Origin of the sequence: Oceaniovalibus guishaninsula JLT2003, from assembly GCF_000299575.1 — a bacterium.
GTDB classification, from domain to species: Bacteria; Pseudomonadota; Alphaproteobacteria; order Rhodobacterales; family Rhodobacteraceae; genus Palleronia; species Palleronia guishaninsula.
Map to the genome: position 1 here is coordinate 1 of NZ_AMGO01000068.1, position 55,133 is coordinate 55,133.

The 55,133-nt window shown below is 68.6% G+C and carries 57 protein-coding genes (1 of these 57 running past the window's edge); 35 read left to right on the forward strand and 22 right to left on the reverse strand.

The features are described 5' to 3' along the window. Both fahA and hmgA read right to left on the reverse strand, forming a co-directional pair. A partial coding sequence (fahA, locus tag OCGS_RS13465) for a fumarylacetoacetase (protein ID WP_040611084.1) occupies positions 1–978 on the reverse strand: 978 nt, incomplete at its 3' end. Positions 979–993: 15 nt separating this feature from the next. After that, positions 994–2,355, reverse strand: coding sequence for a homogentisate 1,2-dioxygenase (hmgA, locus tag OCGS_RS13470; protein WP_007427798.1), 1,362 nt, complete (start codon positions 2,353–2,355; stop codon positions 994–996). A gap of 81 nt (positions 2,356–2,436) precedes the next feature. On the opposite strand from hmgA, the gene OCGS_RS13475 reads away from it, so the two are divergent. The 5 genes from OCGS_RS13475 to OCGS_RS13495 all read left to right on the forward strand — a co-directional run bounded on the left by OCGS_RS13475 (position 2,437) and on the right by OCGS_RS13495 (position 6,466). Continuing rightward, positions 2,437–2,865 carry a MarR family winged helix-turn-helix transcriptional regulator gene (locus OCGS_RS13475; RefSeq protein ID WP_007427799.1) on the forward strand — a complete coding sequence of 143 codons (429 nt, stop codon included), beginning with the start codon at positions 2,437–2,439 and terminating at the stop codon, positions 2,863–2,865. A 116-nt stretch (positions 2,866–2,981) separates the two neighbouring features. Continuing rightward, positions 2,982–3,995, forward strand: coding sequence for a TRAP transporter substrate-binding protein (locus OCGS_RS13480; RefSeq protein WP_007427800.1), 1,014 nt, complete (start codon positions 2,982–2,984; stop codon positions 3,993–3,995). Further along, positions 3,995–4,444 carry a TRAP transporter small permease gene (locus OCGS_RS13485; protein ID WP_007427801.1) on the forward strand — a complete coding sequence of 150 codons (450 nt, stop codon included), beginning with the start codon at positions 3,995–3,997 and terminating at the stop codon, positions 4,442–4,444. Before OCGS_RS13480 ends, OCGS_RS13485 begins: the two co-directional genes overlap by 1 nt. Further along, positions 4,441–5,748, forward strand: a complete 1,308-nt coding sequence (locus OCGS_RS13490; RefSeq protein ID WP_007427802.1) for a TRAP transporter large permease — start codon at positions 4,441–4,443, stop codon at positions 5,746–5,748. Before OCGS_RS13485 ends, OCGS_RS13490 begins: the two co-directional genes overlap by 4 nt. Positions 5,749–5,782: 34 nt before the next feature. After that, positions 5,783–6,466 carry a DUF2270 domain-containing protein gene (locus OCGS_RS13495; protein WP_007427803.1) on the forward strand — a complete coding sequence of 228 codons (684 nt, stop codon included), beginning with the start codon at positions 5,783–5,785 and terminating at the stop codon, positions 6,464–6,466. Positions 6,467–6,475: 9 nt separating this feature from the next. On the opposite strand, the gene hppD is transcribed toward OCGS_RS13495, so the two are convergent. From hppD to OCGS_RS13530, 7 genes are all read right to left on the reverse strand, one after another. After that, positions 6,476–7,579: a 4-hydroxyphenylpyruvate dioxygenase gene (gene hppD / locus OCGS_RS13500; protein WP_007427804.1), complete on the reverse strand. Its 1,104-nt coding sequence runs from the start codon at positions 7,577–7,579 to the stop codon at positions 6,476–6,478. A gap of 82 nt (positions 7,580–7,661) precedes the next feature. Next, positions 7,662–9,614, reverse strand: a complete 1,953-nt coding sequence (locus tag OCGS_RS13505; protein ID WP_007427805.1) for an alkyl/aryl-sulfatase — start codon at positions 9,612–9,614, stop codon at positions 7,662–7,664. Next, a complete protein-coding gene (locus OCGS_RS13510; protein ID WP_007427806.1) occupies positions 9,611–10,288 on the reverse strand; it encodes a TetR/AcrR family transcriptional regulator in 678 nt (225 codons plus the stop codon). Before OCGS_RS13510 ends, OCGS_RS13505 begins: the two co-directional genes overlap by 4 nt. Beyond that, entirely contained in the window at positions 10,285–12,009 is a 1,725-nt protein-coding gene (locus OCGS_RS13515) for an aldehyde dehydrogenase family protein (protein WP_007427807.1), read from the reverse strand. The genes OCGS_RS13510 and OCGS_RS13515 overlap by 4 nt, the downstream gene beginning before the upstream one ends. After that, complete coding sequence (locus OCGS_RS13520) at positions 12,006–13,637, reverse strand: long-chain fatty acid--CoA ligase (protein WP_040611085.1); 1,632 nt, start codon at positions 13,635–13,637, stop codon at positions 12,006–12,008. The genes OCGS_RS13515 and OCGS_RS13520 overlap by 4 nt, the downstream gene beginning before the upstream one ends. A gap of 18 nt (positions 13,638–13,655) precedes the next feature. Further along, entirely contained in the window at positions 13,656–15,302 is a 1,647-nt protein-coding gene (locus OCGS_RS13525) for a GMC family oxidoreductase (protein WP_007427809.1), read from the reverse strand. Between the two features lie 120 nt (positions 15,303–15,422). After that, positions 15,423–16,661 (reverse strand): replication initiation protein, encoded by a 1,239-nt coding sequence (locus tag OCGS_RS13530; protein WP_040611086.1) that lies wholly within the window; start codon positions 16,659–16,661, stop codon positions 15,423–15,425. A 470-nt stretch (positions 16,662–17,131) separates the two neighbouring features. On the opposite strand from OCGS_RS13530, the gene OCGS_RS13535 reads away from it, so the two are divergent. Beyond that, positions 17,132–18,514 (forward strand): AAA family ATPase, encoded by a 1,383-nt coding sequence (locus tag OCGS_RS13535; protein WP_007427811.1) that lies wholly within the window; start codon positions 17,132–17,134, stop codon positions 18,512–18,514. Next, on the forward strand, positions 18,501–19,628 hold the full coding sequence (locus tag OCGS_RS13540; protein ID WP_007427812.1) for a ParB/RepB/Spo0J family partition protein: 1,128 nt from the start codon (positions 18,501–18,503) through the stop codon (positions 19,626–19,628). Before OCGS_RS13535 ends, OCGS_RS13540 begins: the two co-directional genes overlap by 14 nt. 26 nt (positions 19,629–19,654) lie before the next feature. On the opposite strand, the gene OCGS_RS13545 is transcribed toward OCGS_RS13540, so the two are convergent. After that, positions 19,655–21,013, reverse strand: a complete 1,359-nt coding sequence (locus OCGS_RS13545) for a flavin monoamine oxidase family protein (protein ID WP_007427813.1) — start codon at positions 21,011–21,013, stop codon at positions 19,655–19,657. A gap of 81 nt (positions 21,014–21,094) precedes the next feature. Continuing rightward, complete coding sequence (locus tag OCGS_RS13550) at positions 21,095–23,071, reverse strand: MFS transporter (RefSeq protein WP_007427814.1); 1,977 nt, start codon at positions 23,069–23,071, stop codon at positions 21,095–21,097. A gap of 334 nt (positions 23,072–23,405) precedes the next feature. On the opposite strand from OCGS_RS13550, the gene OCGS_RS13560 reads away from it, so the two are divergent. The 16 genes from OCGS_RS13560 to OCGS_RS13630 all read left to right on the forward strand — a co-directional run bounded on the left by OCGS_RS13560 (position 23,406) and on the right by OCGS_RS13630 (position 36,840). Next, complete coding sequence (locus OCGS_RS13560; protein ID WP_007427816.1) at positions 23,406–23,966, forward strand: DUF488 domain-containing protein; 561 nt, start codon at positions 23,406–23,408, stop codon at positions 23,964–23,966. Further along, positions 23,963–24,154, forward strand: coding sequence for a hypothetical protein (locus OCGS_RS15135; protein ID WP_007427817.1), 192 nt, complete (start codon positions 23,963–23,965; stop codon positions 24,152–24,154). The genes OCGS_RS13560 and OCGS_RS15135 overlap by 4 nt, the downstream gene beginning before the upstream one ends. Positions 24,155–24,192: 38 nt before the next feature. Further along, on the forward strand, positions 24,193–24,843 hold the full coding sequence (locus tag OCGS_RS13565; protein WP_007427818.1) for a VPLPA-CTERM sorting domain-containing protein: 651 nt from the start codon (positions 24,193–24,195) through the stop codon (positions 24,841–24,843). 91 nt (positions 24,844–24,934) lie between these two features. Further along, on the forward strand, positions 24,935–25,957 hold the full coding sequence (locus tag OCGS_RS13570) for a glycosyltransferase (protein ID WP_007427819.1): 1,023 nt from the start codon (positions 24,935–24,937) through the stop codon (positions 25,955–25,957). Further along, positions 25,954–27,021, forward strand: coding sequence for an acyl-CoA dehydrogenase family protein (locus OCGS_RS15270; RefSeq protein ID WP_007427820.1), 1,068 nt, complete (start codon positions 25,954–25,956; stop codon positions 27,019–27,021). The genes OCGS_RS13570 and OCGS_RS15270 overlap by 4 nt, the downstream gene beginning before the upstream one ends. Further along, complete coding sequence (locus OCGS_RS15275) at positions 27,018–27,731, forward strand: PIG-L deacetylase family protein (protein ID WP_007427821.1); 714 nt, start codon at positions 27,018–27,020, stop codon at positions 27,729–27,731. The genes OCGS_RS15270 and OCGS_RS15275 overlap by 4 nt, the downstream gene beginning before the upstream one ends. Next, positions 27,721–28,296 (forward strand): SAM-dependent methyltransferase, encoded by a 576-nt coding sequence (locus OCGS_RS13585; protein ID WP_007427822.1) that lies wholly within the window; start codon positions 27,721–27,723, stop codon positions 28,294–28,296. Before OCGS_RS15275 ends, OCGS_RS13585 begins: the two co-directional genes overlap by 11 nt. A 96-nt stretch (positions 28,297–28,392) precedes the next feature. Beyond that, positions 28,393–29,598 carry a 3-oxoadipyl-CoA thiolase gene (gene pcaF, locus OCGS_RS13590; RefSeq protein ID WP_007427823.1) on the forward strand — a complete coding sequence of 402 codons (1,206 nt, stop codon included), beginning with the start codon at positions 28,393–28,395 and terminating at the stop codon, positions 29,596–29,598. A gap of 13 nt (positions 29,599–29,611) precedes the next feature. Next, a complete protein-coding gene (gene paaA, locus OCGS_RS13595; protein WP_007427824.1) occupies positions 29,612–30,610 on the forward strand; it encodes a 1,2-phenylacetyl-CoA epoxidase subunit PaaA in 999 nt (332 codons plus the stop codon). Between the two features lie 13 nt (positions 30,611–30,623). Beyond that, the gene (paaB, locus tag OCGS_RS13600) at positions 30,624–30,911 is read left to right on the forward strand and encodes a 1,2-phenylacetyl-CoA epoxidase subunit PaaB (protein WP_007427825.1); all 288 of its coding nucleotides are present in this window, start codon (positions 30,624–30,626) and stop codon (positions 30,909–30,911) included. Further along, on the forward strand, positions 30,911–31,765 hold the full coding sequence (gene paaC / locus OCGS_RS13605; protein ID WP_007427826.1) for a 1,2-phenylacetyl-CoA epoxidase subunit PaaC: 855 nt from the start codon (positions 30,911–30,913) through the stop codon (positions 31,763–31,765). The genes paaB and paaC overlap by 1 nt, the downstream gene beginning before the upstream one ends. A gap of 5 nt (positions 31,766–31,770) precedes the next feature. Next, positions 31,771–32,295, forward strand: coding sequence for a 1,2-phenylacetyl-CoA epoxidase subunit PaaD (paaD, locus tag OCGS_RS13610; RefSeq protein ID WP_040611105.1), 525 nt, complete (start codon positions 31,771–31,773; stop codon positions 32,293–32,295). A gap of 33 nt (positions 32,296–32,328) precedes the next feature. Continuing rightward, on the forward strand, positions 32,329–33,399 hold the full coding sequence (gene paaE / locus OCGS_RS13615; RefSeq protein ID WP_007427828.1) for a 1,2-phenylacetyl-CoA epoxidase subunit PaaE: 1,071 nt from the start codon (positions 32,329–32,331) through the stop codon (positions 33,397–33,399). Beyond that, positions 33,389–34,147: a Phenylacetic acid catabolic protein gene (locus tag OCGS_RS13620; protein WP_040611087.1), complete on the forward strand. Its 759-nt coding sequence runs from the start codon at positions 33,389–33,391 to the stop codon at positions 34,145–34,147. The genes paaE and OCGS_RS13620 overlap by 11 nt, the downstream gene beginning before the upstream one ends. 12 nt (positions 34,148–34,159) lie before the next feature. Next, a complete protein-coding gene (gene paaZ, locus OCGS_RS13625) occupies positions 34,160–36,226 on the forward strand; it encodes a phenylacetic acid degradation bifunctional protein PaaZ (RefSeq protein ID WP_007427830.1) in 2,067 nt (688 codons plus the stop codon). Then, entirely contained in the window at positions 36,223–36,840 is a 618-nt protein-coding gene (locus OCGS_RS13630) for an acyltransferase (protein WP_007427831.1), read from the forward strand. Before paaZ ends, OCGS_RS13630 begins: the two co-directional genes overlap by 4 nt. Here the strand turns inward: OCGS_RS13630 and OCGS_RS13635 are convergent. The 4 genes from OCGS_RS13635 to paaG all read right to left on the reverse strand — a co-directional run bounded on the left by OCGS_RS13635 (position 36,824) and on the right by paaG (position 40,080). Further along, positions 36,824–37,420, reverse strand: a complete 597-nt coding sequence (locus tag OCGS_RS13635) for a TetR/AcrR family transcriptional regulator (RefSeq protein WP_007427832.1) — start codon at positions 37,418–37,420, stop codon at positions 36,824–36,826. The genes OCGS_RS13630 and OCGS_RS13635 overlap by 17 nt on opposite strands. Before the next feature lie 95 nt (positions 37,421–37,515). Continuing rightward, positions 37,516–38,829 carry a phenylacetate--CoA ligase PaaK gene (gene paaK / locus OCGS_RS13640; RefSeq protein WP_007427833.1) on the reverse strand — a complete coding sequence of 438 codons (1,314 nt, stop codon included), beginning with the start codon at positions 38,827–38,829 and terminating at the stop codon, positions 37,516–37,518. Continuing rightward, positions 38,826–39,284 carry a hydroxyphenylacetyl-CoA thioesterase PaaI gene (paaI, locus tag OCGS_RS13645; protein ID WP_007427834.1) on the reverse strand — a complete coding sequence of 153 codons (459 nt, stop codon included), beginning with the start codon at positions 39,282–39,284 and terminating at the stop codon, positions 38,826–38,828. The genes paaK and paaI overlap by 4 nt, the downstream gene beginning before the upstream one ends. Before the next feature lies 1 nt (position 39,285). After that, a complete protein-coding gene (paaG, locus tag OCGS_RS13650; protein ID WP_007427835.1) occupies positions 39,286–40,080 on the reverse strand; it encodes a 2-(1,2-epoxy-1,2-dihydrophenyl)acetyl-CoA isomerase PaaG in 795 nt (264 codons plus the stop codon). Positions 40,081–40,337: 257 nt separating this feature from the next. Here paaG and OCGS_RS13655 point away from each other — a divergent pair, with 257 nt between their 5' ends. From OCGS_RS13655 to OCGS_RS13675, 5 genes are all read left to right on the forward strand, one after another. Further along, entirely contained in the window at positions 40,338–41,474 is a 1,137-nt protein-coding gene (locus OCGS_RS13655) for an ABC transporter substrate-binding protein (RefSeq protein ID WP_007427836.1), read from the forward strand. A 67-nt stretch (positions 41,475–41,541) separates the two neighbouring features. Continuing rightward, a complete protein-coding gene (locus tag OCGS_RS13660; protein ID WP_007427837.1) occupies positions 41,542–42,414 on the forward strand; it encodes a branched-chain amino acid ABC transporter permease in 873 nt (290 codons plus the stop codon). Beyond that, positions 42,414–43,370, forward strand: coding sequence for a branched-chain amino acid ABC transporter permease (locus tag OCGS_RS13665; protein ID WP_007427838.1), 957 nt, complete (start codon positions 42,414–42,416; stop codon positions 43,368–43,370). The genes OCGS_RS13660 and OCGS_RS13665 overlap by 1 nt, the downstream gene beginning before the upstream one ends. Then, the gene (locus OCGS_RS13670; RefSeq protein ID WP_007427839.1) at positions 43,367–44,152 is read left to right on the forward strand and encodes an ABC transporter ATP-binding protein; all 786 of its coding nucleotides are present in this window, start codon (positions 43,367–43,369) and stop codon (positions 44,150–44,152) included. Before OCGS_RS13665 ends, OCGS_RS13670 begins: the two co-directional genes overlap by 4 nt. Next, the gene (locus OCGS_RS13675; RefSeq protein WP_007427840.1) at positions 44,139–44,840 is read left to right on the forward strand and encodes an ABC transporter ATP-binding protein; all 702 of its coding nucleotides are present in this window, start codon (positions 44,139–44,141) and stop codon (positions 44,838–44,840) included. The genes OCGS_RS13670 and OCGS_RS13675 overlap by 14 nt, the downstream gene beginning before the upstream one ends. Before the next feature lie 6 nt (positions 44,841–44,846). On the opposite strand, the gene OCGS_RS13680 is transcribed toward OCGS_RS13675, so the two are convergent. From OCGS_RS13680 to OCGS_RS13700, 5 genes are all read right to left on the reverse strand, one after another. After that, a complete protein-coding gene (locus tag OCGS_RS13680) occupies positions 44,847–45,293 on the reverse strand; it encodes a DUF411 domain-containing protein (protein ID WP_007427841.1) in 447 nt (148 codons plus the stop codon). An 18-nt stretch (positions 45,294–45,311) separates the two neighbouring features. Continuing rightward, a complete protein-coding gene (locus OCGS_RS13685; protein WP_007427842.1) occupies positions 45,312–45,512 on the reverse strand; it encodes a heavy-metal-associated domain-containing protein in 201 nt (66 codons plus the stop codon). 74 nt (positions 45,513–45,586) lie between these two features. Continuing rightward, positions 45,587–45,946, reverse strand: coding sequence for a cupin domain-containing protein (locus tag OCGS_RS13690; RefSeq protein WP_007427843.1), 360 nt, complete (start codon positions 45,944–45,946; stop codon positions 45,587–45,589). Next, positions 45,943–46,947 (reverse strand): adenosine deaminase, encoded by a 1,005-nt coding sequence (gene add / locus OCGS_RS13695; protein WP_007427844.1) that lies wholly within the window; start codon positions 46,945–46,947, stop codon positions 45,943–45,945. The genes OCGS_RS13690 and add overlap by 4 nt, the downstream gene beginning before the upstream one ends. A gap of 52 nt (positions 46,948–46,999) precedes the next feature. Next, a complete protein-coding gene (locus OCGS_RS13700; protein WP_007427845.1) occupies positions 47,000–47,779 on the reverse strand; it encodes a DeoR/GlpR family DNA-binding transcription regulator in 780 nt (259 codons plus the stop codon). A gap of 133 nt (positions 47,780–47,912) precedes the next feature. Between OCGS_RS13700 and OCGS_RS13705 the strand changes: the two genes are divergently transcribed. The 7 genes from OCGS_RS13705 to OCGS_RS13730 are packed head-to-tail and all read left to right on the forward strand — an operon-like array spanning position 47,913 to position 54,309. After that, the gene (locus tag OCGS_RS13705) at positions 47,913–49,001 is read left to right on the forward strand and encodes an ABC transporter ATP-binding protein (RefSeq protein ID WP_007427846.1); all 1,089 of its coding nucleotides are present in this window, start codon (positions 47,913–47,915) and stop codon (positions 48,999–49,001) included. A 1-nt stretch (position 49,002) separates the two neighbouring features. Continuing rightward, positions 49,003–50,094: an ABC transporter ATP-binding protein gene (locus OCGS_RS13710; RefSeq protein WP_040611088.1), complete on the forward strand. Its 1,092-nt coding sequence runs from the start codon at positions 49,003–49,005 to the stop codon at positions 50,092–50,094. Continuing rightward, a complete protein-coding gene (locus OCGS_RS13715) occupies positions 50,094–50,969 on the forward strand; it encodes a carbohydrate ABC transporter permease (protein WP_007427848.1) in 876 nt (291 codons plus the stop codon). The genes OCGS_RS13710 and OCGS_RS13715 overlap by 1 nt, the downstream gene beginning before the upstream one ends. Beyond that, positions 50,966–51,856, forward strand: a complete 891-nt coding sequence (locus OCGS_RS13720; RefSeq protein WP_007427849.1) for a carbohydrate ABC transporter permease — start codon at positions 50,966–50,968, stop codon at positions 51,854–51,856. The genes OCGS_RS13715 and OCGS_RS13720 overlap by 4 nt, the downstream gene beginning before the upstream one ends. Next, positions 51,856–52,254: a hypothetical protein gene (locus OCGS_RS15145; protein WP_156801069.1), complete on the forward strand. Its 399-nt coding sequence runs from the start codon at positions 51,856–51,858 to the stop codon at positions 52,252–52,254. The genes OCGS_RS13720 and OCGS_RS15145 overlap by 1 nt, the downstream gene beginning before the upstream one ends. 9 nt (positions 52,255–52,263) lie before the next feature. After that, entirely contained in the window at positions 52,264–52,539 is a 276-nt protein-coding gene (locus tag OCGS_RS13725; RefSeq protein WP_007427850.1) for a DUF2160 domain-containing protein, read from the forward strand. A 36-nt stretch (positions 52,540–52,575) separates the two neighbouring features. Then, the gene (locus tag OCGS_RS13730) at positions 52,576–54,309 is read left to right on the forward strand and encodes an ABC transporter substrate-binding protein (RefSeq protein WP_007427851.1); all 1,734 of its coding nucleotides are present in this window, start codon (positions 52,576–52,578) and stop codon (positions 54,307–54,309) included. A 274-nt stretch (positions 54,310–54,583) separates the two neighbouring features. On the opposite strand, the gene OCGS_RS13735 is transcribed toward OCGS_RS13730, so the two are convergent. Both OCGS_RS13735 and OCGS_RS13740 read right to left on the reverse strand, forming a co-directional pair. Further along, positions 54,584–55,069, reverse strand: coding sequence for an RES family NAD+ phosphorylase (locus OCGS_RS13735; protein WP_007427853.1), 486 nt, complete (start codon positions 55,067–55,069; stop codon positions 54,584–54,586). 2 nt (positions 55,070–55,071) lie between these two features. Continuing rightward, positions 55,072–55,133, reverse strand: the 3' portion of a protein-coding gene (locus OCGS_RS13740) for an MbcA/ParS/Xre antitoxin family protein (RefSeq protein ID WP_007427854.1). The gene runs 289 nt beyond the window's last position; the window shows 62 of its 351 coding nt (coding positions 290–351); the start codon falls outside the window, past its right edge; its stop codon occupies positions 55,072–55,074.

Genomic DNA, 55,133 nt, shown 5'->3' on the forward strand with positions numbered 1-55,133 from the left:
CAGTTGCTGCGCGGCGGAATAGTAAAGCCGGTTATAGTTCGTCCGCGCGATGGTCGTGGGCCGCCCGCCATCGGGCGTCATCTCGACCGACAGGGCGATGTCGTAAAGGCTGGCGAAATCCTCGTGCAGATAGGGCAGCAATTCCTTCTCGCGCTCGGGGGTTTCGCAGGCGAACGGCTCCAGCGCGGCGGGGGTGACGATCCACGGGCTGATGGAGGTGGCGAAGGCCTTGGCCTGGAACGGCCCCAGCGGCTGATATTCCCAGGCTTGCAGATCGCGCGCCGACCAGTCGTTCAGCAGCACATAGCCGAAGATCATCCGCTGGGCGCGGCTCGTGGTGATCGGCTCGCCCATCTTCGACGGCGTTCCGACGATGGCGCCCATCTCCAGTTCGATATCCAGCCGCTTGCACGGCCCGAAGACCGGCATCTCGGCATCCTTGGCGCGGGTCTGGCCGTTCGGCCGGCGGATGTCGGTGCCCGACACCACCACCGTCGAGGCGCGCCCGTTATAGCCGATGGGAATATGCAGCCAGTTCGGCGGCAGCGCGTTGTCGGCCCCCCGGAACAGGGTGCCGACATTGGTGGCGTGCTGGCGGCCGGCATAGAAGTCGGTATATTCCACCACCTCCAGCGGCAGATGCAGGCGCGCGTCCCGCATCCGAACCAGCATCGGCCCCACCTCGTCGCGCCGGTCCGACCCTTCCGCCAGAAGCCCCGTCACCGCCTCGCGGAAGGCGGCCCAGGCATCCGGCCCCGCGGCCATCAGCGCGTTCCAGGACGGTCGGGCGAACAGCCCGTCCGTCCCGGTCAGCCCGGCCCCTTCAGCGGCGCGGACATCGAGGATCATGTCGCCGATCGCCACGCCGCAGCGCGGATCGTCCCCGCCGGTCGAAAACACGCCATAGGGCAGGTTGTTCAGCGGAAACTCGGTCTCGGCCGAATTGGCGCTGTCCACCCAGCTTTTCTTTAGGGTCATTCGGTTTCCTTGGCCTTATTTGCGTCCGGGCGTGCCGTCGAACTTCTTTTCCAGCCCGGTCCAGCAATCCACGTAATCGTCCTGAAGCGGCGCCTCCTTGGCGGCGAACTCGGTCAGGTGCTGCGGGAACCGCGTCTCGAACATGAAGGACATGGTATCCTCCAGCTTCTCGGGCTTCAGGTCGGCGTTGGACGCCTTCTCGAACGCCTCGCGGTCGGGGCCGTGCGGCAGCATCATGTTGTGCAGGCTCATGCCGCCCGGAACGAAGCCCTGCGGCTTGGCGTCGTATTGCCCGTGGATGTTGCCCATCAGCTCGGACATGACGTTCTTGTGATACCACGGCGGGCGGAACGTGTCCTCCATCGTCATCCAGCGGTCACGGAACAGCGCGAAGTCGATATTGGCCGTCCCCGCCACGCCCGACGGCGCCGTCAGCACGGTAAAGATCGACGGATCGGGATGATCGAACAGGATCGCGCCGATGGGGCAGTAATCGTTCATGTCGTATTTGACCGGCGCGTAGTTGCCGTGCCAGGCCACCACGTCCAGCGGCGATTGTGCGATGTCGCAGGTGTGAAACTGTCCGCACCACTTGATCGTCATGGTCGAAGGCGCCTCGCGGTCCTCGAACGCGGCCACCGGCGTCTTGAAGTCGCGGCGGTTGGCCATGCAGTTGGCGCCGATCGGGCCGCGCGACGGCAGCTCGAACTTCTGGCCATAGTTTTCGCAGACGAATCCGCGCGCCGGCCCTTCCAGAACCTCGACCCGGTAGACCAGGCCGCGCGGGATGATGGCGATTTCCTGCGGCTTCAGGTCGATCACCCCCAGCTCGGTGGCGAACCGCAGCCGGCCGTCCTGCGGCACGACCAGAAGCTCGCTGTCGGCCGAGAAGAAATATTCGTCCTTCATCGAATCGGTGACGAGGTAGATATGGCTGGCCATGCCCACCTGCGTGTTCACGTCGCCCGCCGTCGTCATGGTGCGCATGCCGGTCAGCCAGGTCAGCCGTTCCTGCGAATGGGGCACCGGATCCCAGCGGTACTGGCCCAGGCTGGTCACGTCGCCCAGCACGTGCGGCGCGGATTTCCAGTAGGGCAGGTCGATCCGCTTGTAGCGCGACGAATGCTTGACCGACGGGCGGATGCGATAGCACCAGGTCCGTTCGTTCTGATGGCTCGGCGCGGTAAAGGCGGTGCCCGACAACTGTTCGCCGTAAAGCCCGTAATTCACTTTCTGCGGGCTGTTGCGGCCCTGCGGCAAGGCGCCCGGAAGCGCCTCGGTCTCGAAATCGTTGCCGAAGCCCGGCATGTAACCTTCGGTCGTGCCAACGGGCGTGGCAGCCGAGGTGAGTCCGGTCTGGGGTCGCTGCTCGTTCATGGAAAACTCCGTTCATGGGCACTGGCCTGACGCTGCGGCGAATCGTAATGGTTCTATTTGTAACTAACAAGCGAGGTCGCGATGCCTGCCGATTTCAGGCTGGAAACGTTCCTGCCCTACCTGCTGAACCGCGCCGCCGAAAAGGCCAGCCTGGATTTCGCCAGGGCCTACAGGGACCGCTATGGAATGCTGCGGACCGAATGGCGCGTGCTGGTGCATCTGGGCCGGTTCGGCGACATGACCGCGTCGCAGATCGGCGCGCGCGCCGGCATCCACAAGACCAAGATCAGCCGCGCCGTGGCCGCGCTGGAACAGCGCCGCTTCCTTCGCCGTCTGAACGTCGAGGACGACCGCCGCCGCGCGATGCTGTCGCTGACCCCGGCAGGGCGCGACGCGCATGACGACCTGACACGCGCCGCCGCCGCCCACGACGCGGCGATGACCGAAGGGTTCACCGCCGCCGAACTGGATACCTTGCGCGACTGCCTGCGCCGCATCGCCGGGCTTTGACGGCGTCCTTGCAAAACCCGCGGGCCTGTTGATGGTTACAAAACGAACCACTAGGCGGACCGGACCTTGCGACCGGACCTGCCTTCGGATCGCGAATGATATGGGGAGGGATAAGAATGATACGCATGTTCGCCGCCGCCGGGGCCGTCGCAATGGTCTCGACGCCGCTGTTCGCCGCCGATGTCGATCTGGTGATGTCAAGCTGGCTGCCGCCGCGCCATCCGATTGTCGTCAACGCCATGAAGCCCTGGGCCGAGGAGGTCGAGGAAGTGACCGAAGGCCGCGTGTCGGTGCGCGTGCTCGGCTCGCCCCTGGGTGCGCCGCCTGCGCATTTCGACATGGCCCGCGACGGCGTGGCCGACATCACCTATGGCCTGCATTCCTTCACCCAGGACGACCGCTTCGACGCGTCCGAGGTCGGCCAGTTCTCGTTCATCGGCGACGACGCGGTCGAGGCGTCCAAGGCGTTCTGGACCGTCTATACCGAGGATCTGGGCGCGATCGAGGATCACGCCGGCACCAAGCTGCTGGGCCTGTTCGTCCACGGCCCCGGCCTTTATCACAACAACCAGCGCAAGATCGAGGCGCCGGGCGACTTCGCCGGCCTGAAGATCCGCGTGCCCGGCGGCTATCCGGCCGTGTTGATGGAGGGTCTGGGCAGCACCCCCGTCTTCATGCCCTCGACCGAGGTTTACGAACAGCTTTCGCGCGGCGTCATCGACGGCGCGACCTTCACCTACGAGGCGCTGACCGCCTTCAACCTGACCGACGACATCAAGTATTCGATGACCCTGCCCGGCGGCATCTACAACACCACCTGGTTTCTGGTGATGAACGAAGGCAAGTGGAACCAGATCAGCCCCGAAGACCAGCAGGCGATCATGGACATTTCCGGTCTGGCCTTCGCCGAACGCGTCGGCAAGGCCTGGAACGATGCCGACGACAACGCCCGCGCCGAGATCGAGGAAGCGGGGATCGAGCTTTACGAGGCGAACGACGAGGTTCTGGGCACCATCCGCGAGGTCGCGAACCGGCTGGAACAGGATTGGGCCGACGCCCTGCCCGACGGCAAGGACGGCACCGCCGCGCTGGCCCGCCTGCGCGACATGACCGGCGTGGCGGCCGAGTAATGGGGCGCGCCGTCGCCGCCACGCTCGAAATCGTCTCGGCCGTCCTGCTGATCGGTCTGATCGGCGTGACGGTCGTGGACGTGATCGGCCGCTATGTCTTCGACGCGCCGCTGACCGGCGCGTTCGAGATCACCGAACTGCTGCTGGGGGCGCTGGTCTTCGCGGCCCTGCCCCTGGTCAGCCGTGCGGGCGAACACGTGGAGGTGGACATCCTCGCCGTCCTGTTGCCCGCCCGCGTGTCGGCGGCGCTGTTGTGGCTGGCGGCCCTGCTGGCGGCGGTCGTCCTGGCGTATTTCGCCTGGCAACTGTTCCACCTGTCCCAGCAGCAGCGCGCGGCGGGGTCGGTCTCCATGTCGCTGGGGGTGCCTCTGTCGCCGCTGGCGGTCTTCGGCGCGGCGGCCTGCCTGCTGGCGGCGATCTACGGCTTCGTCCGGGCGATGCGCGCATGACCGTTTCCCTAATCGGCATTGCCGTCCTGCTGGTGCTGGTCTTCGCGCGCGTTCCCATCGGCTTCGCGATGGCGCTGGTGGGCACGGTCGGCTTTGCGTCCATGCGCGGCTGGGACGCCACCGGCGCGATGGTCGGAACCACCGTCTTCGACACCGGCCTCAGCTATACGCTGTCGGTCGTGCCGCTGTTCATCCTGATGGGCAATGTGCTGGCGCAATCGGGCATCGCGCACGGCCTGTTCGCCGGCGCCGACCGCATCTTCGGACGGATGAAGGGCGGCCTGGCGCTGGCCACCGTCCTCAGTTGCGGCGGCTTCTCGGCGGTGTCCGGCTCGTCGCTGGCGACCGCCGCCACGATGAGCCAGGTCGCCCTGCCCCCGATGCGGCGCTTCGGCTATTCCGACAGCCTCGCCGCGGGGTCCATCGCCGCGGGCGGCACGCTGGGCATCCTGATCCCGCCGTCGATCATCCTCATCATCTATGGCCTCATCACCGAAAGCGATATCGGCGACCTGTTCATCGCGGGCCTTCTGCCCGGCGCATTGGGCATCGTGCTTTACATGGTCGCGGTCATGGTGACGGTGCGCCTGCGTCCGGGCACCGCGCCCGACGTGACCGACCCGCGCCCGATGACGCGCCGCGACGTGACGGGCGTTCTGGGCACGCTGGCGCTGTTCGCGTTCATCATGGGCGGCATCTACGGCGGCTTCTTCACCCCAATCGAGGCGGGCGGCATGGGCGCCGCCTTCGCTATCGTGCTGGCGCTGGTCATTCGCGGCCTGACGCGGCGCGGCGCGCGGACGGCCGTGATCGGCACGATCCGGTCCACCGCGATGATCTTCGCCATCATCATCGGCGCCGAGATATTCTCGACCTTCGTCAACTTCGCCGGGCTTCCCGACGCGCTGGTCGGTTTCATCTACGACCTCGACATTTCCGCCTGGGCGGTGATCGCGGTGATGGTGCTGATCTATCTGGTCATGGGCTGCGTGTTCGAAAGCCTGTCGATGATTCTGCTGACAGTGCCGGTCTTCTATCCGGTGGTGGCGCAGCTCGATTTCGGCAGCGGCGTGCTGGGCGATCCCGACGCGGTGCTGATCTGGTTCGCCATCGTCGTCGTCGTCGTGACCGAAATCAGCCTCATCACGCCGCCCGTGGGCATGAACGTCTTCGTCATGCGCTCGGTCATTCCCGACATCGAGCTGATGACCGTGTTCCGCGGCGTGCTGCCCTTCTGGATCGCCGACATCGTCCGGCTGATCCTGCTGGTGACGATCCCGTGGTTCTCGCTGGGGCTGCTGTGACCGGGGCGGCCGGGCGGATCGGGGGCGGCGCCGGATGACCGACCAGACCGACCGCGCCGCCGACCGCCGCCCCTTCACCACGGCGGAAATCGGCGCGATCGCGCATCTCTACCGGGGCGAGGTCTATCGCAGCACCATCTGGCGCACGCGGCTCGACACCACGACGAACTGGTCGGTCGTCACTCTGGGCATCGCCGTGTCGGTGTCGTTCGCCAGCGAAAACGCGTCGCCCTTCCCGCTGGTCCTGTCGGGGCTGCTGATCCTGTTCCTGCTGCTGCTCGAAGCGCGGCGATACCGCTATTTCAACGTCTGGCGCGCCCGCGCCCGCTGGATGGAGACGCATTTCTACGCCCCCATGCTGGTCGAGGGCGACCTGCATGTCGAGGATCAGTGGCAGGACGTTCTGGCGCGCGACTATTACCGCCCGCATTACCACATCGGCCTGACACGCGCCGTCGGGCGCAGGCTGCGGCGCAACTATCTGTGGCTGCTGCTGTTCCTGTCGCTGGCCTATCTGGGCAAGATCACCGTCCACCCCGAACCCGTCGCCCGCTTCGCCGACCTTCCCGCGCGCGCCGCCCTCGGCCCGGTGCCGGGCTGGATCGTCCTGGCCATCGGCGTCGCCTACAACGCCTTTCTGGTCCTGCTGGCGATGGCCACCTGGTGGTTCGACCGGCGCAAGCACCGCGACAGGACCAGCCATTCGCATATGGGCTGACCCCGGCCCCTAGGCCCCCTTCAGCACGCCCCGGCGCACCTGATCCTCCTCGATCGACTCGAACAGGGCGCGGAAATTGCCCTCGCCGAAGCCGTCGTCGCCCTTGCGCTGGATGAACTCGAAGAAGATCGGGCCGATCACGGTCTTGGAGAAGATCTGCAACAGGATCCGCGTCTCGCCGCCGCCGATCACGCCCTCGCCGTCGATCAGGATGCCGTGCCGCTTCAGCCGGTCCACGGGTTCCTCGTGGCCCTGCACGCGGTCGTGGCTCATCTCGTAATAGGTATCGGGCGGCGGCGGCATGAACGCCATGCCCGCCTCGGCGATGGCGTCGGTCCCGGCATAGATGTCCTCGGTGGCGATGGCGATGTGCTGGATGCCCTCGCCCTTGTATTCGCGCAGGTATTCCTCGATCTGGCTGTTCTCGTCGGCGCTTTCGTTGATCGGGATGCGGATCTTGCCGTCGGGCGAGGTCAGCGCGCGGCTGGTCAGGCCGGTCTGCTTGCCCTTGATGTCGAAGAACTTGATCTCGCGGAAATTGAACACGTCGTGATAGAACTTGTACCAGGTGTCCATGTTGCCGCGGATGACGTTGTGCGTCAGATGGTCGAGGTAATAGAACCCGAACCCCTCGGGATGCGGATCGACCCTGTCCAGCCACTCGAAATCGGCGTCGTAGCACGATCCGCCGTCGCCATAGGTATCGACGAAATACAAAAGCGACCCGCCGATCCCCTTCACCGCCGGCACGTCCAGCGACTTGCCCGGCCCGGTATATTCCTCGGCCCCCAGCCCGACCGCCCGCTTCAGCGCGTGGGCTGCATCGACCACCCGCCACGCCATCGCCGGCGCGCAGGGACCGTGGTCCTTCAGGAACTCGGCCGCATGTCCCGTGGGCTCGGCGTTCAGCAGATAGTTGATGTCGCCCTGCCGATAGAGCGTGATCGCCTTGGTCTTGTGCCGGGCGACCGGAACGAACCCCATCTGCCGGAACACCCGGTCCAGAACCTCGGGCTCGCGATGCGTGAACTCGACGAACTCGAACCCGTCGGTGCCCGCGGGGTTGGCTTCGGTGATCTCGGCCTTCGACGCGTCATGCGGAAACGGTCCCATGGCATCCTCCCTGATTCCCTCGGGTTGCATCCATAACATGAAACGCGCCCCGGCGGCGTGCAATCCCGCCGGGGCGCCGCCGTCAATCCGTCACGATGTCGAACCAAAACTCGAAATCGTCGAGCAGCCCAAGGAACGCCATCAGCCGGTCCCGGTCCCCCTCGATCGTGACATCGCCGGCGGCGATCGCATCGGGAAAGGTCGTCTGTTGCAGGTTGATCCGGTCCAGCGTGGCGCGGTCCAGCGTGACTGTGGCCTGCGCGTCGTCCTCCTGCACGTCCATGCGGTAATTCATCACCCCGTTCGCGACTTCGACCGCAAAGGTTTCGTCCACGTCCGGCATGACGAAGTTCAGCGCGATGTCGGCATCCGCCGCGCGCGGATGATCGAGCCGCATCGCCAGATAATCCAGATACATCTCGATGGGCACCGACCGGATGATGTCGGCCGAGGCCGTCTGCGCCGTGGCGCCCCGCGTCACCCCCTGCCGCAATTCCTGCGCGCCGGTCAGATAGAAGTTCCGCCAGGGCCCGCTTTCGGCCTGATAGCCGAGCTGCGTATAGACATCCGCCAGCAACTCCCGCGCCTCGGTATTCTCGCTATCCGCAAAGACCAGATGGTTCAGCGCGGTGGCGGCCCAGCGGTAATTGCCGGCGTCATGATCGGCGCGCGCCTTGTCGATCACCGCATCCGCCCCGCCGGCATAGCGTACGAAGGCGGCCCCTTCCTCGGCGGGCGGCAATTCGTGAAGCTCGGCCGGATTGCCGCTGAACCAGCCGAAGTAAAGCTGATACTGCGCCTTGGCGTTGTGGCTGACGGTGCCGTAATAGCCGCGATTGGCGAATTCGGTCGCCAGGCTTTCGGGCAGCGCGATTTCTTCGGCGATCTCCAGCATGGTCAGGCCCTTGTTGGCCAGGCGCAGCGTCTCGTCGTGGATATAGCGATAGGTGTCGCGGTGCTTTTCCCAGAACTCCACGATCTCGGCATTGCCCCATGTCGGCCAGTGATGGCTGCCGAAGCTGACCTCGACCGCGTCGCCATAGCGGCCGATCACGTCATGGATGTATTTCGCCCACAGATCGCCCGACCGCACCTTCGTGCCGCGCAGCGTATACAGGTTGTGAAGGACGTGGTTGATGATCTCGGCCTGCATCAGCGCCTTGTGCGCGGGCAGCCAGAACATGAACTCGGACGGCGCTTCGGCTCCCGGCGTGTTCAGGAACACCATCTCGACGCCGTCCACTTCCATCTCGGTCGGGGTGTCGGCGATGACGATCGTCGGCTCGATCAGCGTGATCGTGCCCGACGATGTGGTGGTGCCAAGGCCGCTGCCGATCATCCCCTCGGGGCCCTTGGGCAGCAGGTTGCCGAACATGTAGCTCGCCCGCCGGCTCATCGCGTTGCCGGCGATCAGGTTCTCGCCGATCGCCTCCTCGACGAAGCCTTCGGGCGCGATGACGGGAATGTCGCGCGCGGCCACCTCCTCGGGGGTGACGATGCCCTTGATCCCGCCGAAATGGTCGGCATGGCTATGGGTCAGGATGACGGCCGAAACCGGCAGGTCCGCCACCTTTTCGCGCAGCAGCGCCCATCCCGCCGCGGCCGTCTGCGTCGAGATCAGCGGATCGACGACGATCCAGCCGCTGTCGCCGCGGATGAAGCTCATCACCGACAGGTCGAAATTGCGGACCTGATAGATCCCGTCCGTCACCTCGAACAATCCGGTGATGTGGTTCAGCTTGCCCTGCCGCCAGAGGCTGGGATTGGCCGTGTCGGGCGCGTCGCCTTGCAGGAAATCCATCGCCTCGACATCCCAGACGGTGCGTCCGTCCGCGTCGGCGATGCTTCCGCCCGGCAGCGGCGCGATGAACCCGCGCTCGGCATCCTCGAAATCCGTCCGGTCGTCGAAGGGCAGCGCGTCCAGCACCGCGCGATTGGCCGCCTTCGTGCTTTCGCTCGCTTCCTGCGCTGTGGCGGGCACGACCGGGACTGCCATCGCGCAGGCCAGCAACATGGCGCGATATGTCTGTCTCATTTGCCTTCCTCCCTCTGCAAATCCGCGCCGGGCGGCGGAAAGATGCGCGCCAGCGCCCCGGCGAACAGCCCTGTCAGCGTGTCCGCGTCGCGGCGCGGGCCGGTCAGTTGCCGGTCCATCGCCTGCCGGAACAGCCCGTCGATCATCGCATAGCTCGCCTCGGGCGCATCCGGCCCCTGCCCCATGCGGCGCGCGGCAAAGGCCACCGCGTCGATCAGCGTCGCCTCGATCTCCTCGACCGCCGGGCGGAAGGCGGTGTCGAACATCGCCTGCCCGCGGATGTCGTACCAGAGGCGGTGCGTCTCGGCCTCGGCGACGATCGACCGTGCCAGCGCGCGCGCGAAGGCCGCGATGACCGCCTCGCGCCCCGTCGCGGGGGCAAGCGCTGCTTCCAGGGCGGCGGTGAAATCGCGCTTGTAGCGGCGCACGACCAGCACGATCAGGTCCGATTTGTCGGCAAAGTAATAGTGCAACGATCCCAGCGACATGCCGGACGCGGCGGCGATGTCGCGCAGGCTGGTGCGGGCATAGCCCAGCGATTTCAGCGTCTCCAGCGCGCTGGCGGCCAGTTCGGCGCGCTTGGCCTCGCGCCGCGCCGATTTGCGCGCGGCGCGGGGATCGGGCCGCGGATCGGGCCATGGATCGGGCCATGGATCGGGGACGGCGACGTTCATCCCGCCAGCGCGTCGGCGAAGATGCGCGGCAGGCGCGACCAGCGCGGATCGTGCTGGAACCGCACCAGCGCCTCGCCCAGCCTTTGCTGGCGGCGGTTGGTGACGAACCAGGGCGGTCGCGGCAGCAGCGTCCCCTGCCCCGAGGCGACCCCCCGCGGAAACGGCCGCCACGGCGCCTCGATCACGCCGCGCTCGACCCCGCCCAGCATGAAGGTGTTGTGCACCGTGCCGATGCCGCTGCCGACATCCGCCGGATCGTGCCCCGGAAACGCGCCCCAGGGCAGCGTCGCGGTCAGAAATCCCAGACCCGTCCAGGCGTTGACCGCGATGCAGCCATAGCGCAGCCGGGCCAGCATCTCGTCGAAGCGCCGCGCCCCGATGGCCCGCCGCGTCGCGGGATGGATCAGGATGTTGGCGCCCAGCGTCCCCGCCAGCCGGTCGTTGGCATAGTCGATGGCGGCGCGCAGAAACGCCTCGGGGTCCGGGGCGGGCAAAGCCACCCGCGACAGGGCGGGGCCGAACACCTCGACCTCGCGGAACCGCGCATCGCTTTCGGCATCGGCGATCAGCAGGTCGGGCGCCTCGCCCCGCGCGATCCGCTCGACCCCCGCGCCGTCGCCCGCGAAGGCGGCCAGACGGTCCTCGACGCCGGGATACCAGGCCGCCCGGCGGTCCCCGGCGGCGACGGCCGCGAAGGCATCCATCAGCGCCCCGGTCCGGTCCCAGCCCTCGGGCAGGATCAGCACCTGGCAGGCCACGCAGTTGAACCCCGAATTGTGCAGCTTCTGCGTCGCGATGTTCTGCGCCTGAAAGGCGATGTCGGCCTTCGACCAGGGGCCGGGCACCACGATGGTCGGGCAGACCGCGCCCAGTTCCGACGTGACGCGGCGGGGGTTCTTCGGCCGCCCCTCGGCCCGCCGGCGCGCGCCGTCGGCCCCGGTGCCCCAGACGATGGCGTCGTGCGTGGTCTGCGCGCCGGTCACGTGAATCTCGTCCACCAGCGGATGATCCGACAGATAGGCCCCCACCTGCCCGTCCCCGCCGACGATCCGCAGCGCGCCCCTGGCGATCAGCGGCGACAGGGCCGCGCGCAGGATCGGCGCCAGATACTCGTTGACGGGGTTCATCTTCAGCAGAACCACCTGATGTTCCGAAAAGAGCTTGTGGAACGCATCCAGCGGCGCGATGGCCGCGATGTTGCCCGCCCCCAGCACCAGCGCCACCTTGCCGCGCCGGTCCTGCGGCGGCGTGTCGTAGGCCCCGGCGGCAAGGCGGCGCGTTTCGGCGCGGTCCACCCCCGGCCGCATCCACACCTCGGCCGTGACACCCGACAGCAGCAGCCTGTCCCAGACCGTATGCGGCGAAACGCGCAGGGCGATCTGCCCGTTCGGCAGGTCGCGCACCGGCAGATCGTCCAGGAACGCCTTGCCGTCCAGCCGCGACAGCGTCTCGATCAGGCCGTTGCAGGCCGACATCACCGCATAAGGCCCCGACAGCCATTCCTCGCCCACCAGCGGCGATTCGGGCGGGATGCGCTTGTGGTGCGCCGCCGCCATCGCCCAGATCTCGGCCTGTTCCAGCAGGCAATCCTTCACCTCGCGCAGCAGGGCGATGCGCGCCTGGACCGGCAACCGCGCCCAGTCGTCCTTGGCCGCGTCCAGTTGCGACAGGGCGGCGTCCAGACCGGCGCGGTCCTGGGTGATGCGCTCGGGCGCGCTCATTCTTCCGTATCCGCCATCAGGCAATCGCCGTATGTGTCGCGCAGCACGGTTTTCAGCACCTTGCCCGTGGCCCCCAGGGGCAGCGCATCGACGAAGATCACCCGGTCGGGCACCTGCCAGTCCGCGACCCGCCCCTTGTAGATCGACAGGATCTCGGCCTCGTCCGGCGTCTCGCCCGCGCGCGGCACGGCGATCAGCACCGGGCGTTCGTCCCATCGGGGATGCCGCGCGGCGATGGCGGCGGCGGTGGCCAGACGGGGATGCGCGGCGGCGATGTTTTCCAGCTCGACCGTGGAAATCCACTCGCCGCCCGACTTGATCATGTCCTTGGCGCGGTCGCGGATCGTCATGTAGCCGTCGGGATCCAGCGTCGCGATGTCGCCGGTATCGAACCACCCGTCCGCCGTCAGCGCGCCGCCCTCCTGCCCGTGATAGCCCGCGGCGACCCAATGGCCGCGGATCTGCAACCGCCCGGCGCTTTGCCCGTCATGGGGCACCGGCGCGCCGAACTCGTCGCGCAGCCGCAGCTCGACCCCATAGGGCGGACGGCCCTGCCCCTGCCGCAACGCGGCCTTGGCATCCCGCGGCAGATCGTCGTGCTTTTGCAGCAGCTGGTTCAGCGTGCCCAAAGGCGTCGTCTCGGTCATGCCCCAGGCATGGATCAGCTCGGTGCCGTAACGGTCGCGGAAGGCGGCGATCATCGACGGCGGCAGGGCCGATCCGCCGACCACCGTGCGTTGCAGCGTCTCGGCCTTCGATCCGGTCTTTTCCAGCGCCTGCAACAGCCCCATCCAGATCGTCGGCACCCCCAGCGCCAGCGTCACCTTCTCGCCGTCGATCAGCCGCACCAGGCTTTCGCCGTCGAGGTTGGGGCCGGGCAGCACCAGCCTGGCGCCCACCGCCGCCGCGATATAGGGCACCCCCCAGGCATTGACGTGAAACATCGGCACCACCGGCATCACCGTGTCGCGCGCGCGGATCGCCAGACCGTCGGGCTGGTTGCCGCCCAAGGTATGCAGCACGATGGCGCGGTGCGAATAAAGCACGCCCTTCGGCGCCCCCGTCGTGCCGCTGGTATAGCAAAGCGCCGCCGCCTCCGTCTCGGCCAGTTCGGGCCAGTCATGGCCCCGATCGCCCCGCGCCAGCAGCTCGTCGTAGAAGGCCAGCCCCTCGATCCGGGCCGCCGCATCGTCGTCCCGCCCGTCCATCAGCACAAGGTGGCGCAAACCGGGCACCCGTCCGGCCAGCTTCTCGACCAGGGGCGCGAAGGTCGCGTCGAAGAACAGCACCTCGGCCCCCGCATCGCCCAGGATGAAGGCGATCTGATCGGGCGTCAGGCGCGGATTGACGGTATGCGTCACCCGCCCGCCCGCACCCACGCCGAAATAGATCTCCAGATGCCGCCGGTTGTTCCACGCGATGGTGGCGCAGCGCGCGCCCCGCGCCACCCCCAGCCCGTCCAGCGCCGAGGCGAGCCGCCGCGCATGGGCCGCGACCGTGCCCCAATCCGTCCGCTCGATCCCGCCCGCCGTGGCGACCGACACGATGTCGGTGCCCGCGTGATACCGCTCGGCATGGTCGATCAGCGACCCCACCGTCAGCGGCAGATGCATCATCCGTCCCCGCATGGCCCTTGCCCCCCTTCGCTATTCCGCCGCCACGCCTTGCGGCGCGCGGCCCCGGATCGTGTCGGCCGCCTTTTCCGCGATCATGATCGTGGGCGCGTTGGTGTTGCCGCCGATCAGCGTCGGCATCACCGACGCATCCACCACGCGCAGCCCCTCCATCCCGCGCACCCGCAGCGCGGCATCGACGACCGCCCCCGCATCCCCCGCCGGCCCCATCCGGCAGGTGCCCACGGGGTGATAGATCGTGTCCGCCCGCGCGCGGACATGCCCCTCCCAGTCGGCATCGCTCATGCCGTCGCGGATGCCGAACAGTTCCGTCCGGCAATAACGGGCCAGGGCGGGCGCCTGCAGGATCGCGCGGGTCATCTTCGCGCCCCGGATCGTCGTCTCCAGATCGCGCGGATCGGACAGATAGTTCGGGTCGATCGCCGGCGGCGCCATCGGATCGGCCGATCGCAGCCCGACCTGCCCCCGCGAATGCGGCCGCAGCGCGCAGACATGGCACGAATAGCCGTGCCCCAGATGCAGCTTGCGCGCATGGTCGTCCACGATCGAGATGACGAAATGAAGCTGCACGTCCGGCCGGTCCAGCCCCGGTCGCGTCTTCAGGAACGCCGCCCCTTCGGCGAAGGGCGTGGCGATCATCCCGCCGCCATCGCGACGCCAGGCCCAGGCATGGCGCATCAGCCCCCAGGTCGCCCGCGCGCCGATGCCGAAATTGTCGGTGTCGCGGGTCTTGCAGGCCAGGATGAAATCCAGATGGTCCTGCAGGTTCTGCCCCACCCCCGGCAGATCGTGCGCAACCGCGATGCCATGTGCGCGGATGTCCTGCCCCCGCCCGATCCCCGACAGTTGCAGCAGTTGCGGCGACCCGAAGGCGCCCGCGCTCAGGATCACCTCGCGCCGGGCGCGCACGACGCGCTCCTCGCCGCGGCGGCCCTTGCGCCACGCGACCCCGGTGGCGCGCCGCCCCGCCAGCACGATCCGCGTCGCATGGGCGCGCGTCTCGACATGCAGGTTCGCGCGGCGGCCCATGACGGGATGCAGATAGGCGGCGGCGGCCGAGCATCGCTCGCCCCGGCGGGGGCCGGAATGAAACTGCGTCACCTGATAAAGACCGATGCCCTCGTTGTCACCCCGGTTGAAATCCGCGACCGCGCGATGCTGCAACTGCGTGCCCGCCTCGACGAAGGCGCGGCTGATGGCGCGCGGATGCGGCTGGTCGCGCACCTGCAACGGCCCGTCGGCGCCGTGCGCGTCGTCCGCGCCGCTGGCATTGCCCTCGCTGCGGATGAAATAGGGCAGAACGTCGTCCCAGCCCCAGCCGTCCAGCCCGCTTTCGGCCCAATCGTCGTAATCCGACCGATGGCCGCGGATATACAGCATCGCGTTGATCGCGCTCGACCCGCCCAGCCCCTTGCCGCGCGGCTGGTATCCGCGCCGCCCGTTCAGCCCCGGCTGCGGCACGGTCTTAAACGCCCAGTTGCTGATGCGCCCGTGCCCCGGCATCATCGCCACCACCGCCGCCGGCGCGCGGATCAGCAAATGCCGCCCCTCGCCGCCCGCTTCCAGAAGGCACACGCTGGTTGCCGGATCCTCGCTCAGCCGCGCGGCCAGCACCGCGCCCGCCGACCCGCCCCCGACGATGACATAATCGAACTCCATCGCTCCCCCCCCGTCGCCTCAGACCCCGAAAGGGCCGCCGCCGACAAAGGCTAGAAAGGATTCTGGACGCTCGTCCAAAACTTTCTCAAATTCCGTTACGTCATTCGATGGACAAGGCCCCTACCCCGCCTCGGCCATGCTGCCGGGGCGCATTTCCTCCCAGAAGGCGACGATGGCGGCATGGTTCAGCGCCGACATCCATCCGTTGCGGTCGAAATCGTCGCGCGCCGACGCGTCGCCGATGCGGCCCGCGAACAGCCGCTTGTCGGCGTCGCGCTGCGTGGGGCTGCGCGCGGCCACATTCTTCTGGATGCGCTCCAGCATCCGCGCCCGCGCGCTCAGCCCCGCCCCCGATGCGCCCGCGACCGGGGCCGCCGCCGCCGGAGCACCCCCCTGCCCTTTCACGGCCTCGCCCGCCATGACCGCCGACAGATAGCGCGCGGGATGGCGCACGTCGCCCTGCCCCGCGACGTAATCCAGCCGCGCCGCCACCGCCGCCTCGCCCAGATCGACCAGCCATTGCCGCGCCAGACGGTCGGCGATGCCCATGGCCACCAGCCGCGCATGGACGGGCGAATGCCGCAGCCCCGCCCCGTCATCCATGTCCAGCATCGCCAGTTGCGCGTTGCGTTCGATGGCGAACCGGATGTCGGTGACGACGCGGCCGCGCTTGCGGGTATGCGGCGTGACCACGATGTTGCTGGTGCGGTTCACCTCGGCCACCGCCGGTTTGACGATCTTGGCGTTCAGATGCTTGAACGTCTCGTAATAGGCGGAATCGGCAACCCCCATCAGCCGGCGGAACGTCTCCAACGGCCACCAGCCGGTGCTGCCGGTCCGCACGAAGCGATAGCAATTCTCGTAAAGCGCCAACGCGTGACCGCTGGTGAACCGCCGCTGGATGTTCAGGTCGATCAGCGCGAAGACCTTGGGATCGCGCAGCTTTTCGGCCAAGGCGGGCGAATAGGCATAGCGGCACACCCCCGCTTTCAGCGTGGCGAAGCTCAGCAGGCTCGACACGCCCCATTCCTGCCGCCCCGCCTCGTCCAGCATGTCCCATTCGGCCACGGTCTCGACCAGGCCGCGCAGCGACGCCTTCAGCGTCTCGTTGTCGTTGGAATTGTAGCCGATCATCAGACACAGCGTCTGCGCGTCGATCTCGAAGGTGGGCTGCCGCCCTAGCCCGTCATAGGCGTTCAGCAGCAGCACGTTCGACAGCTTGCGCTGCAACAGCGTCAGCCGCCCCGAGACATGGATCGCCGCGACATGCTTCTTGACCGAACCGCGCCGCAGCGCCCCCGTCAGACGGTCCCGCGGAATGTCGCCCACGGGGCGCGCCGCCGTCTCGGTCTCGGTCATGGCGTGCCTCTCGTCGCCGGAATGCGCGAATCTGCGTCGCGCTTGCCGAAGGATCGCATCATGGGCACCCCGTTTCAACCCGTTGCTGGATACCGCAGGCTGCGCGCCCAAAGGTATCCGTCTACAGGATGACCCATGCGGATGAACGACAGGTTGCCGCTGCGCGCGCTGCTTTAACCCGCGCAACGGCCCCGGAACGTGCAATTCCCGCGAATCGGCCCCGAAACCCCCGCATTCGGGCACCCGTCGTCCCGCAGACGGATACCTTTCGCCCCGTATCCGGGCGCCGGTTGGCCTGCAAGTCTTTGTTATCGGGCAGGTTTCTTGTGCCAAACCCCTGAAAGTCCTCAAATAAACCCAAACGGATTGCTGCCGTTCCTTGTTTTATTTGGGTTTTCAGGTGCCGGATTCTCTCCACATGCCGGCTTTTCGCGCATATACGGGGTTCAGCAGCAGATACCGGACCGCCCATGACATCCTCCGACAAGCCGCCCTATTTCGGGATCGACCCCGCCAAGGCCGCCGCCGCCCAGGCCGCGCCCGTGGACACGGCGCGCTTCGCCCGCGCCGCCAGCTTCGCCGCCCGCGGCCGCGACGAGCTGGCCCGCGCCGGCCACGCACCCGACGGCCACAAGCGCCTGCGCCTCTTTTCCACATGGGAGGTATGTAGATACCTCATCCCCGTCGCCCCCGCCCATTTCCGCCGCGTCCTCAAGGCCCACCCCGACCTGCCCCAGGGCCTCGGCGACGGCAATTCCAAATGGTTCAGCCTCGAAGAAATCATGCGCCTGCGCGATCACTTCGCCACCGAAGGGGCCGCCAACCGCGAATACCGCCCCTGGCGCCCCAAGGGCGTCGCGGCCAAGGTCGTGGCGGTGGCGAATTTCAAGGGCGGGGTCGGCAAGACCTCGACCTGCGCCCACCTCGCCATGTCCGCCGCCCTCGACGGCTACCGGGTGCTGACCATCGACCTCGATTCGCAGGGGTCGCTGACCTCGATCATGGGGGGCAAGGTCGCCGACGAATGGCAGACCGCCTTCCCCCTCATCGCGCGCGACTTCGCCCGCGCGGTCGAGGAGGAGAACCGGGTCAGGGCGGCGGCCGGGGACGCGGCGCTTTCGCTGGACGAAACCCTGACCGAAGCCCTGAAGGTTTCGCCGCGAAACCTCATACAATCAACGCATTGGCCTAATATCGACCTGATCGGCGCGCAGCTTAACCTGTATTGGGCCGAGTTTCAGGTGCCGGTCTGGCGGATGCAGCTGCGGTCTTGGCCGCTTTGGGACGCGTTGCTGAACCAGCTTGGGGCGGACGGGTTACTGAATGATTACGACATCGTTCTGTTGGATACGCCGCCGGCCCTGGGCTATCTGACGATCAACGCGCTGTCGGCGGCGGATATCCTGCTGGTGCCGCTGGGGGCGTCGTTTCTGGAGTTCGACAGCACCGGGCGGTTCTTCGACATGCTCTATTCCACCTTCGCGTCGATCGAGGACGGGGAGAACCGGGCGCGGCGGCGGGACGGGCTGCCGGAGATGAAGTTCGAATGGGACGCCGTGCGGACCATCATCACCCGTTTCGACGCGGCGCAGCAGACCGATCTGGCCAACGTGATCCAGGCCTATTTCGGCGATCTGATGACCACCTTCCGGCAGGAGCTGACGGCGATGGTGGGCCAGGCGGGCGAGCAGGTGAACGGCATCTACGAGGCCGATTACCGCGAGTTCAACCGCGACACCTATACCCGCGGACGCGAGACGTTCGACCGGACCTGGGCCGAGGTGAAGGAAATCATCATGGGCGCCTGGTGGCGCGATTTGCAGGAGAGGGAGGCGCGCGATGGCGAAGCGTAGACGGATCGTTACACCGACGGACGCAGACCTGACCCGATTCGAGGAGGAGTTCCGCAGCACGCCGTCGCGGCCGCAGCCGGGCGCGGGGCTGGCCCCCATCGCGCAGGTCGCCGCCGAGGCCGCCGAGGGCGCGAGCGCCGAGGCCGCCACGACCCGCGAGGCGCGGGCGCGCGACGCGGCGGATGCCGAACGGTTCCGCGAGGCGCAGGCGGGGGGGCGGGTGATGGCCGACCTGCCGCTGGACGCCATCGACGCCGACGCGATGGTGCGCGACCGGATGGTGATGGACCAGGGCGAGATGGACGAGTTGCGCCGGTCGATCCTGGAACACGGCCTGCGCCTGCCGATCGAGGTCTTCGCGCGGGCCGATGGCGGATACGGCCTGATTTCGGGGTATCGCCGCCTGAAGGCGCTGCGCAGCATCCGCAACGACCTGGGGCTGAAGGGGCACGACACGATCCGCGCGGTCATCCGCGACCCCGACGAGATCGGCGGCGCCATCGTCGCCATGGTGGAGGAGAACGAGATCAGGTCGGCGCTAAGCCATTACGAACGCGGAAGAATTGCCGTCATCGCCGCCGAGGAGGGCAGCTATGTCAACACCGAGGAGGCAGTGGCGGCGCTGTTTTCCAACGCGTCGAAGGCCAAGCGGTCGAAGATCCGGTCCTTCGCGCTGATCCACGAGGAGCTGGGCGATCTGCTGGATCATGCCGAGAAGATGACCGAGCGGGACGGCTTGCGGCTGGCGGGGATGCTGCGCCAGAACGGCGAGGCGGAATTGCGCGCGGCGCTGGCCGAGGGGCCGGCCGAGACGTTCGAGGCGGAATGGGCGATGATCGAGCCGGTGCTGCGCGCCCATGAACGCCGCGCCGCCGGACAGGCCGAGGCGCCGCAGGCCGGAACCCGGCCGGGCAGGGGGGGCGCGCCGCGCAAGGCGGGGCGGCCATCGGCGCAGGGGCCGGCGGACGCGACCGACCATCTGTCGAACGGCATCCGGCTGGACCGGCGGCGGGTGCGCGGCGGGGTCGCCATCACCATCACCGGCGCGCATCTGGACGAGGCGCTGCTGGATTCGCTGATGGCGGAATTGCGGTTCATGCTGGACAAGCCGTGATGCCACACGAACTGACGCGATAGGCGTCATTCGGTGTGGGCAGGGGCCATGATTTCGGCCGCGACCCGTTCGCCGGACCGGATCGCGCCTTCGATATAGCCGGTATGGTCGGGCGACGTTTCGGTGCCGGCCCAGTGCAGAGGACCGATGGGGCGGCGCAGCCATTCGCCGTAGCGCGCGAAGATGCCCGGCGGCGCATAGGCGCCGTAGCATCCGCCCGACCATTCCGCCGATGTCCAGTCGTGGTCGATATAGCCCAGCGGATCGCGGGCCCTGTCGCCGAAATGCCGGGTCAGCAGGTCCAGCGCGGCGGCCCGGCGGGCGGCGACGGGCCTGTCGGCATGGCGGATCGCTTCCTCGCCGTCGAAGAAGCCGACCAGCAGGCCGTGGGGCTGGCCGGGGGGTGTCACGTCCATCACCGGGGCGATGGGCACGCCGTCGCGCAGGATGGTGCCGTTGAGTCCCGCATCGCGCCAGAAGGGTCGGTCGTAAAGTATGTAGAACTTGATCGACGCGCCCATCGCCAGCCTGTCGTGCAAAGCCTCTTTCGGTTCGGGAAGGGCAGGGGAGAAGCGGATGCGGTGCAGCAGGGTCGGCGGCACGGTAACGATGACGCGGCGGGCGGTCAGCGTATCGCCGCCGCAATGCAGCACCGCGCCGTCCGCATGCCAGTCGATGCGGTCCACGGGCGTGCCGAGGCGCAGGCGGTCGCCCAGCCCGTCGGCCATCGCGCGGGCGATGGCATGGACGCCGCCGTGAAAGGCGAGGTTCTGCGCGCCCCCGGTATCGGCCGAGATCAGCCTGTCGATGCCGCCGCCGGACTTGATGTAATGGATGAAGAACAGCAGCGAAACCTGCGAGGGCTGCGCGCAGAGCAGCGTCGCGCAGGCGGTGCGGAAGGCCGTGCGCGTCAGGCGGTGGCGGACATTGCGGGCGATCCACGTCTCGACCGTGGTGGCGTCGAGAAGGGCGGCCTGCGGATGCGCCCAGGGGCGCGCGGTGTCGAGCGGCGCCATCAGGCGCTGCAACTTCCACCGCGCGGCCAGAAAGGCCAGCCCGCCCGCGACGCCCAGCAGCGGGGCCAGATCCTCGCGCCGGCCGAGGCGTTCGCGGTCGCCGATGCGGAACACGGCGCGCCCGTCGAGGAAGGTCGGATAGGTCCGCACGCCGTGCCGCGCGGCCAGCGCGCCGAGGCGGTCGTCATGGGGCGACATCCACATGCCGCCCAGATCGACCGTCAGATCGCCGATCCGGCCCGCCCGCGTGCGCCCGCCGACGCGGTCGCGCGCCTCGAGGACGATGAAATCGTCGTGTCCCGCCTGCCGCAGCGCGGCCGCCGCCGACAGCCCGGCGAACCCCGCGCCGATGATCGCAACCTGTGGCACATGCCCCCCTTCGGATCCGCAACCCCCGGTATGCGAGGGCCGGCGGGGCGCATCCGTTCCGCGTGACGCAGCGGCACGTTTTCAGCCGGCGGGCCGGTCGCGCGGGCGGGGCATCGTGGCCATCAGGTCGCGGGCGAAGTCGGTGAGCATCGCGCGCACCTCCTCGTGCTCCTCGGGGTGCCAGCGGGCGACGAGGGCGGACAGGCGGGCGCGGAACCGTCCGGTCAGCGCGGCGACCGTTTCGCGGCCCGCCGGCGTGGTGCAAAGCCCGCCCGGCGCGCGTTCCACGAGGCCGCGCGCCAGAAGCCGGGCCGCCACCGGATCGACGCTGGCGGCATCGGCGCCGTCCAGCGCGCGGGGCGTGACGCTGCCTTCGGTGCGCGCGATCCGCAGCAGCAGCCACGCCTCGGACGGGGAAAGCGGGATGTCGAGCGCGGCGATGATGCGGCGCATCGCCTCGGCCCGGTTGGCGTCGGACGCGGCATTGGCGACGATGCGGCGCAGTTCGTCCAGCGAGGTGGCGTCGCGGGGCATGGCGAAGCTGTTGCCGAGATCGGGCGCGGTGGCGGCGTCGTCGATGGTTTCGCGCAGCGGCAGTTCGGGCAGCGCCCAGCTGAGCGCGAAGGCCAGCGCCGCCAGCGCCGCCGCCGTCAGAAAGACCGGGTGCAGCGCGCCGGAATAGGCGGCGAGGTAGGTGGCGCGCACCGCGTCGGGCAGCGCGGCGATCTGGGCGGGCGTGGTGGCGAGGGGCGCGTCGGCCCCCAGCCCCGCAAGGCCCGCGGCCAGCCCCGGTGCAAAGATGGCGCCCGCGCCCGCCACCCCCAGCGCGCCGCCGATGGATCTGAACAGCGTGGCCCCCGACGTGGCGACGCCCAGATCGCGGTATTCGACGGCGTTCTGCACCGCAAGCACCAGCACCTGCATCACCATGCCCAGCCCCAGCCCCAGCACCGCCAGCGCCCCCAGCGTGAAGGGCAGCGATGTCTGCGGCGTCAGAAGCGACAGCAGCCCCAGCCCCACGGCCATCAACGCGGTGCCGGCGATGGGGAACAGGCGATAGCGCCCGATGCCGCTGATGATGCGGCCCGACACGATCGAGGTCAGGAACAGCCCGCCCATCAGCGGCGACAGCGCCAGACCCGCCAGCGACGGGCCGATGCCCATGACCACCTGAAGATAGACCGGCATGTAGGTGATCGCGGCGAACATCGACAGGCCGACGATGAAGCCCACGGCGGACGAGATGACGAAGGTGCGGTTGGCGAAAAGCTGGGGCGGCAGGATCGGCTCGGCGGCGCGACGCTCGACCGGGATCAGGGCGGCGAGGGAGGCCGCGGCGATCCCCGCCAGCGCCCAGAGCGGCGGCGCGTTCCAGGGCAGCGTGTTGCCGCCGAGGCTGGCCCAGAGCACCAGCGCCGTCAGCCCCGCCGCCAGCAGCACGGCCCCCGCCCAGTCGATGCGGCGGCGTTCGCGGGCGGCCGGCGGCGCGAAGGCCAGCGAGATCACCGCCAGCGCCAGCAGGCCCAGCGGCAGGTTGACATAGAAGATCCAGCGCCATGTCAGATGTTCGACGATATAGCCGCCGATCAGCGGGCCGGTGACGGTCGAGACGCCGAAAACCGCGCCGAACCAGCCCTGATAGCGGCCCCGTTCGCGGGGGCTGACGACATCGCCCACGGCCGCCATCGACGTGACCATCAGCCCGCCGCCGCCCAGCCCCTGCACGGCGCGGAACAGGATCAGGTGCAGCGTCGATTGCGCCAGCCCGCACAAGGCCGACCCGACGAGGAACAGCACGATGGCCGATTGCAGCATCCGCTTGCGGCCCAACATGTCGCCCAGCTTGCCGTAAAGCGGCGTGACGACGGTCACGGCCAGCATGTAGGCGGTGACGATCCAGGCCAGATGGTCGAGGCCGCCCAGCTCGCCCACGATGGTGGGCAGCGCGGTCGAGACGATGGTCTGCGACAGCGACGACAGCAGCATCACCAGCATCAGCGCGCCGATGACGACGCGCACCCCCTGTCGCGGCCCGGCGGATTCCATCGCCTCGTCCATCCCGATGATCCTTTCCGTCGCAACCCGCATCCCCGGCACGCAACGCCGCCCGGCCGTCCCGCGGTCCGTCCCGCCAGCGGAACAGGCGGGCGGCGGCGGGGGTTCTGGCGGCAGGAGGAAGGGCGATGGCGACGTTTTCCAAGGGTAAGTCCGCAAGCTGGAACCCGAAAGCGGGGCGCGTCGGCGGCCCTGTCCGCCGCGTTTGCGCGCAGGGTTTTGGGCCGAAGGGCCGGACGCGGAACCCGACGACGGACGATCCGCAATCCGGGCGCGTCGGCGGCACGGCCGGCCATGGCGCCGCGCACCGGCAAGGCGCGCCGACCGAGGCCGGCTGATGCAGGCGCGGTTCGCCAGCGTGGGCCATTCCAACCGCCCGCTGACCGCGTTCATCGACATCCTGCGCGAGGCTGGCATCGGTCTGGTGGTGGATGTGCGGTCGTTCCCGAAATCGCGCACGAACCCCGTCTTCAACACCGACACGCTGCCGGATGATCTGGCGGCCGTGCAGATCGGCTATCGTCACATGCCCGATCTGGGCGGGCGCAGGCCGCGCCAGACGGATGTGCCGTCTGAGACGAACGCGCTGTGGCGGGTGCAGAGCTTTCACAATTACGCCGATTACGCTTTGGGCGCGCGGTTCGGCGCCGCGCTGGAGGCGCTGATCGCGCTGGGGCGGGACACGCGGCTGGCGATGATGTGTTCCGAGGCGGTCTGGTGGCGGTGCCACCGGCGCATCGTCACCGATCATCTGATCGCGCGCGGCCATGCGGTCGATCACCTGATGGGCGGCGGGCGGATCGACGCGGCGCGGCTGACGCCCGGCGCGCAGGCCGGGGCGGATGGCCGGGTGATCTATCCGGCCCCGTCCGACGCGGCGCGGGGGGCGGACGGATGACCGAACGGGACCTGAAGGACCGCCCGCCGGCCTCGCCCCCGTGTTCCGCGCACGAGGTGGATCCGCGCTATATGGGGCTGGACCCGACCGACGACGATGCGCCGCCGTCTGACGTAGAGGGGGATGGCGGGGCGGGGGTGACGCAGGGGAAAGTTGTTGGCGGATCCGCGCGGCGGGTTTACCGTTAACACCATTGACGCGAGTCGTTTTTCGGAGGGAGGCCGCCATGTTTCTTGCAAAAATCCTTGCCGCGGGCGTTGCCGCGCTGGCTTTGGCGGTGCCGGCGGGGGCGGCGACGTTCACCTTTGCCGGGACTGTCAGCGGATCGCCGGGGCCGGCGGCCATGCCGGACGCGCCCGACTTCCCGCCGCTGGGCGCGGCCGGATCGGTGACGCTGTTCATCGACGACAGCGACCCGTCGCTGGACATCCTCGATGCGCTCGACATGGCGTTCTTCGCCGGTGTGTCGGTCAGCGTGCCGGGTTACGTCGCGGGCAGCGCGGATTACAACCCGTTCGAGCCCGCGCGCGTGTCCCGGACGGGTTTCGGATTTTCGGCCTATGGGCCGACCGACGTGTTCGACCCCGGCGCCTGGACGTTCCTGAGCCAGGGGCTGAACGGCATCGGCGTGACGTTCCCCACGCTGGCATCCGCGCCCGGCACGGTGGGCGAACTGGTCGCCGCGCTGTCGCAGCCGGGCGTCACCGGCCGCGCCTTCGCCGAGGCCGAGCGCGAGGGCGGCGGCGGCTTTTACACCACGTTCGTCAGCTTTCCCGCGGCACCCCCTGCGGTGGTGCCGTTGCCCGCGGCGGGCTGGCTGCTGATCGGCGGGCTGGGCGCACTGGCGGCGTTGCGTAGGCGCCCCCGCGCCGCCTGAACGGGGCGGGCGATTTCGGGGCGGGGCGGGAACGTCCGGCCGGCATTTGTCGTTGCCTTCCGGCGCGTTGTCGCGCGCGAAGGGGGGGATCATGGCGACAGGGGCGACGTTCGGACTGGGCTGCGACATAGCGGTGGCAATCCCGGCGGCGAACGAGGCACGGTTCATCGGCCCGGCTTTGGCGGCGCTGGCGCGGTCGGCAGCGCAGGCGGGGCGCGCCGTGGGCGCGGTGGTGCTGGCCAACGATTGCACCGATGCCACGGCATCGGTCGCGCGGGCGGCGGGGGCGCGGCACGGCTTGACCCTGCGGGTGGTGGAATGCCGGCTGCCGCCCCATCGCCGCAATGCGGGCCACGCCCGGCGGCTGGCCATGGCCGAGGCGGCGGCGATCTGCGCGCCGGGCGGGCTGCTCGTCTCGACCGACGCGGATTCGCTGCTGATGCCGGGCACGCTGGCGGCGATGGCGGCGGAATGCGCGGCGGGGGCGGACCTGGTCTGCGGCGGGATTTCCACGCGGCTGCCGATGCGGGTCGCGCGGAACCCCTCGATCCGGCGGATCGACGCGGCGACGGCAGCCTATGCGCCGCTGGTCCACGAGATCCGGTTCGCCATCGACCGGCTGCACGGGCTGCGGGAGGCGGGGCCGGTGCCGCATTACGTGGAATCGGGCGCCTGCATCGCGCTGACGGCGGCGCTGCACCGGCGGCTGGGCGGGCTGCCCGACATCGCGTCGGGCGAGGATCGCGCGCTGGTCCGCGCCGCCGAGGCGGCGGGCGCGCGGGTGGTCTACAGCGCCGCCGCGCATGCCCGCGTCTCGGCCCGCATCCACGGGCGCGCGCCGGGCGGGATGGCGGCGACCATCCTTGCGCGGATGGGCGACGCGGACCCCGCCGCCGATGCGTCGCTGGTGCCGCCCGATCGGTTGCGGCGGGAATGGCGGGCGGCGCTGAACCGCGACGCCGCCGCGCGCCGTCCGCCGCCCTGCACCGCCGATCCGCCGCTGCGCGCCAGCGATCTGGAACGGTTGCTGCCCGATCTGCAAGGCTTCGTGGCGGATGCCGTGCGGCCGGCGATGGCGGCGCTGGACGCCAAGGCGGGACGGCGCGTCGCATGATGTGCGACATCGAGGAGAGGCTGGCCGCGCTGTCGCCGCCCGGCGACGAGGAGCCGCCCATCGCGCCGTTGATCGACGCGCTGCGGCAGGCGGGGCTGCTGCAAGCCTGCGCGCCGCTTGGGGCGGGCGGGCGCGGCCCGGCGCATTGCCCGCGCGACCCGGAGGCGCTGGTCGAGGCGCTGGCGGCGGTGGGCGGCGGCAACCTGTCGGCGGGACGTCTGTTCGAGGGGCATGTGAACGCCGTCAAGCTGATCGCGCTTTACGGGGATCGCGGCGGCTGGCTGGCGCAGGCGGGGCAGGGGCGGCTTTTCGGCGTCTGGGGGGCGGACGGGCCCGATCCGGTGCGGATCGAGGGCGGCGTGCTGCGGGGCCAGAAGCTTTACGCCTCGGGGGCGGGGGTGCTGGACCGGGCGGTGGTGCCGGTGCGCGACGGCGACGGGCAGGTGCAGCTTGTCGTGCTGGACACCGCGCGGCTGGCGGGGCGGCTGCATCCGGGCGAATGGCACGTTTCGGGGATGCGGGCCACGGCCTCGGGGCGGTGCGACCTGGAGGGCGTGGCGATCGGCGCGGACGATCTGCTGGGCGCGCCAGGCGATTATCACCGCGAGCCGCATTTCCAGGGCGGCGTGTGGCGGTATGCGGCGGTGCAGATGGGCGCGATGCGGGCGATGACGCGCGCGGCGGCGGCGCAGATTGCGGCGCGGGGGCAGGCCGACGCGCCACTGCAATCGGCGCGGCTGCGGCGGATGGTCGTGGCCTGCGAAACCGCGCGGCTGTGGCTGGTAAATGCGGCGCGGGTTGTCGAGCGGTCGGACGCCGCGCCGGACGACGCGGCGACGGCGATGCTGGCGCGGCTGACCGTCGCGGACGAGGCGGTCGCGCTGATGAACGCGATGGACGAGGCGCTGGGGGCCGCGTCCTTCGCCACGGCGCATCTGGTGGAACGGCGGCGGCGCGATCTGCTGTTCTATCTGCGGCAGGCCAATCCCGACGGGCTGGCGCAGACCGCGATGCGGATGGCGGGCGCGGGCGGCGCGCGGGCGCGGCGATGGCATCTGGCATGACCCCGCTGCTGGCGGCGGCGACCTTGGCGCCCGAAGTCCCGGCGCGCGCGCTGCTGGACGGGCGGCGCGCGCTGGTGGCGGTCGCACCGCATCCCGACGACGAGACGCTGGGCTGCGGCGCGCTGCTGCACGAGGCGTATATGGCGGGGGTCGGGACGCGGGTGATGTGCCTGACGGACGGATCGGCGTCGCACCGCAATTCGGAACGCTGGCCGCCGGCGCGGATCGCCCAGGTGCGGCGGGCCGAGCTGGATGCGGCGGTGGCGGTGCTGGCGCCGGGGACGGCGATCGAATGGCTGGGATATGCCGATTGCGGGCTGCCCGAAGGCGGGGCCGAGGCGGATCGCTGCGCCGCGCGGCTGGACGCGGCATTTCCGCAAGGCGCGCTGGTCGTGGCGGCGTGGGGCGGCGATCCGCATGTCGATCACCGGCGCGGCGCGGCGCTGGTGGCGCGCGCGGTCCGCGACCGGCCCGATCTGGCGCTGCTGTGGTATCCGATCTGGGGGCGGTTTGTGGATGATGGGGCCGAGGTGCCGCCGATGCGGCGGCTGGCGGCGGGGGCGGCGGCGCTGGCGGCCAAAAGCCGCGCGCTGGCCTGCCACGCCACGCAGATGACGCGGCTGATCGACGACGATCCGGGCGGCTTCGTCATGGATGCGGCGGATCAGGCGCATTTTCTGGACCATGCGGAGATCTTCCTTGCCCCGTGACGCCACGCGCGACCATCTGGCCCGGCTTTACGCCGCGAACGCGGACCCCTGGGGGCACCTGACGCGGCCCTACGAGCGGGCGAAATACGACGCGACCTTGCAGGCGGCGGGCGACGGCCCCTTCGCGCTGGCGCTGGAGGTGGGGTGCGGCAACGGCGCGCTGGCGCTGCGGCTGGCGGACCGCGCGCGCCGCCTGATCGCGGTCGAGATGATCGCCGACGCCGCGAAAGCCGCGCGCGAGCGGCTGGCGCATCTGGGGCATGTGAGGATCGTGGAAGGCGCCGCACCCGAGGCGCTGCCGCCGCTGGCGCCCGACCTGATCGTGCTGTCGGAAGTGCTCTATTTCCTGACCGTGCCCGAGATCGGGCGGCTTGCGGGCTGGATCCGGGCCCATGCCGCGCCGGGCTGCCGTCTGGTCGCGGTGAACTGGACCGGCGAGACGGGCGAGACGCTGAGCGGCGCGCAGGCGGCGCGGATCCTGCGCGACGGTCTGGCGGAATGGCGTGGGTCGCACCGGGCCTTCGACGGGTTCGCGATCGACGTGCTGGACGCGCCGGGGGGCTGAAACGACGGCGGCGGAAATACCGGCTTCACGGATGGCGAATCCGGTCCTATATATATGACCGAACGGTCGGTGAATTAAGTGCGGGGCCTGTGATCCATGACGGATGCGTTCATCTGCGATTCCATCCGGACGCCCATCGGCCGCTATGGCGGCGCGCTGGCCGAGGTTCGCGCCGACGATCTGGCGGCGATCCCGCTGCGCGCGCTGATGGAGCGCAACGCCGATGTGGACTGGAAGCGCGTCGATGACGTGATCCTGGGTTGCGCCAACCAGGCGGGCGAGGACAACCGCAACGTGGCGCGGATGGCGGTGCTGCTGGCCGGCCTGCCGGTCGAGGTGCCAGGAACGACGGTGAACCGGCTGTGCGGGTCCGGGATGGACGCCATCGGCCTTGCCGCCCGGTCGATCCGCGCGGGCGATACGGACCTGATGCTGGCGGGCGGCGTCGAAAGCATGAGCCGCGCGCCCTTCGTGATGGCCAAGGCGACCAGCGCCTATTCCCGCAACGCCGAGATCTACGACACCACCATCGGCTGGCGGTTCGTCAATCCGCAGATGAAGCAGCGGTTCGGCACCGATTCGATGCCGCAGACCGCCGACAACGTGGCCGCCGATTACGGCATCGCGCGCGAGGATCAGGACGCCTTTGCCGCGCTGAGCCAGCAGCGGTGGGAGGCGGCGCAGCAAGCGGGCGTCTTCGCGGACGAGATCGTCCCGGTGACGATCCCGCGGCGCAAGGGCGATCCGGCGGTCGTGGATACCGACGAGCATCCGCGCCCCGGCACCACGGTCGAGCAACTGGCCCGGCTGCGCGGCGTGAACGGCCCGGAACTGAGCGTGACGGCCGGCAACGCGTCGGGCGTGAACGACGGGGCGGCGGCGGCCATCGTCGCGTCCGAGGCGGCGGCAAAGGCCGGCGGGCTGGTGCCGCAGGCGCGCATCGTGGCGATGGCCGCGGCGGGCGTCGCGCCGCGCGTCATGGGCATGGGGCCGGTTCCCGCGACGCGCAAGGTTCTGGCGCGGGCGGGCCTGTCGCTGGACGACATGGACGTGATCGAACTGAACGAGGCCTTCGCCGCGCAGGGGCTGGCGGTGATGCGCGAGCTGGGCCTGCCGGACGACGCGCCGCATGTGAACGCCAATGGCGGTGCGATAGCCCTGGGGCATCCGCTGGGAATGACCGGGGCGCGGCTGGTGCTGACCGCGACGCGCCAGTTGCACCGGACGAACGGACGATACGCGCTGTGCACGATGTGCGTCGGCGTGGGGCAGGGGATCGCGATGATCCTGGAACGGGTTTGAGGGAGGAACGGCGATGTATGCGCAGATGGTGAAGTCCGAAGGCATGAAGACCCTCGACGAGATGTCGCCCGAGGAGCGCGCCTTTCAGGAACGCATCGACCGGGGCGAGAAGATCGAGCCGAAGGAATGGATGCCCGACGGCTATCGCAAGACGCTGGTGCGCCAGATCGGCCAGCATGCCCATTCCGAGATCGTCGGCCAGTTGCCCGAGGGCAACTGGATCACCCGCGCGCCGACGCTGGAGCGCAAGGCGATCCTGCTGGCCAAGGTGCAGGACGAGGCGGGGCACGGGCTTTATCTTTACAGCGCCGCCGAGACGCTGGGCGTCAGCCGCGACGAGCTGACCGGGAAGCTGCTGTCGGGGAAGATGAAATACAGTTCCATCTTCAATTATCCGACGCTGACCTGGGCCGATATGGGCGCGGTGGGCTGGCTGGTGGATGGCGCCGCGATCATGAACCAGGTGCCGTTGCAGCGCACCAGCTATGGCCCCTATTCCCGCGCGATGATCCGCATCTGCAAGGAGGAATCGTTCCACCAGCGGCAGGGCTATGCGATCATGATGAAGATGGCGCGGGGCACGCCCGAGCAGAAGGAGATGGCGCAGGATGCGCTGAACCGCTTCTGGTATCCGGCGCTGATGATGTTCGGGCCGTCCGACAAGGATTCGGTCCATTCCGCGCAGTCGATGGCGTGGAAGATCAAGATGAACACCAACGACGAGCTGCGCCAGAAATTCGTCGACGAGACGGTGCCGCAGGCCGAATATCTGGGGCTGACCGTGCCGGATGAGACGCTGCGCTGGAACGACGCACGCGGGCATTACGATTTCGCGCAGCCCGATTGGGACGAGTTCTTCGAGGTGCTGAAGGGCAACGGGCCGTGCAACCGCGAAAGGCTGGAAGCGCGGCGCGAGGCGTGGGAGCGGGGTGCGTGGTTCCGCGACGGGCTGAACGCCTATGCCGACAAGGCCGCCGCGCGCCGGGCCTCTGCATCCATCGCCGCCGAATAGGGAGGGCAGGCCGATGTCCAGCAAGGAATGGCCGCTGTGGGAGATCTTCATCCGCGGGCAGCACGGGCTGAACCACCGCCATGTCGGCAGCCTGCACGCGCCCGACGCCGAAATGGCGATCCGCCACGCGCGCGACGTCTATACCCGGCGCAAGGAAGGTGTGTCGATCTGGGCGGTGCGGTCGGCCGATATCGTCGCCTCGTCGCCCTCGGACAAGGGGCCGCTGTTCGATCCGGCGGAAAGCAAGGTCTATCGCCACCCGACCTTCTTCGACATCCCAGACGAAGTGGGACATATGTGATGCCGTCGCTTCCCGACATGACCACGCCCGACGTGATGGCGCTGGCGCGCGACGCCGCCGCGTCGCAACCGCACGACCCGCATCTGCAAGACGTGGATCTGAAGCCCGCCTTCTTCGACTGGCTGTGCCGGATGGGCGACAATACCGCCATCCTGGGGCACCGGATTTCCGAATGGTGCGGCCACGGCCCGGTGCTGGAGGAGGACATCGCGCTGGCCAACACCGCGCTGGACCTGATCGGCCACACGCAGATGTGGCTGGGCCTGGCCGCCGAGGTCGAGGATGCGGGCCGCACGGCGGACGATCTGGCCTTCCTGCGCGACGCGATGAAATACCGCAACGTGCAGCTTGTCGAGCTGCCCAACCGCGACATGGCCCACACGCTGATGCGCGAGTTCCTGTTCGATGCCTGGCATGTCGAGATGCTGACGGCCTTGCTGCAATCGGGCAGCCCGCGCGTCGCCGAGATCGCGGCGAAGGCGCTGAAGGAGGTCGGCTATCACGTCGAGCGCAGTTCGGATCTGGTGGTCCGGCTGGGCGACGGCACCGACGAAAGCCACGCCCGGATGCAGGACGCGCTGGACCGGCTGTGGCCCTATGCGGGCGAGCTGTTTCTGGGCGACGGGGTGGATGCGGCGGTGGCGAAGGCCGGCATCGCGCCCGCGCCCGGCGACCTGCGCGCGGCATGGGAGCGGACCGTGGACGCCGTTCTGGACGAGGCGACGCTGCGGAAGCCCGAAGGGCGGTTCGACGTGCATCGCGGCGGCAAGCAGGGCCGGCATACCGAGCATCTGGGGTTCATCCTGGCCGAGATGCAGTTCCTGCAACGCGCCTATCCCGGCGCGTCCTGGTGACGGCGATGGCCGATCCCGCAACCCGGCCCACGGTGGATCAGGTCTGGGACTGGCTGGCCGATGTGCCCGACCCCGAGATTCCCGTCGTGTCGGTCAGCGATCTGGGCATCGTGCGCGAGGTGCGCTGGGACGGCGACACGCTGGTCGTCGCGGTGACGCCGACCTATTCGGGATGCCCCGCGACGGCGGTGATCGACATGACGATCGAAAGCCATCTGCGCGAGCAAGGCATCGGCAGGCTGCGGCTGGAACGGCGGCTGTCGCCGCCCTGGACGACCGACTGGATCACCCCGGCCGCGCGCGACAAGCTGCGCGCCTATGGCATCGCGCCCCCGGTGGACGGCACGGCGGCGGCGGGGGCCGCGGCGGGACGCGCGGCGCGGCTGTCGGGGCAGGGGTTGAGCGTGGCCTGCCCGCGCTGCGGATCGGCCGATACCGAGCGCGTCAGCCAGTTCGGATCGACGCCCTGCAAGGCCAGCTATCGCTGCCGCGACTGTCTGGAACCCTTCGACTATTTCAAGTGCCACTAGGGCCGCGCGCCCCGCTTTCGTCAGGAGGCCCGGATGCCCCGTTTCCATCCCCTTGAAGTCACCGACATCCGCCGCGAGACGCGCGATGCGGTGGTGGTCACATTGAAGCCGCGGGATGCCGATGCCTTCGCGTTCACCCAAGGCCAGTATCTGACCTTCCGGCGGGATTTCGACGGGCAGGAATTGCGCCGGTCCTATTCGATCTGCGCGGGGCTGGACGAAGGGTGCCTGAAGGTCGGCATCAAGCGGGTGGATGGCGGCGCGTTCTCGACCTGGGCCAACGAGGAGATGAAGCCGGGCGACGTGCTGGACGCAATGCCGCCGCAGGGGCGGTTCTTCACCGTGATCGAGCCGGACCGCGCCAAGACCTATCTGGGCTTCGCGGGCGGATCGGGGATCACGCCGGTGCTGTCCATCGTCAAGACGGTGCTGGCGCGCGAGCCGCAATCCACCTTCACGCTGGTCTATGCCAACCGGCAGGTCAGTTCGATCATGTTCCGCGAGGAGCTGGAGGATCTGAAGAACACCTATCTGGGGCGGCTGTCCATCGTGCATGTGCTGGAAAGCGAGGGGCAGGAGATCGACCTGTTCACCGGGCGCATCGACGCCGAGAAGATGGAGATGCTGTTCCGCCTGTGGATCGACGCCGAAAGCGTGGACACGGCCTTCATCTGCGGACCCGAGCCGATGATGCTGGCCATCGCCGAAAGCCTGCGCCGGCACGGCCTGACCGACGCGCAGATCAAGTTCGAGCTTTTCGCCTCGTCCCAGCCGGGCCGCGCCAGGGCGCGCGCGGTGTCGCGGGCGGTCGATACGTCGGGCAATGCCTGCGACGTGTCGGTGACGCTGGACGGGGCGACGCGCAGCTTCCGCATGCCCAAGGACGGCACGGCGATCCTGGACGCCGCGTTGGCCAACGACATGGACGCGCCCTATTCGTGCAAGGCCGGCGTCTGTTCGACCTGCCGCGCCCGCGTGCTGGAGGGCGAGGTCGAGATGGAGATCAACCACGCGCTGGAGGATTACGAGGTCAAGGCCGGCTATGTGCTGTCCTGCCAGTGCGTTCCTTTGTCCGACAAGGTGGTGCTGAGCTATGACGAATGACGCCGAGACCATGCCCATCGCCGATTACCTGTCGCAGGGCGGCAAGCTGACATCGCCCGAAAACGTGCCGCCGCGCTATCGCGGGGAAGTGCTGCGGCTGATGTCGTCGTTCGTGGACAGCGAACTGGCCGGGTCGGCGGGGTTCGCCGCCGCGATCAACTGGGCGCCGGGCATCAAGGAACGCATCGCCGCCAGCCGCATCACGCTGGAAAAGGCCGACCATGCCGAACGCGTTCTGGACCTGATGGAAGGGTTCGGCACCGACAAGGACCGCTATCAGCGCACGCATGACTGGGCCGCGCGGGCGGATCGCGACGCGACGGTCGATGCCCGGCGGCAGGGCGGGGACATGCGGCTGTCGGTGTTCCACTATCCGCTGACCGGCTGGACCGACGCGGTGGTGATGAACGTGCTGATGGGCGGCGCCACGCTGATCGCGGTGGGCGAGCTGGCGCGCTGTTCCTATCAGCCGCTGGCCGAGGTGCTGCGCGACATCCTGCCCCGCGAGCGGCGGCACATGGAGCTGGGCATCGAGGGGCTGGACCGGATCGCTGGGGACGACGCGGAAGGCGCCCGCGCCTCGGTCCGCTACTGGATGCCGCGCGTGGCCGAGACGTTCGGCCCCGCCGTGTCGGACCGCTTCGCGCGGCTGAAGGAGATGGGCCTGCGGCATACCGACAACGAGTCGCTGCGCCGCGAATGGCGGGCCGGGGCGGACGGGATCGTCGCCCGGTTCGGGTTGGACTAGGAAGGAACGGCGATGCTGGACGAAGGTGTGACCGCGCGGCGGCTGGAAAGCTATGTGCAGGGCGCGTGGCGCAAGGGCGCGGGCGAGGGCAAGCCGCTGGCCCATGCGGCGACGGGACGGGTGCATGCCCGCATCTCGTCCGAGGGTCTCGATTTCGCGGGGGCGCTGGAATGGGGGCGCGACGTGGGCGGCCCGGCGCTGCGGCGGCACACGGTCCACGAACGCGCGCTGATGCTGAAGGCCATCGGCCAGAAGCTGATGGAGATGAAGGACGCGTTCCACGCCGAAAGCCTGGCGACGGGGGCGACGCCCAGGGATGCCTGGCCCGATATCGAGGGCGGGATCGGCACGATGCTGACCTTCGCGTCGCGCGCCCGGCGCGAATTGCCCAATGCCCGCGTTCTGACCGAAGGTCCGGTCGAGCCGCTGTCGCGCGACGGCAGCTTCGCGGGGCAGCACATCCTGACGCCCCTGCACGGCGTGGCCATCCATATCAACGCCTTCAACTTCCCCGTCTGGGGGATGCTGGAGAAGATCGCGCCGGCACTGATCGGCGGGATGCCGTGCCTGGTCAAGCCCGCCTCGCAGACCGCCTATCTGACCGAGCTGGTCGTGCGGCGGATGCTGGAGATGGACATCTTGCCCGACGGCGCGCTGCAACTGGTCTGCGGCGGCGCGGGCGACCTGCTGGATCACGTCACCGGGCAGGATGTGGTGACGTTCACCGGGTCGGCCGCGACGGGCCGCAAGCTGAAGACCAACCCGGCCATCGTCGCCCATTCCACCCGCTTCACCATGGAGGCGGACAGCCTGAACGCCGCGATCCTGGGCCCCGATGCGGGACCGGGCACGCCAGAGTTCGATCTGTTCGTGCGCGAGGTTCACCGCGAGATGACATCGAAGGCCGGGCAGAAATGCACCGCCATCCGCCGCGTCATCGTGCCCGCCGCGCACGAGAAGGCGGTGATCGAGGCGCTGTCGGAACGGCTGGCCGCGACGCCGGTGGGCCTGCCCGACGACGCGCAGGTGCGGATGGGGGCGCTGGTCTCGACCGGCGAAAGGGACGGCGTGCGCGACCAGATCGCCCGCATCGCCCGCGAGGCCGAGATCGTCAGCGGCGATCCGCGGCGGGTCGATGTGGTGTCGGGCGATGCCGAGAGCGGCGCGTTCCTGAACCCGGTGCTGCTGCGCTGCGCCGATCCGATGAACGCCGCCGCCCCGCACGAGATCGAGGCGTTCGGCCCGGTGGCGACGGTCATGGCCTATGACGACGTGGCGCAGGCGGTGGCGCTGGCCGAGAAGGGCAAGGGATCGCTGGTATCGTCGGTCTTCACCGACGCGCCCGAGGTCGCGGCCGAGATCGTGATCGGCGTCGCGGCCTTCCACGGGCGGGTGATGATCGGCAACCGCGCCTCGGCCAAAAGCTCGACCGGGCACGGATCGCCGCTGGCGCCGCTGGTGCATGGCGGGCCTGGCCGGGCGGGCGGCGGCGAGGAGATGGGCGGGATGCGGGGCGTCAAGCACTTCATGCAGCGCACGGCGGTGCAGGGCACGCCGCGGCTGCTGTCGGCGGTCACGGGCGAATGGGTGGACGGCGCGCCGTCGCGGACGGACGGCCATCCGTTCCGCAAGTCGCTGGCCGAGCTGCAGATCGGCGACCAGATCGTCACCGACGCGCGCGAGGTGACGCGCGAGGACGTGGAGCATTTCGCGCATTTCACCGGCGACACATTCTATGCCCATATGGACAGCGCCGCCGCGAAGGCCAATCCGTTCTTCGAGGATCGCGTGGCGCACGGCTATCTGATCGCGTCCTTCGCGGCGGGGCTGTTCGTCGATCCCGAACCCGGCCCGGTTCTGGCGAATTACGGGGTGGACAACCTGCGCTTCCTGACGCCCGTTTATTTCGGCGACACGCTACGGGTGCGGCTGACCTGCAAGCAGATCAATCCGCGCGAGAATGCCGTCTATGGCGAGGTGCGCTGGGATTGCCGGGTGACGAACGGCAAGGATGAGGTGGTCGCGCAATACGACGTGCTGACGATGGTGGCGAAGACCTGGCCGCTGGAGGCCGCATGAGCGTCTGGTCGTGGGACGGCGTGGTGCCGGCGGTCGATCCCACGGCCTTCGTGCATCCGGGTGCGGTGCTGATCGGCGACGTGATCGTCGGGGCGGGCTGCTATGTAGGGGCGGGCGCGGTGCTGCGCGGCGATTTCGGGCGCATCGTGCTGCGCGACGGGTCGAACTTTCAGGAAACCTGCGTCGCCCATGCCTTTCCGGGCAAGGACGTGCTGGTCGAGGAATCGGGCCATATCGGCCACGGCGCGGTGCTGCATGGCTGTCATGTCGGGCGCAACGCGATGGTGGGCATGAACGCGGTGGTGATGGACGAGGCGGTCATCGGCGAGAACAGCATCGTCGGGGCGGCGGCGTTCGTGAAGGCGGGCGCGCGGATCCCGCCTGACAGCATGGCCGTGGGGTCGCCCGCGCGCGTGATCCGCGCCCTGACGGCGGACGAGATCGACTGGAAGCGGCGCGGCACCGGCGTCTATCAGCAGCTTGCGCGCGAGGCGGCGGGCAAGCTGGCGCCCGCGCTGCCGCTGGACCGGCCCGAGCCGGATCGCCGCCGGGTGACGGCGCCGCGCTACGATCCGCTGACGATCGAACGGCGGGGCTTCAGCGAACGGCCTTGATCCCTTCGAGGATCATGGTCGTGGCGACATGGGCATAATCCCTGCGGGTGATCGGGCCGTCGTCGCGGAACCACATGTAGACCCAGTTCATGATGCCGAACAGCGACATCGTGACCGGCATCAGCAGCGGGCGGTCGGGGCGGTCAAGCTCGGGGTGGATGTCGCGGATGATCGCGGAAAAGCGCCGCACGATGCGGCGTTCGACCTGCACGATCCGCGCCTTCTGGTCGTCGGACAGCGCCGCGTTGCCGTTGAGCTGGACCTGGTGCTGGTCGTCCGCGCCGCGATAGGATTCGAGCACCGTCAGAACCAGCCTTTCCAGCCGGGCGCGCGGCGGCAGGTCCGCCGGAACACGGTCCAGCGCGGCGTCCATGTCGGTCAGGTGGGTGTGGATGATCGCGAAGATCAGCGCGTCCTTGGACGGGTAGTAGTGATACAGCAGCGCCTTGGACACGCCCGCGCCGGACGCGATCTGCGACATGGATGCCTTGTCCATGCCCTGCGCCGCGAAAACGCGGGCGGCCGTCAGAAGCAGGTGATGCCTCTTTTCCTCGAAATCGCTTGCGCGCGTCCTGGCCATCGGCCCGGCGGCTCCTTCATCAATGCGTGGCGGCCGGGGACCGCATCGCCGGGACCGGCGCCCCTCTTAGCGTTGCCGCGCGGGATTGGCCAGCCTCACTGACCTTTCGGGCGGTTGTCGATCACGCGTTTCGCCTTGCCTTCCGACCGGGCGAGGTTGCCCGGATCGTGGATCTCGATCCGGGTCGAGATGCCGACGACCGACTTGATGTGATGGCCCAGTTCGCGCGACGAGGCCCCGCGCGCGTCCGCCCCGGCATGGGACGCGGCACATTCGACATGCACGATCATCGCGTCCATGCGTTCGGCGCGCACCAGTTCCAGATGGAAATGCGGCGCGAGGCCCGCGCATTTCAGGATCTGCTCCTCGATCTGGGTGGGGAAGACGTTGACGCCGCGCAGGATGATCATGTCGTCGCTGCGGCCGGTGATCTTCTCGATCCGGCGCATGGTACGCGCGGTGCCGGGCAGGATGCGGCTGAGATCGCGCGTGCGGTAGCGGATCATCGGCAGACCTTCCTTGGTCAGCGTGGTGAAGACCAGCTCGCCCATTTCGCCGTCGGGCAGCACGGCGCCGGTTTCGGGGTCGATGATCTCGGGATAGAAGTGGTCCTCCCAGACATGCAGGCCGTCCTTGGTTTCCACGCATTCGTTGGCGACGCCGGGGCCCATCACTTCGGACAGGCCGTAGATATCGACGGCGTCCATGTCGAACGCCTGCTCGATTTCCTGCCGCATGGAATTGGTCCAGGGTTCGGCGCCGAAGATGCCGACCTTGACCGAGCTTTCGCGCGGATCGACGCCCTGGCGGCGGAATTCGTCGAGGATCGACAGCATGTAGGACGGCGTGACCATGATGATGCGCGGCTTGAAATCCTGCATCAGCGTGACCTGCCGTTCGGTCATCCCGCCCGAGATCGGCACCACGGTGCAGCCCAGCCGTTCGGCCCCGTAATGCGCGCCAAGCCCCCCGGTGAACAGACCGTAGCCATAGGCGACATGGCAGATGTCGCCCGCGCGGCCGCCGCTGGCGCGGATCGAGCGGGCCATGACATCGGCCCAGACGTCGATGTCGCCCTTGGTGTATCCCACGACGGTCGGCTTGCCGGTGGTGCCCGACGATCCGTGGATGCGCGCCAGCCTTTCGCGCGGCACGGCGAACATGCCGAACGGATAGGTGTCGCGCAGATCCTGCTTCATGGTGAACGGGAACCTGGCCAGGTCGGCCAGCGTGCGGAAATCGTCGGGATGCACGCCGTGGGCATCGAACCGCTGGCGGTAGAAGGGCGAATTGTCGTAGGCGTGGCGCAGCGACCAGGCCATGCGCTGCTGTTGCAACGCCGCGATCTCGTCACGGCTGGCGATCTCGATCGGGTCGAGGATGTCGGGGCTTGGGGTCAGGTCGTTCATCGGGTTCCTCCCTGAGAATCCGTTGCGGCTGGCGGCGGCAGGATCGGCCGCCCGAGGCTGCGCGAATGGCCGCGAAACTCGGCAATGGTGGCGCCGTCCTGCCGGGTGACGCGCACGTCGTAGAGGCCCGACCGCCCCTTGCGCGACACTTCGCGCGCCGTGGCGGTCAGCATGTCGCCAAGCGCGCCGGGGGCGATGTAGGTGACGGCGCAATGCTGGGCGACCGTCACCTGATCGTAGGTGTTGCAGGCGAAGGCGAAGGCGCTGTCGGCCAGCGCGAAAAGATAGCCGCCATGCGCGTTGCCGTGCCCGTTGGTCATCCGGCCGGTCAGGATCATCGTCAGCGTCGCCTGACCGGGGGCGATGTGGACGATCCGCATGTCCAGCCCCTGCGACGCGCTGTCGTCCTTCCACATCGCGGCGGCGCAGGCTTCGGCCAGTCGCTGCGGCGTCATCTCAGCGCCCCTCGAACCGGGGGGCGCGCTTTTCCAGAAACGCGGTGACGCCTTCGGCATAGTCGGCGCTGCGGCCCGCCTGACGCTGGGCGTCGCGTTCGCGGTCGAGCTGCGCGTCCAGATCGGATGTGGCGGCCTGCTGGATCAGCCGCTTGGTCAGGCCGAGGCCGATCGTCGGCCCGGCGGCCAGCCTTTCGGCCAGCGCCACGGCGTCCGTCATCAGCGCGTCGTCGTCCACGGCCTTCCAGATCAGGCCCCATTCGGCGGCGGTTTCGGCGGGCAGGGGTTCGGCCAGCATGGTCAGCGCCTTGGCGCGCGGTTCGCCCAGGGCGCGGGTCAGCGACCAGCTTCCGCCCGCATCGGGGACCAGCCCGATCTTCGAGAATGCCTGGATGAACCGGGCGGACCGCGCGGCCAGCACGATGTCGCAGGCCAGCGCGATGTTGGCGCCGGCGCCCGCCGCCACGCCGTTGACGGCGCAGACCACCGGCTTGTCCAGATCGCGGATCAGCCGCAGGGCGGGGTTGTAGAAGGTTTCGATGGTGCGGCCCAGATCGGGGGCAGGGCCGCCCTTGCGCGGATCGCGGTCGCCCAGATCCTGCCCCGCGCAGAAGCCGCGCCCGGCGCCGGTCAGCAGCACGGCACGCACGTCGGCGTCGGCATGGGCGCGGTCGAGCTGGACGCGCAAGGCGCGGTGCATGTCATCGTTGAAGGCGTTCAGCCGGTCGGGACGGTTCAGCGTCAGCCGCAGCACCCCGCGGTCGAGTTGGGCCAGAAGGGTGTCGCTGCCGGTCATCCGATCCTCCGATGCCCCAAGGTCAGGGGGCGGCAAGTTTATCGTTGCATAAACCGTCCGGTCGGTCAATGATAAGGCGCGTCAGCTTTGGGAGGGGCGCTGCCGGGTCTGTTCGATCGTTGCGGGATGCAGCCCGAAGGGCACCCCGAACGCCGCGGACACGCGAATTCTGGACGCCTTTTCCCGAACTGCCAAGCGGCAAATAACGCGCCCGAGCGGCGACAGGCGGAAACGCCAATCGAGGGGAGGAGACGAGGATGAGGAACACGACAGCATCGGCGATGGCGCTGCTGCTTGCGCTGCCGGTCGCGGCGCAGGCCGAGATCCGGCTGGGCGCCAGTGTGTCGGCCACGGGGCCGGCGGCGTTTCTGGGCGACCCCGAGGCCAAGACCATCGAGATGATGGTCGAGGACATCAACGAGGCCGGGGGCATCGACGGCGAACAGATCGCGCTGACGCTTTACGACGACGGCGGCGATCCCAACAAGGCGCGCACCTTCGCCACCCGCCTGGTCGAGGATGACGAGGTGGTGGCGATCATCGGCGGATCGACGACCGGCACCACCATGTCGATCCTCGACGTGGCCGAGGACGAGGGCATCCCCTTCATCTCGCTTGCCGGGGCCATCTCGATCGTCGATCCGGTGCGCGAATACGTCTTCAAGACGCCGCATACCGACCGCATGGCCTGCGAGAAGATATTTTCCGACATGCAGGCGCAGGGGATCAGCCGGATCGGCATGATCTCGGGGACGGACGGGTTCGGCGCGTCGATGCAGGCGCAGTGCAAGGACGTGGCCGGCGATCAAGGCATCGAGGTTCTGGCCGACGAGACCTATGGCCCGCAGGATGCCGACACGACGCCGCAACTGACGCGGATCCGCAATACCGACGGCGTGCAGGCGGTGCTGAACGCGGGCTTCGGCCAGGGGCCGGCCATCGTGACGCGCAACTTCGCGCAGCTCGGCTTCGACATTCCGCTGTATCAAAGCCACGGCGTCGCGTCGAACGCCTTCGTCGAGCTGGTCGGACCCGAGGCGTCGCAGGGCGTGCGGCTGCCCGGCACCGCGCTGCTGATCGGCGACAGGCTGGCCGAGGACGATCCGCAATATCAGGTGGTGAACGACTATACCGCCGCCTACCGCGAACGATACGGGCAGGATCCGTCCACCTTCGCGGGCTACGCGCACGATGCCGTGGCGCTGATGGTGGATGCGATGCGCCGCGCGGACGAGATCGCGCCGGACGCGATCCGCGACGCGCTGGAGGCCACGCAGGGCTTCGTCGGCACCACGGGGGTCTATACCTTCTCGCCCGAGGATCATCTGGGACTCGACCCCAGCGATTTCCGCATGCTGGAGATCACGGCGGACGGCTGGAAGCAGATCGACTGACGCGCCGCCGCGGCCCGGCCCGTGCCCGGCCGCGGCACCCTGTCGCCATTGACCGCAAGGAGCCGCGATGGACGCGCTGCTGCAATTCATCTTCTCGGGCGTGACGGTGGGGGCCGTCTATGCGCTGGTCGCGCTGGGATTCACCATCATCTACAATGCGTCCGACGTGGTGAACTTCGCGCAGGGCGAATTCGTCATGCTGGGCGGGATGATCACCGTCTTCGCCTTCGAGGCGGGGATGCCGCTGCCGCTGGCGGCGGTGCTGGCGGTGCTGGCGACGGCGGCCATCGGCGTGGCGCTGAACAAGCTGGCGATCGAGCCCGCGCGCGGCGCGCCGGTGGTCACGCTGATCATCATCACCATCGGCGCGTCGATCCTGATCCGGGGGGCCGCGCAACTGGTCTTCGACAAGCAGCTTCACCGCTTTCCGGCCTTTTCGGGCGACGATCCCATCCGCATCCTGGGCGCGACGATCCTGCCGCAAAGCCTGTGGGTGATCGTCGGCGCGCTGGTGGTGTTCGTGGGCCTGTGGCTGTTCTTCACCCGGACGCTGACCGGCAAGGCGGTGCTGGCCACCGCCAACAACCGGGTGGCGGCGCAGCTTGTGGGGATCAACACCGCTTGGGTGATGACGCTGTCCTTCGGGCTGTCGGCGGCCATCGGCGCGCTGGCGGGCGTGCTGGTCACGCCGATCACGCTGGTCAGCTATGACGTGGGCGTGGCGCTGGCGCTGAAGGGGTTCGCCGCCGCGATGCTGGGCGGCATGGGCAACCCCAAGGGCGCGCTGGCGGGGGGTCTGCTGCTGGGCCTGCTGGAGGCGCTGACGGCGGGGTATCTGAGTTCACAATACAAGGACGCCGTGGCCTTCATCGTCATCCTGGGGGTGCTGTTCGCCATGCCGCAGGGCCTGTTCGGCAAGTCCGCGACGGAGCGCGTCTGATGACGTGGCGCAACAAGTGGCTGCAACTGGCGATCCTCGCCATCGCCATCGCGGTGCTGCCGCTGTTCTTCCCTTCGGGGTATTACTATCGCGTCGGCGCGCTGATCTTCGTCAACGCGCTGGCGGTGGTGGGGCTGGTCATCCTGATCGGCTATGCCGGGCAGATCAGCCTGGGGCATGCGGGCTTTGCCGGGATCGGCGCCTATGCCTGCGCGTTGGCGCCCGAGCATCTGGGCCTGCATCCGGCGCTGTCGCCGGTCCTGGGGGCCGTCGTCTCGGGGGTGCTGGCGCTGCTGATCGGACGGCCGATCCTGCGGCTGAAGGGGTATTACCTGGCGGTGGCGACGCTGGGCTTCGGCATCCTGGTGTCGATGGTGCTGACCAACGAACGCGCGCTGACCGGCGGGCCGGACGGCATGCAGGTCGCCGATCTGGGCCTGCGCGCGGTGCTGCGCGATCTGGGCTGGCGGCTGTCGGGGGGCGAGTTCTGGTATGGCGCGTCGGGCATCGTGCTGGTGCTGGGCGCGTGGATCGCGCTGAACCTGTTCGACAGCCCCACGGGCCGGGCGATGCGCGCGCTGCACGGATCCGAGGTGGCGGCGGCGACGGTGGGCGTGGACGTGGCGCGCCAGAAGCTGCGCGCCTTCGTCATCTCGGCCGTCTACGCGTCGGTGGCGGGGTCGCTGCTGGCGCTTCAGAACGGATACATCACGCCGGATGTGGCGGGGTTCCTGCATTCGGTGGAAATGGTCACGATGGCGGTGCTGGGCGGCGTCGGGTCGGTGCTGGGCGCGACGCTGGGCGCCGCGATCCTGACGCTGCTGCCGCAGGTGCTGACGGTGTTCGCGGAATACGAACAGCTTGTGCTGGGCGCGGTGATGATCCTGGTGATGATCTTCCTGCCGCAGGGCCTGCTGCCGTCCATCGCGCGCCGCCTGCGGGGGAGGGACGAATGAGCCTGCTGGTCGTGGACGGTCTGGGCATCACCTTCGGCGGGCTGAAGGCGGTGGACGATGTCAGCTTCGCCGTGGCCCCCGGCGAGATCGTGTCGGTCATCGGCCCCAACGGCGCGGGCAAGACCACGCTGTTTAACATGATTTCCGGCATCTACCGGCCGGGCCGGGGGCGGGTCAGCCTCAACGGCACCGACGTGACCGAAACGCCGCCGCACAAACTGGCCGAGATGGGGCTGTCGCGGACGTTCCAGAACCTGCAGATCTTTCAGGACATGACGGTGCTGGACAACGTGCTGGCCGGGTATCACCTGACCGAGCGGGGGTCGATCTGGGCCGACCTGCTGGCGCTGGGGTCGATGCGGCGGCGGGCCGACAAGGCGCGGGAGGGCGCGCGCGGGTTGCTGGCGCGGGTGCGGCTGGACAAGGCGGCCGAGCAGATGGCCGGCAACCTGTCCTATGGCGCGCTGAAGCGGCTGGAGATCGCGCGCGCGCTGGCGCTGGGGCCGAAGATCCTGCTGCTGGACGAGCCTGCCGCCGGCTGCAACGCCGTCGAAAGCGAGGAGATCGACCGCCTGATCGCGGAACTGGCGGCAGCGGGCATCGCCATTCTGCTGGTCGAGCATGACATGAAGATGGTGATGCGCATTTCCAACCACATCGTCGTGCTGGACCACGGCGAGAAGATCGCCGAGGGCGATCCGGCCACGGTCAGCCGCGATCCGCAGGTCATCGCCGCCTATCTGGGCACCGAGAACGCGGAGGGCGCGCATGCTGACGGTTGAGGGGCTGCGGTCGCGCTATGGCCGGATCGAGGTGCTGCACGGCATCGACCTTCAGGTCGATTCGGGCGAGATCGTCACCGTGGTGGGGGCCAACGGCGCGGGCAAGACGACGCTGCTGAAATGCCTGTCGGGCACGCAGCCGGTCAGCGACGGGCGCATCGTCTTTCGCGGCGACAATCTAGGCGCGGTGCCCGCCCATGCGCGGCTGAAGCGCGGATTGGCGCAATCGCCCGAAGGACGGCAAATCTTCACCAATCTGAGCGTCGAGGAGAACCTGCGCCTGGGCGCCTTCCTTTACACCGACGACCGGGTGGACCGGGACATGGCCGATGCATTCGCGATGTTCCCGATCCTGAAGGACAAGCGGCATCTGCCGGCGGGCGGGCTGTCGGGCGGGCAGCAGCAGATGCTGGCCATCGCCCGCGCCCTGATGGGGCGGCCGTCCTGCCTGCTGCTGGACGAGCCGTCGATGGGGCTGGCGCCGCTGCTGGTGGCGCAGATCTTCGAGGTGATCGGCGATCTCAAGCGGCGCGACGTGACCGTGCTGCTGGTGGAACAGAACGCGTTCGGCGCGCTGAAGATCGCCGACCGGGGCTATGTCATGGAAACCGGGCGCGTCACCATGTCCGGCCCCGCCGCCGAACTGATCGCCGATCCGCGCATCCGCGAGGCTTATCTGGGCCTGTGACCCCGCTCAACGGGCGGGATGGTGCGCGAAGCGTTCGACCGTGCCGTCCTTCATCACCAGCAGCACGTCATAGGCGTCGCGCGACGATTCCGGCCCCATGCCGGGCGATCCCATCGGCATGCCGGGCACGGCCAGCCCGACGGCATCGGGGCGTTCGGCCAGCAGCCTGTCGATGTCGGCGGCGGGCACATGGCCCTCGATCGTATAGCCTTGGACCGTGGCGGTATGGCACCCGGCCAGCGTCGCCGGGATGCCGCGCGCGGCCTTCAGCCGGTCGAGCGCGTCATAGGTCGTGTGTTCGATGGCAACGTCATAGCCCGCGCGTTCCATGATCGCGGCCCAGGCGGTGCAGCATCCGCAGGACGGATCCTTGGCGACGGTCATGGCCGGCCCGGCAAGGGCGGCGGTGGCGGTGACGGCGAAAAGGGCGGCGAGGCCGAGCGGTCGGAACATGGCGGCGTGTCCTCGGGGTCAGGCGGTCAGGCTGGCGTCGAAGCCGCGCGCGCGCAGGGCGGACAGGATCGCGTCGTCGGACGCGGCGCTTCGCACCTCGACCCGGCGGCCGGGCAGGTCGATTTCAAGCCGCGCGGCGGGATCGAGCGCCTCGATCGCGGCGGCGATGCTGGCCTTGCAATGGCCGCAGGTCATGTCGGGGACGGTCAGTCGGGTCATCGGGACGTTTTCCTTTATGCGAACGGGCCGGAGATGGGGGCTTCCCGCGCTGGAAGGTCAAGGGGCGGGCTGCGTCATTCCAGCGGGCGATAGGCCGGGGGCAGGAAGCGCGGCGTGCAGATCGCCAGAAACACCAGATCGCGCGGTCCGGTGTTGCGGATGCGCTGGGGGGCGCCGGCGGCGATCTCGATGCAGTCCATCGCGGCGACGGGGCGCCAGAGGCCGGTGCCGTCGTCCATCTGCGCCGCGCCCTCGATCAGGACGTAGATTTCGGCGGTGGCGGTCAGGGCGTGCAGTTCGGTGGTCACGCCCGGTTCGACCCGGCAGCGGGCGACGGACAGGGCGGGGTTTCGCGCGTGGTTCAGCAGCTCGGTGATGTGGCAGCGTTCGCGCGTGGCGAACTCGTCCCCCGGATCCGCGCGGTGGACGATCATGCCGCGTCCAGCCGCCGGACCAGATCGCGGCGTTCGTCGCCGGACAGAAGCGACGCATGGGCCGCGGCGCGGTTCTGGGCGCGTAGGAAATCCGCGCCAAGGCCAAGGGTGTCGGCCACCAGCGCGTATTCGTCGTTCAGCGTGGTGTCGAACAGCGGCGGATCGTCGGACCCGATGCACACGTTCAGCCCCGCCGCGACCATGCGGGGCAGGGGGTGCGCGGCGATGTCGGGCACGACGCCGAGGCAGACGTTGGAGCTGGGGCACACTTCCAGCATGGTCTGGCTGTCGCGCAGCCGGTCCACCAGGGCGGGATCGCGCAGGCAGGCGATGCCGTGGCCGATGCGCACCGCATGCAGCGCGTCGAGCGCGCCGCGGATACTGGCCGGGCCTTCGGTTTCGCCGGCATGGATCACCGCCGGCACGCCCGCCTCGCGCGCGATGGCGAAGGCCTGGGCGAAATCCTCGGGGGGGAAGCCGACCTCGTAACCGCCCAGGCCGAGGGCCGCGACAAGGCCGTCGCCATGCGCGTCCGCCACCCAATGCGCGGTGCGCGCGCTTTGTTCGGGCGTGGACAGGTTGCGCGGGATGTCCACGATCAGCCGCAGGGTGGTGCCGTGGCTGTCGCGCACCGCGTCGGCGGCGGCGCGGATCGCGGCCATCTGGTCGGCGAACCCCATGCCCGTCGATGCGTGGATCGTCTGGGCGGTATAGGTCGCCTCGGTATGCAGGACGTTCTGGCGGGCCTGTTCCAGCAGGAAGTCGCGGGTCAGGTCGTGCAGGTCGTCGGGGGTGCGGATGGCGCCCGAGAGGGTCAGGTAGACCTCGACGAAATGCGGGAAATCGACGAAGCGATACCAGCGGGCGAAGTCCTTTTCGCTGCTGACGGGCAGGTCGATGCCGTTGCGCCGTGCCAGCCGCAGCAGCGTTTCGGGCCGCATCGCGCCTTCGAGATGCACGTGCAGTTCCACCTTGGGCATCGCCAGATACGCGTCGGACATGCGGGGTTCCTTGTCTCGTCGGGGCGCAGAGTGTCGTGAAACGCGCCCCGGCTCAAGCGGGGTCGGCGGACGGGTCGGCCACATGCAGCGCGACCTTCAGCGTTTCGCATCTGCGCGCCAGGCCCGCGGCGGGGGGCCTGTCGGTGAAGATGGCGGCCAGATCGGACAAGGCGGCGACGCGCACCGGGGCCTTGCGGCGGAACTTGGTGTGATCCGCGACCAGGAACACGCGGCGCGATTGTTCGATGATGGTGCGCGTGACGCCCACTTCCTGCATGTCGAAATCCAGGATGTCGCCGTCGCCGTCGATGGCCGAACAGCCGACGATGGCAAAGTCGAACTTGAACTGGCGGATCGTGCGTTCGGTCAGCCCGCCGGTCAGCCCGCCATCGGCGCGGCGCAGCACGCCCGCGGTGACGACCACCTCGCAATCGGGATTGCGGGCCAGGATCGTGGCGACGTTGAGGTTGTTGGTCACGGCCAGGATGTTGCGATGCGCCAGCATCCGGTCGGCCACCGCCTCGGTGCTGGTGCCGATATTGAGGAACACCGAACAATCGTGCGGGATGCGGGCGGCGCAGGCGCGCGCGATGGCCAGCTTGCCCGCGAAGTTCAGGCCGCGCCGGTCGGCATAGCCGATATTCGTCGTGCCCGACGGCAGCACCGCGCCGCCATGCACCCGGTCGAGCAGCCCGGTATCGGCGAGATCGGTCAGATCGCGGCGGACGGTCTGGAAGGTGACGCCGAAATAGGCGGCCAGCCCCTCGACCGTGACCTTGCCCTCGCGCCGGGCGATGTCGAGGATCTCGGGGTGGCGGATGGACCGGGACATGGCCGGAGTGTTCGCTTCGTTTCGCCGTTGTCAATACTTTGCGGGATGGAAAGCAAAAACGAACGGAAACGAAAAGATCGGGCTTTTCCGATGGACCCCGTTGCGCTAGCCTTCACCGACCGCAGGGGGAAAGATGACGCTCAGGCTGGAGAACGTATCGAAGATCGTCGGCGGGCGGACGCATATGTATCCGACGACGATGGCGCTGGAACCGGGGACGATGAACGTCCTGCTGGGGCCGACGCTGTCGGGCAAGACCACGCTGATGCGGCTGATGGCGGGGCTGGACCAGCCGGCGACGGGCCGCATCCTGTGGCAGGGCACGGACGTGACCGGCCAGCGCGTGCAGGACCGCAAGGTCGCCATGGTCTATCAGCAGTTCATCAACTATCCGTCGATGAGCGTCTACGACAACATCGCCTCGCCCTTGCGGCTGATGGGGCTGGCGAAGGACGAGATCGACAGCCGCGTACGCGCGACCGCCGAGCTGATGCGGCTGACCCCGATGCTGGACCGCCGGCCGCTGGAGCTGTCGGGCGGCCAGCAGCAGCGATGCGCGCTGGCGCGGGCGCTGGTCAAGAATGCGGGCCTTGTGCTGCTGGACGAACCGCTGGCCAATCTGGACTACAAGCTGCGCGAGGAATTGCGCGCCGAGATCCCCCGCATCTTTGCGGAATCGGGCGCGATCTTCGTCTATGCCACGACCGAACCCGAAGAAGCGCTGCTGCTGGGCGGACAGTGCGCGACGCTGTGGCAGGGCCGGGTGACGCAGTTCGGCCCGACGCCGACCGTCTATCGCCGCCCGCTGGACGTGATCACGGCGCGGGTGTTTTCGGATCCGCCGATGAACTTTCTGGCGCTGGAAAAGAGTGGCGGCCGGTTCGCGCTGCCGGACGGGCGGTCGCTGCCGGCGGGCGCCATCGCCGCCCATGTGCCGGACGGGGCCTATACGGCGGGCTTCCGGCCCAACCATCTGGCGCTGGAGGCGCCCCACGACCGCGCGATCCGGTTCGAGACGGTGCTGAGCGTGACCGAGATCACCGGATCGCAGACCTATGTGCATCTGGACCATCAGGGCGAACGCTGGGTCGGGCTGATCCACGGGGTGCGCAGCCTGCGCAGCGGCGGCACGCTGGCCGTGCATCTGGATCCCGACCACATCTATCTGTTCGACGGGCAGGGCGCGCTGGTGCAGGCCGCCCCCTATGCGAGGGCCGCCTGACATGGCCGAGATCACGCTTGCCAATCTGGCGCACAGCTATCTGCCCGACCCGCGGACCGGGGACGATTTCGCGCTGAAGGAAATGAACCATGTCTGGCGGGACGGCGAAGCCTATGCGCTGCTGGGGTCGTCGGGCTGCGGCAAGTCCACGCTGCTGAACATCATCTCGGGGCTGCTGCGGCCCAGCCACGGACGGGTGCTGTTCGACGGGCGCGACGTGACCGACGCCCCTACGGCCGAGCGCAATATCGGGCAGGTGTTCCAGTTTCCCGTCGTCTACGACACGATGACCGTGCGCGAGAACCTGGCCTTCCCGCTGCGCAACCGCCGCATGCCGGCCGCCGAGATCGCGCGGCTGGTGCAGAAGGTCGGCGCGATGATCGGGATGGAGGCCGAGCTGGACCGCAAGGCGCGCGGGCTGACGGCGGATGCCAAGCAGAAGATCAGCCTGGGGCGCGGGATGGTGCGCGAGGACGTGAACGCGCTGCTGTTCGACGAGCCGCTGACCGTGATCGACCCGCACATGAAATGGGAATTGCGCACGCAGTTGAAGAAGCTGCACCAGGATTTCGGGCATACGATGATCTATGTCACCCACGACCAGACCGAGGCGCTGACCTTCGCCGACAAGGTGGTCGTCATGTATGACGGCCGCGTCGTGCAGATCGGCACGCCGCAGGAACTGTTCGAGCGTCCGGCCCATACCTTCGTCGGCTATTTCATCGGCTCGCCCGGCATGAACCTGTTCGACGCGCAGGTGGCTGGCCGCCGCGCGCGGATCGACGGGGCGTCGTTCGACCTGCCCGCGCCCTACGTCACGGGGCGCGGACGGGTGCAGGTCGGGGTGCGGCCGGAATTCGTGCGCCTGGCCACGGGCGGCGGCGGGGTGCCCGCCCGTATCGACCGGATCGAGGATGTGGGCCGTCACCGGATCGTCCGCCTGACCGTCGCCGGCGGCGAGGTCAGCGCGCTGGTGCCCGAGGACGGAACGCTGCCCGCGGATGTCGACGGCATCGTCTTCGATCCCGCGGGGATCAACGTCTATGAGGACGACTGGCGCGTCGCGCCGTCGGCCGGGCAGGAGGCCGCCTGATGAACAAGACCGTCAACCAGAAAGCCTGGTTCCTGGTGCTGCCGGTGCTGGTGCTGGTCGCGTTCTCGGCGGTGATCCCGCTGATGACGGTGGTGAATTATTCGGTGCAGGACACGTTCGGCAACAACGTCTTCTTCTGGAACGGGCTGCGCTGGTTTCAGGACATGCTGGAATCCGACCGGATGTGGAACGCGCTGGGGCGGCAGGTGGTGTTTTCGTCGATCATCCTGGCGATCGAGGTTCCGCTGGGCGTCTTCGTCGCGCTGAACATGCCCAAGCGGGGGTTCTGGGCGTCGTTCTGCCTGGTGCTGATGTCGCTGCCGCTGCTGATTCCGTGGAACGTGGTCGGCACGATCTGGCAGATCTTCGGGCGCGTCGATATCGGGCTGCTGGGGCATACGCTGGATGCGGTGGGCATCGACTATAACTACACCCAAGGGTTCATCGCCGCGTGGGCGACCGTCATCGCCATGGATGTCTGGCATTGGACATCGCTGGTGGCGCTGCTGGCCTATGCCGGGCTGCAATCCATCCCCGATGCCTATTACCAGGCGGCCAAGATCGACCAGGCGTCGCGGTGGGCGGTCTTTCGCTATATCGAGCTGCCCAAGATGACGGGCGTGCTGATGATCGCCATCCTGCTGCGGTTCATGGACAGTTTCATGATCTATACCGAACCCTTCGTCGTCACCGGGGGCGGGCCGGGCAATGCGACGACATTCCTGTCCATCGACCTTGTGAAGATGGCGCTGGGGCAGTTCGACCTCGGCCCGGCGGCGGCGTTCTCGCTGATGTATTTCCTGGTCATCATGGCGATCAGCTGGGTCTTCTATACGGTGATGACCAACCTCGACAACCGCGAGAGCCGCCGATGACCGACACCGTTTCCGCCCCCGGCGCCGCGTCGATCCCCGGCGACGTCACCGCCGCGCGCAACCGCGTCACCGCCGCGCGCCGGTTCCGGCCGGGCGGTTCGGCGCTGGTGATGGCGCTTTACCTGCTGTTCCTGCTGCTGCCGATCTATTGGCTGATCAACATGAGCCTGAAGACCAATGCCGAGATTGTCGGCACGTTTTCCCTCTGGCCGCAGACCGTGACCTTCGCCAATTACGCCACCATCCTGACGGATGCGTCGTGGTACATGGGATACGTCAATTCGCTGATCTACGTGGTGATGAATACCGCGATCAGCCTGACGGTGGCGCTGCCGGCGGCCTATGCGTTTTCGCGCTATAGCTTCGTTGGGGACAAGCACCTGTTCTTCTGGCTGCTGACCAACCGCATGGCCCCGCCCGCGGTTTTCGCGCTGCCGTTCTTCCAGCTTTATTCGTCCATCGGGCTGTTCGACACGCATATCGCCGTGGCGCTGGCGCATTGCCTGTTCAACGTGCCGCTGGCGGTGTGGATCCTCGAAGGATTCATGCGCGGGGTGCCGAAGGAAATCGACGAGACGGCATATATCGACGGCTATTCCTTTCCGCGCTTCTTCATCCGCATCTTCATGCCGCTGATCGCCAGCGGGATCGGGGTGGCCGCGTTCTTCTGCTTCATGTTTTCATGGGTGGAGCTGCTGCTGTCGCGGACGCTGACCAGCGTGGACGCCAAGCCCATCGCCGCCACGATGACCCGCACGATGGGCGCCGCCGGGGTGGATTGGGGCGTCCTGGCCGCCGCCGGAGTCCTGACCATCATCCCCGGCGCGCTGGTGATCTATTTCGTGCGGAACTACATCGCCAAGGGCTTCGCGTTGGGGAGGGTTTGATGGCCGATACTAGCTCGTTGAAAATAAGCGAGAGATTGGTCGCGGCAATTGTTAATATCCTTGCGGAGCGGGGTGTGCGACGGAGCTCGCTGAGCTATAAAGAACTTGGGCTAGAGCCGGAGGAAATCGACGGTCCGCTATTTTTGGATGCCATGATATGGCTTTCAGATGAAGGAATTATCCGATCCAGTGCAAAGACCCGATTTGATATGGACGGTAATGCTTATTACTTTACCCTGACTGCCTATGGTTATCGGTTGCTCGGACAAAAGTTTCAAGGGGCGTTGAACTTAGGACAAGCTGTTCGGGAGACTGCTGAAACAGGAAGGAGCTTTGCAGGCATTGGCGATTTCGTTGGTGGATTGCTTGGCGGCTTCACCAAATCAATCTCGAGCTAGGAGGCACCAATGCTTGACTGGATGGCATGGACCGTTCCGACCGCGATCTTCTTCGCCGTCATCGCCGTGCTGCTGGTGGTCTTTACCGTCCTCGCCGTGCGCTATCCCGAAACGCCGCGCAGGGGGGTGTTGGGGATCGAGACGACGCGGGGGGATCGGCTGTTCATCACGCTGCTGCTTTCGGCGTTTCTGAACCTTGCCTGGCTGGGGCTGGGGATCGCGCCGCAGCCTTATGCGCTGCTGGCCTGCCTCGTCCTGGCGGCGGGGATCTTCCGCTTTGTGTGACCTATCGTTCTGACCGGATAACAGGGAGGTAATCCGATGAAACCGACACTGAGATCGACCACCGCGCTGGCGGCGGCGCTGGGGCTGGGGCTGGCCGCCATGCCCGCCTTTGCCGACATGGAGGCCGCGCAGAGGTTCCTCGACGAGGAGATCGACGGCATGTCAACGCTGTCGCGCGAGGAACAGGAAGCCGAGATGCAATGGTTCATCGACGCGGCGCAGGACTTGCAGGGCATGGACATCAACGTGGTGTCCGAAACGATCACCACGCACGAATACGAAAGCCAGGTTCTGGCGCCCGCCTTCGCGGCCATCACCGGCATCGACGTGACCCACGACCTGATCGGCGAGGGCGATGTGGTAGAACGGTTGCAGGTGCAGATGCAGTCGGGGCAGAACGTCTATGACGCGTTCGTCAACGACAGCGACCTGATCGGCACGCACTGGCGCTATGGCCAGGCGCGCAACCTGACCGACTGGATGCAGAACGAGGGCGCCGATGTCACCTCGCCCACGCTGGATCTGGACGACTTCATCGGAACGCAGTTCACCACCGGGCCGGACGGCAACCTTTACCAACTGCCCGACCAGCAGTTCGCCAACCTCTACTGGTTCCGTTACGACTGGTTCAACGACGAGAAGACCAAGACGGATTTCCGCGAGGAATACGGCTATGATCTGGGCGTGCCGGTCAACTGGGCGGCCTATGAGGACATCGCCGAATTCTTCACCGGCCGCGACATGAGCTATGTCGAGGGGTCGCCGTCCTCGGGCGTCTACGGCAACATGGATTACGGCAAGAAGGATCCCAGCCTCGGCTGGCGCTATACCGATGCGTGGATGTCCATGGCCGGGATGGGCGACAAGGGCGAACCCAACGGCCTGCCGGTGGACGAATGGGGCATCCGGGTGAACGAGAATTCGCAGCCCGTGGGCGCCTGCGTCGATCGGGGCGGCGCCACCAACTCGCCCGCCGCCGTCTATGCGGTGGACAAGGCGATCCAGTGGCTGAAGGATTACGCGCCGCCGCAGGCCGCCGGCATGACCTTCTCGGAGGCGGGGCCGGTTCCGGGACAGGGCAACATCGCGCAGCAGATGTTCATGTACACGACCTTCGTGGCGCCGCTGGTGGACAGCCCCGCCGTGATGAACGAGGACGGCACGCCGAAATGGCGTCTCGCCCCCAGTCCGCACGGCGTCTATTGGGAAGACGGCATGAAGGTCGGCTATCAGGATGTGGGGTCTTGGACGATCCTCGATTCCACCCCCACCGACCGGGCCAAGGCCGCGTGGCTCTACGCGCAGTTCGTCACGTCCAAGACGGTGGATGTGAAGAAGTCCGATGTCGGGCTGACCTTCATCCGCGAATCCACCATCCAGTCCGACCACTTCACCGACCGGGCGCCCAATCTGGGCGGGCTGATCGAATTCTACCGCTCGCCCGCGCGCACGCAATGGTCGCCCACCGGCACCAACGTGCCCGACTATCCCAAGCTGGCGCAGCTTTGGTGGCAGAATATCGGCGACGCCATGTCGGGGGCCAAGGACACGAAGGCCGCTCTCGACCAGCTTTGCGCGGATATGGAGGACGTGATGTCGCGTCTGGAACGCGCGGGCGTTCAGGGCGATCTGGGCCCCGTCCTGAACGAGGAACGCGATCCCGAATACTGGCTGGAACAGCCCGGCGCGCCCAAGCCCGCGCTGGAGAACGAGGACGAGGAGCCGCAGACGGTGTCCTATGACGAGATGGTCCAGTCCTGGCAGCAATAGGGCAACGGGCGGGGCGCGCGATGCCCCGCCCGTCACTTGCGGGGCCGCAGACGCGGCCCCATGCGGATCGGGCCGGGGCGCGTATCGCGTTCCCCGGCCCTTTGCGCCTTTGAAGGGTGGCGGAGTTTCGTCATCCGCCCGTCGCGCGCCAGACGGGTCCGCGCGGCCGCGGGGTCGGGCAGGGCGCACCGTCCTGCGACCAGTGGACGACCGCCGCTTCGTCGTGCCAGTCGGGCAACCGCCCGCACCCGCAGGCGCGTGACCGAAACCAGCGTCATGCCAGCCGCCCGTCATCGTCCACGACGCGCAGCCGCCTGTCGTCCCAATCCCAAAGCACGACGTTCAGCGCGTCCGCCCGCGCGCCGCGCGCGAAGCTCGGCACCGCCATGCCGGAATGGCCCGCGCGGATCAGACGCTCGGCCAGATCCTGCGTCGGCACCCGGTCGCGCCGCAGCATCCGCAGCCGCCAGGCGGGATCGGCCAGGTCGGCGGGCGTGACGCCATGCCCGGCCAGCGCGGCGGCATCGGTCGCGTCGAACAGGGCGTCGATCTCGGCCGCGATCTCGATCACGGTCGAGGGCTGGAACGCGCCGCCCTGCGCGATCTCGTGCCGCAGGGTGCCGAAATCGCGCGCGAGGTAAAGCGCGGCGCGTCCCTTGCGGTTGAAGCGGCCGCCATGCAGCCGCGCGCCTTCGCCCGACAGCGGATCGTGCGCGAAGCGGGGATGCAGCGCACGGAACAGGGGGCCGCTGTAGCGCAAGGTTACGCGAACACGCCCGCGTCGATGGCGGCCAGATAGTCCCTGACCCAGTCGGCATGCCCTT

What these genes read in the sequence shown, in the direction of transcription:
- hmgA (WP_007427798.1), bottom strand. Translation starts at nt 2,355, where the DNA reads ATGAACGAGCAGCGACCCCAGACCGGACTCACCTCGGCTGCCACGCCC.
- OCGS_RS13475 (WP_007427799.1), top strand. Translation starts at nt 2,437, where the DNA reads ATGCCTGCCGATTTCAGGCTGGAAACGTTCCTGCCCTACCTGCTGAAC.
- OCGS_RS13480 (WP_007427800.1), top strand. Translation starts at nt 2,982, where the DNA reads ATGATACGCATGTTCGCCGCCGCCGGGGCCGTCGCAATGGTCTCGACG.
- OCGS_RS13485 (WP_007427801.1), top strand. Translation starts at nt 3,995, where the DNA reads ATGGGGCGCGCCGTCGCCGCCACGCTCGAAATCGTCTCGGCCGTCCTG.
- OCGS_RS13490 (WP_007427802.1), top strand. Translation starts at nt 4,441, where the DNA reads ATGACCGTTTCCCTAATCGGCATTGCCGTCCTGCTGGTGCTGGTCTTC.
- OCGS_RS13495 (WP_007427803.1), top strand. Translation starts at nt 5,783, where the DNA reads ATGACCGACCAGACCGACCGCGCCGCCGACCGCCGCCCCTTCACCACG.
- hppD (WP_007427804.1), bottom strand. Translation starts at nt 7,579, where the DNA reads ATGGGACCGTTTCCGCATGACGCGTCGAAGGCCGAGATCACCGAAGCC.
- OCGS_RS13505 (WP_007427805.1), bottom strand. Translation starts at nt 9,614, where the DNA reads ATGAGACAGACATATCGCGCCATGTTGCTGGCCTGCGCGATGGCAGTC.
- OCGS_RS13510 (WP_007427806.1), bottom strand. Translation starts at nt 10,288, where the DNA reads ATGAACGTCGCCGTCCCCGATCCATGGCCCGATCCATGGCCCGATCCG.
- OCGS_RS13515 (WP_007427807.1), bottom strand. Translation starts at nt 12,009, where the DNA reads ATGAGCGCGCCCGAGCGCATCACCCAGGACCGCGCCGGTCTGGACGCC.
- OCGS_RS13520 (WP_040611085.1), bottom strand. Translation starts at nt 13,637, where the DNA reads ATGCGGGGACGGATGATGCATCTGCCGCTGACGGTGGGGTCGCTGATC.
- OCGS_RS13525 (WP_007427809.1), bottom strand. Translation starts at nt 15,302, where the DNA reads ATGGAGTTCGATTATGTCATCGTCGGGGGCGGGTCGGCGGGCGCGGTG.
- OCGS_RS13530 (WP_040611086.1), bottom strand. Translation starts at nt 16,661, where the DNA reads ATGACCGAGACCGAGACGGCGGCGCGCCCCGTGGGCGACATTCCGCGG.
- OCGS_RS13535 (WP_007427811.1), top strand. Translation starts at nt 17,132, where the DNA reads ATGACATCCTCCGACAAGCCGCCCTATTTCGGGATCGACCCCGCCAAG.
- OCGS_RS13540 (WP_007427812.1), top strand. Translation starts at nt 18,501, where the DNA reads ATGGCGAAGCGTAGACGGATCGTTACACCGACGGACGCAGACCTGACC.
- OCGS_RS13550 (WP_007427814.1), bottom strand. Translation starts at nt 23,071, where the DNA reads ATGGACGAGGCGATGGAATCCGCCGGGCCGCGACAGGGGGTGCGCGTC.
- OCGS_RS13560 (WP_007427816.1), top strand. Translation starts at nt 23,406, where the DNA reads ATGCAGGCGCGGTTCGCCAGCGTGGGCCATTCCAACCGCCCGCTGACC.
- OCGS_RS15135 (WP_007427817.1), top strand. Translation starts at nt 23,963, where the DNA reads ATGACCGAACGGGACCTGAAGGACCGCCCGCCGGCCTCGCCCCCGTGT.
- OCGS_RS13565 (WP_007427818.1), top strand. Translation starts at nt 24,193, where the DNA reads ATGTTTCTTGCAAAAATCCTTGCCGCGGGCGTTGCCGCGCTGGCTTTG.
- OCGS_RS13570 (WP_007427819.1), top strand. Translation starts at nt 24,935, where the DNA reads ATGGCGACAGGGGCGACGTTCGGACTGGGCTGCGACATAGCGGTGGCA.
- OCGS_RS15270 (WP_007427820.1), top strand. Translation starts at nt 25,954, where the DNA reads ATGATGTGCGACATCGAGGAGAGGCTGGCCGCGCTGTCGCCGCCCGGC.
- OCGS_RS15275 (WP_007427821.1), top strand. Translation starts at nt 27,018, where the DNA reads ATGACCCCGCTGCTGGCGGCGGCGACCTTGGCGCCCGAAGTCCCGGCG.
- pcaF (WP_007427823.1), top strand. Translation starts at nt 28,393, where the DNA reads ATGACGGATGCGTTCATCTGCGATTCCATCCGGACGCCCATCGGCCGC.
- paaA (WP_007427824.1), top strand. Translation starts at nt 29,612, where the DNA reads ATGTATGCGCAGATGGTGAAGTCCGAAGGCATGAAGACCCTCGACGAG.
- paaB (WP_007427825.1), top strand. Translation starts at nt 30,624, where the DNA reads ATGTCCAGCAAGGAATGGCCGCTGTGGGAGATCTTCATCCGCGGGCAG.
- paaC (WP_007427826.1), top strand. Translation starts at nt 30,911, where the DNA reads ATGCCGTCGCTTCCCGACATGACCACGCCCGACGTGATGGCGCTGGCG.
- paaD (WP_040611105.1), top strand. Translation starts at nt 31,771, where the DNA reads ATGGCCGATCCCGCAACCCGGCCCACGGTGGATCAGGTCTGGGACTGG.
- paaE (WP_007427828.1), top strand. Translation starts at nt 32,329, where the DNA reads ATGCCCCGTTTCCATCCCCTTGAAGTCACCGACATCCGCCGCGAGACG.
- OCGS_RS13620 (WP_040611087.1), top strand. Translation starts at nt 33,389, where the DNA reads ATGACGAATGACGCCGAGACCATGCCCATCGCCGATTACCTGTCGCAG.
- paaZ (WP_007427830.1), top strand. Translation starts at nt 34,160, where the DNA reads ATGCTGGACGAAGGTGTGACCGCGCGGCGGCTGGAAAGCTATGTGCAG.
- OCGS_RS13630 (WP_007427831.1), top strand. Translation starts at nt 36,223, where the DNA reads ATGAGCGTCTGGTCGTGGGACGGCGTGGTGCCGGCGGTCGATCCCACG.
- OCGS_RS13635 (WP_007427832.1), bottom strand. Translation starts at nt 37,420, where the DNA reads ATGGCCAGGACGCGCGCAAGCGATTTCGAGGAAAAGAGGCATCACCTG.
- paaK (WP_007427833.1), bottom strand. Translation starts at nt 38,829, where the DNA reads ATGAACGACCTGACCCCAAGCCCCGACATCCTCGACCCGATCGAGATC.
- paaI (WP_007427834.1), bottom strand. Translation starts at nt 39,284, where the DNA reads ATGACGCCGCAGCGACTGGCCGAAGCCTGCGCCGCCGCGATGTGGAAG.
- paaG (WP_007427835.1), bottom strand. Translation starts at nt 40,080, where the DNA reads ATGACCGGCAGCGACACCCTTCTGGCCCAACTCGACCGCGGGGTGCTG.
- OCGS_RS13655 (WP_007427836.1), top strand. Translation starts at nt 40,338, where the DNA reads ATGAGGAACACGACAGCATCGGCGATGGCGCTGCTGCTTGCGCTGCCG.
- OCGS_RS13660 (WP_007427837.1), top strand. Translation starts at nt 41,542, where the DNA reads ATGGACGCGCTGCTGCAATTCATCTTCTCGGGCGTGACGGTGGGGGCC.
- OCGS_RS13665 (WP_007427838.1), top strand. Translation starts at nt 42,414, where the DNA reads ATGACGTGGCGCAACAAGTGGCTGCAACTGGCGATCCTCGCCATCGCC.
- OCGS_RS13670 (WP_007427839.1), top strand. Translation starts at nt 43,367, where the DNA reads ATGAGCCTGCTGGTCGTGGACGGTCTGGGCATCACCTTCGGCGGGCTG.
- OCGS_RS13675 (WP_007427840.1), top strand. Translation starts at nt 44,139, where the DNA reads ATGCTGACGGTTGAGGGGCTGCGGTCGCGCTATGGCCGGATCGAGGTG.
- OCGS_RS13680 (WP_007427841.1), bottom strand. Translation starts at nt 45,293, where the DNA reads ATGTTCCGACCGCTCGGCCTCGCCGCCCTTTTCGCCGTCACCGCCACC.
- OCGS_RS13685 (WP_007427842.1), bottom strand. Translation starts at nt 45,512, where the DNA reads ATGACCCGACTGACCGTCCCCGACATGACCTGCGGCCATTGCAAGGCC.
- OCGS_RS13690 (WP_007427843.1), bottom strand. Translation starts at nt 45,946, where the DNA reads ATGATCGTCCACCGCGCGGATCCGGGGGACGAGTTCGCCACGCGCGAA.
- add (WP_007427844.1), bottom strand. Translation starts at nt 46,947, where the DNA reads ATGTCCGACGCGTATCTGGCGATGCCCAAGGTGGAACTGCACGTGCAT.
- OCGS_RS13700 (WP_007427845.1), bottom strand. Translation starts at nt 47,779, where the DNA reads ATGTCCCGGTCCATCCGCCACCCCGAGATCCTCGACATCGCCCGGCGC.
- OCGS_RS13705 (WP_007427846.1), top strand. Translation starts at nt 47,913, where the DNA reads ATGACGCTCAGGCTGGAGAACGTATCGAAGATCGTCGGCGGGCGGACG.
- OCGS_RS13710 (WP_040611088.1), top strand. Translation starts at nt 49,003, where the DNA reads ATGGCCGAGATCACGCTTGCCAATCTGGCGCACAGCTATCTGCCCGAC.
- OCGS_RS13715 (WP_007427848.1), top strand. Translation starts at nt 50,094, where the DNA reads ATGAACAAGACCGTCAACCAGAAAGCCTGGTTCCTGGTGCTGCCGGTG.
- OCGS_RS13720 (WP_007427849.1), top strand. Translation starts at nt 50,966, where the DNA reads ATGACCGACACCGTTTCCGCCCCCGGCGCCGCGTCGATCCCCGGCGAC.
- OCGS_RS15145 (WP_156801069.1), top strand. Translation starts at nt 51,856, where the DNA reads ATGGCCGATACTAGCTCGTTGAAAATAAGCGAGAGATTGGTCGCGGCA.
- OCGS_RS13725 (WP_007427850.1), top strand. Translation starts at nt 52,264, where the DNA reads ATGCTTGACTGGATGGCATGGACCGTTCCGACCGCGATCTTCTTCGCC.
- OCGS_RS13730 (WP_007427851.1), top strand. Translation starts at nt 52,576, where the DNA reads ATGAAACCGACACTGAGATCGACCACCGCGCTGGCGGCGGCGCTGGGG.